We start from the raw sequence: 55,809 nt of genomic DNA on the forward strand, positions 1-55,809 counted from the left end.
CCGCGCTCTCGTCCGCGTACCCGAGGACGGCGAGCACCGGCGCGCGCGGCGCCTCCACCAGGTGCACCACCGCCTCCGTCACCACCCCGAGCGTGCCCTCGCTGCCGCAGAACGCCCGCGCCAGCCGCACCCCGTGCTCGGGCAGCAGCGCGTCGAGGCCCCCGTAGCCGGAGATCCGCCGCGAGAAGCCGGGCGGCATACCGGTGCGCAGCAGCCCGAGGTGTCCGGTGACCAGCTCCCGCAGGCCGGCGGGGGCGCCCGCCCAGCCGGTGCCGATGCGGTGCTCGGTGCCTCCGTACGCCGTCACGGCCAGCTCGGTCACGTTGTCCGCGGTGGTGCCCCAGGCCACCGAGTGGGCCCCGCACGCGTTGTTGCCGATCATGCCGCCGAGGGTGCAGCGGGAGTGCGTGGACGGGTCGGGCCCGAAGGTCAGCCCGTACGGGCGCACCGCGTCCCGCAGCCGGTCGAGGACCAGTCCGGGCTGGACGACGGCGGTCCGGGCCGCCGGGTCCACCGACAGCAGGGCGTTCATGTGCCGGGTGAGGTCGAGGACGACGCCCACCCCGGTGGCCTGGCCGGCGACGGAGGTCCCGCCGCCGCGCGGCACGACCGGGACCCCGGCCGCCGCGCACACGGCGAGGGCGGCCGCCACGTCGCCGGCGTCGCGCGGGGCGACCACACCCACCGGGACGCGCCGGTAGTTCGAGGCGTCCATGGTGGTCAGGGCGCGTGCGGCGGCGCCGAAGTCGACCTCCCCGCGCAGGTTCTCCCGCAATGTCCGTTCGAGTTCACCGGGTGACGTCACGTCACCACCCTGCCACTGGCCGGATCCGTCTCATCGGGTGGACGCGCCTCAGAAGCGCGGACCGGGACCCGATACGCTCCGCTCGTGGCTGAGATCCAGATTCCCGCTGACATCAAGCCCGCCGACGGACGCTTCGGCGCGGGCCCCTCCAAGGTGCGGACCGAGGCGCTGGACGCCCTCGCCGCCACCGGTACCTCCCTGCTCGGCACTTCACACCGCCAGGCCCCGGTCAAGAACCTGGTCGGCTCGGTGCGCCAGGGACTCCGGGACCTCTTCTCCCTGCCCGAGGGGTACGAGGTGATCCTGGGCAACGGCGGCTCCACCGCCTTCTGGGACATCGCGACCGCCGGTCTGATCGAGCAGAAGTCCCAGCACCTCACCTTCGGCGAGTTCTCCTCGAAGTTCGCCACGGCCGCGAAGCTCGCGCCGTGGCTGGACGCGCCGTCCGTGATCTCCTCCGACCCGGGCACGCACCCGGAGCCGGTGGCCGAGGCGGGCGTGGACGTCTACGCGTACACCCACAACGAGACCTCGACGGGTGTGGCGGCGCCGATCAAGCGCGTCGCGGGCGCCGACGCCGGGTCCCTCGTTCTGGTGGACGCGACGTCGGGTGCCGGCGGTCTGCCGGTGGACATCACCGAGACGGACGTCTACTACTTCGCCCCGCAGAAGTCCTTCGCCTCGGACGGCGGTCTGTGGCTGGCGGCGTTCTCCCCGGCGGCCCTGGAGCGCGCGGCCCGCGTGCACGCCTCCGGTACCCGGCACATCCCGGAGTTCTTCTCGCTGCCGACGGCGATCGACAACTCGCTGAAGAACCAGACCTACAACACCCCTGCGCTGTCCACCCTCTTCCTGCTGGACCAGCAGCTGCGGTGGATGAACGGCCAGGGCGGCCTGGAGTTCACCACGGGCCGTACGGCGGCCAGTGCGCGCAACCTGTACGGCTGGGCGGAGGCCTCGAAGTACGCGACCCCGTTCGTCGTGGACGCCGACAAGCGCTCCTCCGTCATCGGCACGATCGACTTCTCGGACGACATCGACGCGGCGGCCGTCGCCAAGGTGCTGCGCGCCAACGGGATCGTGGACACCGAGCCGTACCGCAAGCTGGGCCGCAACCAGCTGCGCATCGCGATGTTCCCGGCGATCGACCCGGCGGACGTGCAGGCGCTGACCGCCTGCATCGACTTCGTCATCGACAAGCTCTGACCACCGTCCGCCCCCTACGGCCCGAAGCCCCCGGTGACCTGCGGTCGCCGGGGGCTTCGGCGTTCCCCGGACACCCCGAGGCCACCGGCGTGGGGGTTCGGCCGCACGCGGTACCTTCAGGGCTCCGGCGGCGATTCTTGGAGGCAGCGGCGTGAGCGTGCGAGTGACGGCGGCCCAGAGCGGTGTGGACCCCTTCGGCACGGCCCGGCTGCGGCGCGGGGTGCTCGACGCGTGGGGCGCGGGCCCGGCCCGGTTCCGTGAGGACGCCAACGCCGAGGAGGACCTCGCGCTCGGCGGCTACCGGGACCGGCTCGTCATCGAGCTGGCGCAGAACGCCGCCGACGCCGCGGCCCGGGCCAAGGTGCCCGGCCGGCTGCGGCTCACCCTGCACGAGGGCGAGGCCGGCCACGCACTGCTGGCCGTCGCCAACACCGGTGCCCCGCTGGACGCGACGGGCGTGGAATCGCTGAGCACGCTGCGCGCCTCCGCCAAGCGGGAGCCCGCCGGCGACAGCGTCGGCCGGTTCGGTGTCGGCTTCGCGGCCGTGCTGGCCGTCTCCGACGAACCGGCGGTGCTCGGCCGGCACGGCGGGGTGCGCTGGTCCCTGGCCGAGGCCCGCGAACTGGCCCGGGGCGCGGCCGTCGGCAGCCCCGGCCTCGGCGACGAACTGCGCCGCCGCGACGGGCACGTTCCGCTGCTGCGCCTCCCGCTGCCCGCCGAGGGCACCGCCCCCGAGGGCTACGACACCGTCGTGGTCCTCCCGCTGCGCGACGCCGCCGCCGAGGGGCTGGTGGAGCGGCTGCTGGCAGGCGTCGACGACGCCCTGCTGCTGACCCTGCCCGGGCTGCGCGAGGTCGTCGTGGAGACCCCGTCCGAGGGGACGCGCACCCTGCACCGGCGCGACGAGGGCCCGTACACGGTCATCGAGGACACCACCGCCTCCGGTACGGTCACCCACCGCTGGCGCACCGTCCGCCACGGCGGCCCCATCGAGCGGGCGCTGCTCGCCGACCGGCCCGTCGAGGAGCGGCTGCGGCCCGCCTGGGCGGTGTCCTGGGCCGTGCCCGTCGACTCCGACGGCGCCCCGCTGCGCCCGGTCACCGCCCCGGTGGTGCACGCGCCGACCCCCACCGACGAGCCGCTGGGCATCCCGGCGCTGCTCATCGCGACCCTGCCGCTGGACACCACCCGCCGGCATCCGGCGCCCGGGCCGCTGCTGGACTTCCTCGTGGAGCGCGCGGCCGACGCGTACGCCGAACTCCTCGGCGCCTGGGACCCGGTGAGCACCGCCCTCGTGGACCTGGTGCCCGGCCCGCTCGGCAAGGGCGAGCTGGACGGGGCCCTGCGCGCCGCCGTGCTCCAGCGGCTGCCCCGTACGGCTTTCCTCGCACCGGCCGCGCCGCCCGAGCACGCGGAGGAGCGCGCCGCCCTGCGCCCCTTCGAGGCCGAGGTGGTGGAGGGCGCGGGCGCCGACACCGTACGGGTCCTCGCCGAGGTCCTGCCGACGCTGCTGCCGGCCGGCCTGGAGCGCCGGGCCGAGCTGCGCACCCTGGGGGTGGGCCGGCTCCCGCTGGGTGACGCCATCGAGCGGATCGCGGGCATCGAGCGGACCCCCGAGTGGTGGCACCGGCTCTACGACAGCCTCGCCGGGGTGGACCCCGACCGGCTGTCGGGGCTGCCCGTGCCGCTCGCCGACGGGCGCACCTCCATCGGCCCCCGGCACATCCTGCTGCCCGGCGCGGACACCCCGGCGGACCTGGCGCGGCTGGGCCTGAAGGTGGCCCATCCGGACGCGGCGCACCCGCTGCTGGAGAAGCTCGGCGCCCTCCCGGCCACGGCCCGCGCGGTCCTGACGACGCCGCAGGTGCGGGCCGCCGTCGCGGCTTCCCTCGACGCGGGGGAGATCTGGGACGAGGACGCCGACACCCTGGACGCCGACGAGCTGGCCGAGGTGGTCCTGGGGCTGGTCCGGGACGCCGATCTGGCACCGGGCGACGAGCCCTGGCTCGGCGCGCTGGCCCTGCCCGACGAGGACGGGGAACTGGTCCCGGCGGGCGAGCTCCTGCTGCCGGGCAGCCCGCTGGCCTCGGTGATCCGCGAGGACGAGGTCCCGTACGTGGACGCGGACCTCGCCGAGCGGTGGGGCGCGGGCCCGCTCACCGCGTGCGGGGTCCTGGCCACCTTCCAGCTGGTCCGTGCCACCGACGTGGTCCTGGACCCGGACGAGCTGGAACCGCGCGAGGGCGACTTCGCCGAGCCCGACGACGCGGGCCTGCTGGACGCGGTGGACGTGTGGTGCGAGGACGTCCTGGACCAGCTGCCCGACCTGCCGGTCCCGCCGGTGGCGACCGAGCTGATCGCCGTCCGGGACCTCGACCTCGTCGACGACGACTGCTGGCCGCAGGCCCTCGCCATGCTCGCGCAGCCGCCGCTGCGCGACGCGCTGACCCAGCCCGTGCGGATCCTGCTGCCGGACGGCACCACCCAGTCGGTGCGCCCGTACACGGCGTGGTGGCTGCGCGACCACCCGGTGCTCGACGGCCGCCGCCCGGCGGGTCTGCGCGCAGCGGGCGGCGACCCGCTGCTGGCGGGCCTCTACACCTCGGCGGACGCCACCGGTTTCGAGGACGAGCAGGTCCTGCGGGCGCTGGGCGTACGCACCTCCGTCGCGGCCCTGCTGGACGAGCCCGGCGGCGCCGCCGAACTGCTGGGCCGGCTCGCCGACCCGGACCGCGAGGTCAGCGGCCACCAGCTGCACGGCCTCTACGGCGCGCTGGCCGATCTGGACCCCGAGCAGGTCACCCTCCCGGACGAGCTGCGCGCCGTGGTCGACGGCGAGGTGCTCGTGGTGGACGCCGCCGACGCGGTGATCGCGGACGCACCGGACCTGCTCCCGCTGACGGCGGGGCTGCCGCTGCTGCCGGTCCCTCCGTCGCGCGCGGCGGATCTCGCGGAGCTCCTCCAGGTCCGCCGCCTCTCCCAGACGGTCCCGGCGGAGGTGACCACGCCCGGCGAGGAGCACGAGGTGCCGGAGTCGGTGCTCGTGCTGCTGGGTCCGGCCACTCCGGTGACGTACGTCGAGCACGAGGAGCTGGTCGCGGGCGGCACGGAACTCGACTGGCGCCGCACCCCCGACGGCACGCTCCACGCGTCCACCCTGGAGGGCGTGGCCGCCGGCCTCGCCTGGTCGGCGGGCCAGTGGCCGCGCCGCTTCGAGGTGGCGGCGCTGCTGGAGGACCCGTCGCGTACGGCGGAACTGGCCCGGGACCGCTGGTTCGACTGACCTGCGGGGGGCCGGGTTCCGGGCGGGCGGCCGCCCGGAACCCGTGCTCTCCCTTTGACAGGCGGCACGTGCCGACTCAGACTGATCAGTGCTTTCGTCCGACCAGCGGATCCACGACCACGAAGAGAACGCGCCCTCAGGGAATCGTTCAGGGGGAGCGTCATGCCCGACAGGAGAGCCCGTTCGGCCGGCTTCCGGTGGTCCCGCGGGCCGGTTTCCGAGCTCTTTTCCGGCCGGAACAACAGCCTGGGCCTCCTGCGGCTGATCCTCGCGTCCGCCGTCGTGGTCTCGCACGCGGGCATCCTCGGCTTCGGCAGCCATGAGATCGGTCACGGCTTCTCGCAGGGGCAGATCGACCTCGGGAAGATGGCCGTGTTCGGCTTCTTCTTCCTCTCCGGCATCCTCGTGACGCGCAGCGGGAACCGGCTGCCCGTGGGCCGCTTCCTGTGGCACCGCGCGCTGCGTCTGCTGCCCGGTTTCTGGGTCTGCATGGCCGTCACGGCCTTCGCCGTGGCCCCGTACCTGTACTGGCGTCAGCACGGCAGCACGGCCGGGTTCTGGGACCACCCGCAGGGGCCCTTCGCGTACGTCGAGGCGAACTGGGCCGTGGGTGTCGGGCAGTGGGGGATATCCGGTGTGATGGAGACCGGGACCACCAAGGGGCTCACGCACAACGCGGCGATGAACGGCGCCCTGTGGTCACTGGCCTACGAGATCCTCTGCTACCTCGGGGTCGGCCTGCTCGCGCTCGGCGGGTCGCTGGTGCGGTCCCGGCGCACCGTCCTCGCGGTGGCCGTGGTCCTGGGCGGCCTGGTCGTCGGGGACGCCGTAGGCAACCGCCTGAACTCCGGGGCCGGGAGCGCGGCGCACGGCGGTGACCTGGTGATACCGCTGATGGGCCCGCACAGCGTGAACTTCATGGTCTACCTCGGTTTCGCCTTCGCCCTCGGTGCGGTGCTGGAGCTCTACAAGGAGCGCGTCCCGGTCAGCGACCCGCTGGCGGCCCTCAGCGCGGTGGTGTTCGCGCTGACCCTGCACTACGGGTACTTCTTCGCCCTGGGCGTGCCGGCCTTCTGCTACCTGCTGCTGTGGCTGGCCATCCGGCTGCCGAAGCCGTTCCAGCGGATCGGCGCCCGGCACGACTACTCGTACGGCATCTACATCTACGGCTTCCTCGTGCAGCAGTCGCTGGCCGTCCTCGGTGGCGCGCGCTGGGGTTTCGCCGCCTACCTGGGTCTCTCCCTGGCCGGTGCGCTGTTCGCGGCGGTGCTCTCCTGGCACCTGGTGGAACGCCCGGCGATGCGCCTGAAGGACATCGGCGCCCGGCGCCGCCCCGCGAACGGCGTCCCGGGCCCCCGGCAGGCCGCCACCGCCGAGGGCCAGCAGCCCGTGTCGGTGTCCTGACCGGTCAGGCCGGGACCTTCCGGTCGACCCACCTGAAGGTGAACTCGATCAGGACGGCCGCGCCCACGGCGACGGCCACCGCGATCCACGGCACCACGGCGCCCACCAGCTTGAGCTGGAAGAAGTCCTGCAGCCACGGCACGACGAGGACGATCAGGAACGCCCCGCCCATCGCGCCGACCAGGGCCACCCGCCACCACGTGTAGGGGCGGGCGATGATCGCCAGTACCCACATGGACGTCAGGAACAGCGTCAGCGTGGCCGCGCTGGACTCGGCTTCGAGGGCGCCCTGGCCCGTGTAGTGGTGGCGGGCGATCAGGTACGAGACGAAGGTGGCGACGGCCGCGACGACGCCGCCGGGGATCGCGTACCGCATGACCCGTTTCACGAAGTGCGGTTTCGCGCGTTCCTTGTTCGGGGCCAGGGCCAGGAAGAAGGCCGGGATGCCGATGGTGAGCGTGGACAGCAGCGTCAGGTGTCGGGGCAGGAAGGGGTACTCGACCTGCGAGCAGACCACCAGGATGGCCAGCAGTACCGAGTAGACCGTCTTCGTGAGGAAGAGGGTGGCCACGCGGGTGATGTTGCCGATGACCCGGCGGCCCTCGGCGACCACCGACGGCAGGGTCGAGAAGCTGTTGTTGAGGAGGACGATCTGGGCCACCGCCTTCGTCGCCTCCGAACCGGAGCCCATGCTCACGCCGATGTCGGCGTCCTTGAGGGCGAGGACGTCGTTGACCCCGTCGCCCGTCATGGCGACCGTGTGGCCCTTCGACTGGAGGGCCCCCACCATGTCCCGCTTCTGCTGCGGGCTCACCCGTCCGAAGACCGAGTTGTCGTCGAGGACCTTCGCCATGTCGGTCCGGTCGGTGGGGAGCCGCCGGGCGTCCACGGTGTTCTCCGCGCCCGGCAGGCCCAGCTTGCCGGCGACCGCGCCGACGGAGACCGCGTTGTCACCGGAGATGACCTTCGCGCTCACGTTCTGGTCCTCGAAGTAGCGCAGTGTGTCGGCGGCGTCGGGCCGCAGCCGCTGTTCCAGGACGACCAGGGCGGTGGGCCGGACGCCGGTGGCGACGGCCGCGTCGTCGAGTTCCCGGGCGGAGCGGGCCAGCAGGAGGACGCGCAGTCCCTGCTCGTTGAGGTCGTTGATCTCGTCGAGGGCGGGGTCCCCGGCGGGGAGCAGCACGTCGGGGGCGCCGAGCAGCCAGGTGTTGTTCTCCCCGTCGCCCTCGCTGAAGCTGGCTCCGCTGTACTTGCGGGCGGAGGAGAAGGGCAGGGACTCGGTGCAGCGCCACTCCGCCATGTCGGGGTAGGCGTCGATGATCGCCTGGAGGCTGGCGTTGGGGCGCGGGTCGGACTCGCCGAGGGCGCCGAGCACCTTCTTGACGTACGAGGGCTCCGCGCCGCCGAGCGGACGCAGCTCGGTGACGTCCATGCCGCCCTCGGTGAGGGTTCCGGTCTTGTCGAGGCAGACGACGTCGACGCGGGCGAGGCCTTCGATGGCGGGCAGCTCCTGGACCAGGCACTGCTTGCGGCCGAGGCGGATGACGCCGATCGCGAAGGCCACGGAGGTGAGCAGGACGAGTCCCTCGGGGATCATCGGGACGATGCCGCCGACGGTCCGGGCGATGGAGTCCTTGAGGTTGTTGTCCTTGACGAGGAGCTGGCTGATGATCAGGCCGATCGAGGTCGGGATCATCATCCAGGTGACGTACTTGAGGATGGTGGAGATGCCGGAGCGCAGCTCGGAGTGGACGAGCGTGAAGCGGGAGGCCTCTTCGGCCAACTGGGCGGCGTAGGCCTCGCGGCCGACCTTGGTGGCGGTGAAGGCGCCGCCGCCGGCGACGACGAAGGACCCGGACATCACCGGGTCGCCGGGCTTCTTCAGGACGGGGTCGGCCTCGCCGGTGAGCAGGGACTCGTCGATCTCCAGGCCGTCGGCCTCGCCGACGGATCCGTCGACGACGACCTTGTCGCCGGGGCCGAGTTCCACGACGTCGCCGAGGACGATCTCGGAGGTGGAGATCTCGGCGGTCCGGCCGTCGCGGCGGACGCTGGGTTTGGCCTCGCCGATGACGGCGAGGCTGTCGAGGGTCTTCTTGGCGCGCAGTTCCTGGATGATGCCGATGCCGGTGTTCGCGACGATCACGAACCCGAAGAGGCTGTCCTGGATCGGTGCGACGAAGAGCATGATCACCCAGAGCACGCCGATGATCGCGTTGAACCGGGTGAAGACGTTGGCGCGGACGATGTCGGTGGTGGAGCGGCTGCTCCGCAGGGGAACGTCGTTGACCTCGCCCCGCGCGACCCGCTCGGCGACCTCGGCGGTGCTGAGCCCGCCCGGCTTGAAGAGGGGCGCGGGCGGTCGCACCGGATGTACGGGGTCCAGCTCCGCTCCCGCGTCGATGGCGGGGGCGGCCGTCCCACCACCCGGCTCCGGCCCGTCGGATTCGGTTCCAGCCCGCTGCGTCATGTCTTCGACGTTAAGCGGGGTTCTTGCGCTTCACTCGCTGAGCGGCGGGAAGATCCGACCTCAGGATGACCCGAATCGTCCCCTGGTAGCCCGCGCGCCGCCCCACCCCGAGCCCCCTCGGATGAGCCGCCTACGCCTGCGGGGCCGGGCCCGCCTGCCCGTCCCGCTCGGCCTGCGCAGCAGCTTCCGCGTGACGTTTCAGCGCCGCGTCGCGGCCTCGGACGTACCAGATGCCGATCAGGCCGAGGAAGCCTCCGGCCGCGCAGGTCCAGACCCACCACAGCCGGCCCCGGTCGGCGAACCACCCGTAGAAGGGCAGCTGGACCAGGAAGAGGGCGAACCACAGGATCGTGCCGCCTGTGACGGTGGCGACGACGGGGCCCTCCAGGGGCTCGGGCGCCTCGTGCTTCGCAATCCATTTCGCCATGCGGCAAGTCTAGGCGGCGCGAAACGTCATCTACGCGCGGAGATGGACGCCCTTTCGTTCATGTGTTCATACTGAAACGGTTTGGGCGCGGCCCATTTTCTTCGTATGAACCACCCAATGAGGACCGTATGAGCACCCCGGCCCCCGCCCCCGCAGCGACCGCCCCGGAGCCTTCCCCCCAGGAGCCCTCCGGCCCGCTGGACCGCTACTTCAAGATCTCCGAGCGCGGCTCGACCCTCGCCCGCGAGGTCCGCGGCGGCTTCGCGACCTTCTTCGCCATGGCCTACATCATCGTGCTCAACCCGATCATCCTGGGCAGCGCGAAGGACATGTACGGGCACCAGCTCGACAACGGCCAGCTCGTGACGGCCACCGCCCTGACGGCGGCCTTCACGACCCTCCTCATGGGTGTCATCGGCAACGTCCCGATCGCGCTCGCCGCCGGCCTCGGCGTGAACACGGTCGTCGCGCTCCAGCTCGCCCCCCGCATGAGCTGGCCGGACGCCATGGGCATGGTGGTCCTGGCCGGTTTCGTCGTGATGCTGCTGGTCGCCACCGGCCTGCGCGAGCGGGTCATGAGCGCCGTCCCGCTGGGCCTGCGCAAGGGCATCGCCATCGGCATCGGCCTGTTCATCATGCTGATCGGCCTGGTCGACGCGGGCTTCGTCTCCCGCATCCCCGACGCCGCGCACACCACGGTCCCGCTCCAGCTCGGCAGCGACGGCCACCTGCACGGCTGGCCGGTCCTGGTCTTCGTGATCGGCGTGCTGCTCACCCTCGCCCTGCTGATCCGCAAGACGCCGGGCGCGATCCTGATCTCCATCGTGGCCATGACCGTCGTGGCCGTCGTGGTCCAGCTGTTCGCGAAGCTGCCCGACTCCGGCTGGGGCCTGACCGTGCCCGAGTGGCCCGGCAACCCGGTGGCCGCGCCCGACTTCGGGCTCGTCGGCGAGGTCAGCCTGTTCGGCGGCTTCGGCAAGGTCGGGATGCTCACCGGCATCCTGTTCGTCTTCACCGTGCTGCTGTCCTGCTTCTTCGACGCGATGGGCACGATCCTCGGCGTCGGCGACGAGGCGAAGCTGATCGACAAGAAGACCGGCGAGTTCCCCGGGATCAACCGGGTCCTGCTGGTCGACGGTCTGGCGGTCGCCTCGGGCGGCGCCACCTCCTCCTCCGCGACCACCTGCTTCGTGGAGTCCACGGCCGGTGTCGGCGAGGGCGCCCGTACGGGCATGGCGAACGTCGTGACGGGCGGCCTCTTCGCCGTGGCGCTGTTCCTCGCCCCGCTCGCCACCATGGTCCCGTCCCAGGCGGCCACCCCGGCGCTCGTGGCGGTCGGCTTCCTGATCCTGGCGGGCTCGGTCAAGGACATCGACTGGAGCGACTTCACCATCGCCGTCCCGGCCTTCCTGGCCATGGTGATGATGCCCTTCACCTACTCGATCACCAACGGCATCGGCATCGGCTTCATCAGCTTCTGCGTGCTGCGCCTGGCGACCGGCCGGGGACGCGGGGTCCCGGTGGCCATGTACGTGGTGTCGGCGGTGTTCGTCTTCTACTACGCGATGCCCGCCCTCGGCCTCGCGCACTAGCTCACGTCAGACCGTAGAACTTCTCTGTCTCGTCGACGGCCGCCTTGAAGCGCTCGTCGAAGTCGTCGCGAATGAGCGTCCGGACCACATAGTCCTGGACGCTCATTCCGCGTTTGGCGGCGTGGATCCGGAGCCTGTCGAGGAGCTCCCCGTCTATGCGCATGCTCAGCACATGTGTCCCCATGCCGAAAGAGTCGGGGCACGGGGTGCGCGCGCGGGCCGCTTTCAGCCGCCGACTCACCCGTATGAGTGACCCCAGGTGTAACCCGGGAAACCGGTTTTCCTTAGGAAGAGTAATGAGTTACTCTAAATACATGCATGACCTCTCCCATGGCGACGACGCAGCCGCCGTGAACGATCTCCGCTCCGCCGTCATGCGGCTGGGGCGACGCCTGAAGCACCAGCGTGTGGACGAATCGCTGAGCCCGACCGAGATGTCGGTCCTCGGCACCCTCGCCCGCTGCGGCCAGGCCACACCCGGTGAGCTCGCCCGACGCGAGCACGTCCAGCCGCCGTCGATGACACGCATCGTCGCGTTGCTGGAAGCCAAGGGACTGGTCACGCTGGAACCGCACCCCGACGACCGCCGCCAAAAGGTGGTCCGCCAGACGCAGGAGGCCGAAGCGATGCTCGAAGAGAGCCGCCGCAAGCGCAACGCCTTCCTGGCAGGGCTCGCAGCCGAGCTGACCGAGGACGAATGGGCCAAGCTCCGCGCGGCCGCACCCGTCCTGGAGAAGCTCGCGCACCTCTGAGGAACGACGCCAGGAGGCGAACGCTTTTGAGTACGGGAACCGGAGCAGACTCCGCACCCGGCCACACATCCACCCCCACCACCGCCGTGAGCGCCCCCCGGGCCGTCACGGCACCCGCGGGCAAGGGCTCCATGTTCAGCTCGCTGAAGATCCGCAACTACCGGCTCTTCGCCACCGGCCAGGTCGTCTCCAACACGGGCACCTGGATGCAGCGCATCGCCCAGGACTGGCTGGTCCTCTCGCTGACCGGCTCCGCCTCCGCCGTCGGCATCACCATCGCCCTGCAGTTCCTGCCGATGCTGATGTTCGGCCTCTACGGCGGCGTCCTCGCCGACCGGCTGCCCAAGCGGCCGCTGCTGCTGGCCACCCAGAGCGCGATGGGCCTGACCGGCATCGCCCTCGCCGCCCTCACCCTGGCCGGGCACGTCCAGGTGTGGCACGTCTACCTCGCCGCCTTCGCGCTCGGCCTGGTCACCGTCGTCGACAACCCGGCCCGGCAGACCTTCGTGTCCGAGATGGTCGGCAAGGACCAGGTGGCCAACGCCGTCAGCCTGAACTCCGCGAACTTCCAGTCCGCGCGGCTGGTCGGCCCGGCGATCGCCGGCGTACTGATCACCGCCGTCGGCTCCGGCTGGGCCTTCCTGCTGAACGGACTGTCCTTCGCCGCACCCCTCGCCGCCCTGCTGATGATGCGGACCGACGAACTCCACCCGGTCGAGCCGCGCCCCCGCGCCAAGGGACAGCTGCGCGAAGGCCTGCGCTACGTCGCCGGCCGCCCCGAGCTGATCTGGCCGATCGTGCTCGTGGGCTTCATCGGCACCTTCGGGTTCAACTTCCCGATCTGGCTCTCGGCGTACGTCAGCGACGTCTTCCACGGGGACGCGGGCACGTACGGGCTCTTCAACACCCTGATCGCGGCCGGCTCCCTGGTGGGCGCCCTGCTCGCCGCCCGGCGCGGACAGTCCCGCCTGCGGGTGCTGGTGGCCGCCGCCGCCCTGTTCTCGGTCCTCCTCCTGGTGACCGCCTTCGCACCCGGCTTCTGGCTCTTCGCCGCCCTGCTCGTGCCCATCGGGATCTTCGGCCTGACCGTCAACGTCACGGCCAACTCCAGCGTGCAGATGGCCACCGACCCCGAGATGCGGGGCCGGGTCATGGCCCTGTTCATGATGGTGTTCACCGGCGGCACCCCGCTGGGCGCTCCCCTGCTGGGCTGGATCACCGACACCTACGGCGCCCGGATCGGCATGGCCGCGGGCGGTGTGATCTCCCTGGCCGCCTCCCTCGCGATCGCCGTGGTCCTGGCCCGCGTCGGCAACCTCCGGCTGCGGGTGAACCGGCACGGCGTGACCTTCGTCCCGGCCGTCCCGCGCCACCGCGAACTGGTGACGGTGGCCTGACCCTGCGGCCCTGCGGCCCTGCCTTTCGGGCTGCGCCCGGACCCGCGCCTCAAACGCCGGCGAGACTGAAACACAGCCCCGCCGGCGTTTGAGGCGCGGGGGTCCGGGGGCGGAGCGCCCGACAACGGCGCGCGCACGGCTACGCTCGCCGGCATGAGACTGTTCGCAGCCGTCCTCCCACCGGACGAGGCCGTCGCCGAGCTGGCCCGGGCCGTCGACCCGCTGCACGACGACCGGCTGACCTGGACCGGACGGCCCGGCTGGCACTTCACGCTCGCCTTCCTGGGCGAGGTACGGGACGAGGTGCTCCCGGAACTGCACACCCGCCTGGAACGGGCCGCCCACCGCACGGCCCCCTTCGCACTGCGGCTGCACGGCTGCGGCCACTTCGGGGAGCGCGCCCTGTGGGCCGGAGCCGCCGGGGAGCTCACCGGCCTGCGGATGCTCGCCGAACGGGCGAACGCCGCCGCCCGGCGAGCCGGCGTACCGATGGAACAGCACCACCGGTACACCCCGCACCTCACCCTGGCCCGCAGCCGCGGCACCACCCCGCTGCGGCCCTACCTGGACGCCCTCGCCGACTTCGCGGGCACGCCCTGGCAGGTCGACACGCTCAGCCTGGTCCGCAGCAACCTCCCCGTCAGCGGGGTGCCGGGCGAGCAGCCCCGCTACGAGACCGTCGGGGCCTGGCCGCTCGTCGGCTGAACCCCTGCGTCCAGGACGCGGGGGCCGCCGCGTTACGCTCGACGGGTGGATCCCAAGACCAGAAACCGTGTGATGGCCGGTGTGCTCGTACTGATGTTCGTCGTCGTGGCCGTGGCGGCTGCCGTCGGACAGTAGCCCTCCGGGCCGTACTTACCAGGCGAAGGCCTCCGGCGACGCTCCGGGACCGGGGAAGACCTCGTCCAGGCCGGCCAGGACCTCCTGCGAGAGCTCCAGCTCCACGGCGCGCAGGGCCGAGTCGAGCTGTTCCTGCGTGCGCGGCCCGACGATCGGCCCGGTGACCCCCGGACGCGTCAGCAGCCAGGCCAGCCCGACCTCGCCCGGCTCCAGGCCGTGCTTGTCGAGCAGGTCCTCGTACGCCTGCACCTGCGCCCGCACGGTGCTGTTCGCCAGCGCGTCCGCCGACCGGCCGGAGGCGCGGCGACCGCCCTCGACCTCCTTCTTGATGACCCCGCCGAGCAGGCCCCCGTGGAGCGGGGACCAGGGGATGACCCCGAGGCCGTACTCCTGCGCGGCCGGAATGACCTCCATCTCGGCGCGCCGCTCGGCGAGGTTGTAGATGCACTGCTCGCTGACCAGGCCGAGCCGGCTCTGGCGGGCCGCGATCTCGTTGGCCTGGGCGATCTTCCAGCCGGGGAAGTTGGAGGAGCCCGCGTAGAGGATCTTGCCCTGCTGGATGAGGACCTCGACGGCCTGCCAGATCTCCTCGAAGGGGGTCAGCCGGTCCACGTGGTGGAACTGGTAGACGTCGATGTAGTCGGTCTGGAGCCGCTTGAGGCTGGCTTCGACGGCGCGCCGGATGTTCAGCGCCGACAGGCGGTCGTAGTTGGGCCAGGTGTCGCCCTCGCGGTACATGGAGGCGTACACCTTGGTGGCGAGGACCGTCTTCTCGCGGCGGTCGCCGCCCTGGGCGAACCAGGTGCCGATGATCTCCTCGGTGCGGCCCTTGTTCTCACCCCACCCGTACACGTTGGCCGTGTCGAACAATCCATTTTGACGCTGCGCCCGCCCGGGCCCTAGCGTCGATCTCCAAGCACCACAGGGGATGGGGAGAGCAAGTGGCAAGAGTCCTGGGAGTAGTCCGCCTGTCGAAGGTGTCGGACGAGACCACATCGCCGGAGCGCCAGCGCCGATCGATTCAACGATGGGCCGACCAGGAAGGGCACGTTGTCGTCGGGTGGGTCGAGGACATCGACGTGTCCGGCGGTGTCGAGCCGTGGAAGCGCCCGGAGTTCGGCAAGTGGCTTCCGTCCACTATCGGCAAGGAGGTCAGCTCGATCGAGCACCGGATCGCGCTGGAGGAGTCCCGGGCCGACGAGTACGACACCATCTGCGCGCTGAAGCTGGACCGCCTCTCACGGCGCGTGCTCCACGTGCACACGCTCGTGGAATGGTGCGAGAAGCACGGGAAGGAGGTCGCCACCGTCGAGGACGGGATCAACCTGAACACGCAGATGGGCAAGTTGCTGTTCAGTCTGATCGCTTCCTTCGCGGAAGGGGAGCTCGAAGCCATCAAGGCCCGGGCGAAGTCCTCGTACAACCACTTGGTGAAGGAGGGGCGCTGGCGTGGTGGTCGGATCCCGTACGGCTACCGGGCGGAGAAGCAGGACACCGGTGACGGCTGGCGGCTGGTCCTGGACGACTACGGAACGGACACCGCCGGGACGCTGCGCGAGATCGTCCGCCGACTTATCGAGGGCGAGTCGGCGAACAGCATCGCCCAGTGGCTCAATGAGGACCCGACCAAGACCCCGGTATCGCTCGATGCCCAGCTGATCAGGAACGGCAAGCCCCCGAAGGGCGGCCGGTGGACCGCCGCGAACACAGCCAAGGTGGTGCGCTCCCTGAACGTTCTCGGTCAGATGGAGGTGACGGAGGAAGTTGTCATCGACGGCCAGAAGATGAAGCGAACTCGCGTCGTCCGTGACGCGGAAGGGCGTCCTCTCCAGCGTGCGGAGCCGCTGATCACCCAGGAGGAGTGGGAACTGGCGAACAAGAAGCTGGACGAGAACACCAGCAAGCGCAACGGCAACCGGAAGGGCGGCTCTCCGATGCTCAGGGTCGCCTTCTGCACCTGCGGAGAACCGGCGTACCTCGGTCCGGGTCGGAACTGGCCGTACTACCGCTGCGCTTCCCGGACCACGCACAAGCCCTGCCCTACGGGCAGCAAGGGCATTGCGGCTCATGTATTGGAGGGGGCCGTCGAGGAGGTTTTCCTGCGCGCGGCCGGCGATGTCGAGATCGTGCGGAAGGTCTTCCGCCCGGGCGTCGACTTCACACGGGACATCGAGGAAGTGAACCGCGCGCTGGGAGAACTCCGGGAGGACCGCGAAGCTGGCCTCTACTCCAGTGAGCTGGGCAAGCAGGAGTACCGGGATACGTACAAGCGGCTGGACGCACGACGCGAGCAACTCATGGCCCAGCCCACCCGGCCGGACGGCTGGGACGAGATCCCAACGAATGAGACCTATCGCGAGCGCTGGGCAAAGCTGTCGACCCAGCACGAGAAGGGCAAGGAACTCCGGGCAGCCGGAGTCAGGGCGATCATCTACGCCGAGGAACTGCCACCCCTGACCGCTGTGCAGGCAATGTCCCCGGAAGGACATGACGGCATGTGGCAGGAAGGAAAGGGCCGCGTGCAGGTCTTGATCCCGATGGACTTCAAGCGCCGCGTCCGGGACTTGGCGGCGGTGCACAGCGAGAGCTGACCATCTCCTCCCCTGTACGGCAGGAGGGCCCCTCTGCGGGCCCTCCCCTGCTCCGTAGGATTTCTGCCAGGTCACCGCCGTCGCTCTCGACTGCATGAGACCGAGTCCAGACCCGAATCCTGGGCACCCTGTGAGGACCATGCCGACTGTGGCTGGTCCACCCCCGCGAAGAAAGGGAGGCACATGTCCCGCCACCAGGCGGGGGTAACTGGCGCAACCCGTGCGCCGCACAGGAAGGAGCCGCGCTCAGTGGCTATCCACTTCGGTACCGGTCGCTCTTGGGGCGGGATCTCCCAGCATGAGTACCGGCGCATGGCCCAGGACTCCCGGCACCAGCTCGCCTACCTCGTCCACTTCGCCACCCTCGGGTGGGCCGACTGCCAAGGCCACGCGAGCTTCGGTCCGGGAAAGTTGGCCGCTCTGCTGGGCAATGAGGACCAGCCCCTGTCGGGCCAGAGCGCGACCAATGCCGTCATCCGAGCGAAGCGGCTGGACCTCGTGTCACCGCGATCCGCGGCCGCTTGCCTCGTTGTCCTTCCAGAAGAGGAAGGGCGCCCAGGTACCGTGCCGCATCCACCAGGACCGATAGCAGCCGCTCCCGCGGGCGAGTGTGATCGTTCGTCTTCAGGTTGATGGTGCTGGACGAGTAGAACACGATGAGGGAGCCGGAAGCCGTGCGGTACACGTTGGGGCAGTCGCCCTGTCCACATTCTCCGTTTCCGTTGCCGATGAGCCGGGTCAGTTCTCACGCGCCATGTGAGCCCCCTGGTTCGCGACCCTGGTCAGGGCCGACCACCAAGACCGTACGGAGGGTGGCGGTCAGCCGTCTATGCATCAACGCGACTATGCGCGTTGATGCATAAATCAGGGACCATGTGGGCCGCTCTTGCCTGGAGTGGACTCGAAGCAGTTGGCTTGGGTCCATGAAGTACACGCAGCTCGGACGCACCGGACTCAAGGTCAGCCGACTCGTTCTCGGCACGATGAACTTCGGTCCGCAGACAGACGAACCGACCAGCCACGCCATCCTGGACGCCGCCCTCGACGCGGGTCTGAATTTCGTGGACACGGCCAATGTGTATGGGTGGGGTGAGAACAAGGGCCGAACCGAGGAGATCATCGGCACCTGGTTCGCGCAGGGAGGTGGCCGGCGCGAGAAGACGGTCCTGGCCACCAAGGTCTACGCCTCCATGTCCCGCGAGGGCGAGACCTGGCCGAACGAGGACCGGCTGTCGGCGCTGAACATCCGCCGGGCCGTCGAGGCCAGCCTCAAGCGGCTCCAGACCGACCACATCGACGTCTACCAGTTCCACCACATCGACCGCCTGACCCCCTTCGAGGAGATCTGGCAGGCCGTGGACGTGCTGATCCAGCAGGGCAAGATCCTGTACGCGGGCTCCTCCAACTTCCCCGGCTACAAGATCGCCCAGGCCAACGAGACTGCCGCCCGGCGCGGGATGGTCGGCCTGGTCAGCGAGCAGTGCCTCTACAACCTCGCCGAGCGGCGCGCCGAGATGGAGGTCATTCCGGCCGCGCAGGAGTACGGCCTCGGGGTCATCCCCTGGTCCCCGCTCCACGGGGGCCTGCTCGGCGGGGTCATCAAGAAGGAGGTCGAGGGCGGTCGCCGCGCCTCCGGCCGGTCGGCGGACGCGCTGGCGAACAGCACCGTGCGGGCGCAGGTGCAGGCGTACGAGGACCTGCTCGACAAGCACGGCCTGGAGCCGGGCGAGGTCGGGCTGGCCTGGCTGCTCACCCGGCCGGGCGTGACGGGCCCCATCGTCGGCCCGCGCACCGCCGAGCAGCTGGACGGTGCGCTGCGCGCGCTGGAGCTGGAGCTGAGCGAGGAGGTGCTGGCCGGGCTGGAGGAGGTCTTCCCCGGTCCCGGACCGTCCCCGGAGGCCTTCGCCTGGTGATCAGGTAGCCGTACGTATGGTGGTCGTCGTCCCTTCGCCCTGGGCGGCGACCACCTCCTACTCAAGCTGGCGTCAAAGTGCCTCATTGGCCGTGTCGAAGTAGTTGATGCCCGCATCGAGGGCGGAGTCCATGATCGAGTGACTTTCGGGCTCCCCTGTCTGGGGGCCGAAGTTCATGGTGCCGAGAACGAGTCGGCTGACCTTGAGGCCGGAGCGTCCGAGCTGCGTGTACTTCATGAGGCACTAGCCAACTGCTTCGAGTGCGCTCGAAGCAAGACCCCGTCGTGCCAGGCGTGTTACGGCGCCGGCGCGGGCCGGTAGGGGGCGCCGATCCCCCACGCCTGGTGCAGGACGGCCGCGAACTCGCCCGCCAGCCGGTGCTCGCCCGAGGCGTTCGGGTGAGTGCCGTCGTAGGTGTCGCGGTGGATGTCGTACGCGTCCGGGCGCGCGGCCAGCAGGATCGGCGAGGCGTCGGTCGTCAGGTCGGCGACCGCCTTCGCGAGGAGCTCGTTGAAACGGGCCACCTCGGCCGCGAAGGGGGCGTCCTCCTCGGCGCGGCTGTTCGGGATGACCGGCAGCAGGACCATCCGGACGGAGGGGCGGGCGGCGCGCGCCCCGGCGACGAACCGGCGGGCGTTGGCGGCGGTCTGCTCCGCGTCGGTGTAGAAGCCGAGGTCGATCAGCCCGAGGGAGACCAGGAGCACGTCGGCGCCGGTGTCGGCGACCGCGGGGCCTATGAGGGGAGCCATGTGCTGCCAGCCCTCGCCCCAGCCGGCCAGGTGGCGGCGGGCGCGCTGCGGGAAGGCCGGGTCGGCGTACGCGTGGCTGGTGGGCGCATCGGCGACGGTGTCGTACAGCTCGCAGCGCGGACCGACGATCCGGTACGGACCGCCGAAGGTCGAGCTGAGGTGCTGCCACATCCGGTAGCGCCAGGTGTAGTCGCCGGCGCGTCCGATGGTCATGGAGTCGCCGACGAACATGAAACGCATCCGGTCATCATCGCGGATCGCGCGACAGAAACCCCTGTGACGCCGGACACGCGGCACGTACTGGCAGGCTGGGAGAATGCGCCTGCCCATGCCGCCCGCCGCCGCGTCCGCCGCCGTTGCCCTGACCACCGCCGTCGCCGCCGCCGCACTCGCCGTGCTGCCGGGCCCGGCCCTCGCGGCCGAGAACCCCGCCTCGTCCTCCTTCACCATCTCCGACCCGCGGATCAAGGAGTCGAGCGGCCTGGCCGCCAGCCGGATCCACCCGGGCGTGTACTGGACGCACAACGACAGCGACGACGGCCCGTACATCTACGCGGTGGACTCGGCATCGGGCAGGACGGTGGCCCGGGTGACGCTGAAGGGGATCGGGAAGCCGCGCGACGTCGAGGCGATCTCGCTGGGCCCGGACGGGCAGCTCTACGTCGGGGACATCGGCGACAACCGGGGCGGCACCTGGGACCACGTGTGGATCTACCGCTTCCCGGAACCGAAGCAACTGGGTGATGTCACGGTCGAGGCCGCGCAGTTCACGGTGAAGTACGCGGACGGCGCGCGCAACGCGGAGGCCCTGATGGTCCATCCGGTGACGGGGCGCGTCTACATCGCCAGCAAGGACGAGAACAAGGGCGGCCTGTACGAGGGCCCCGCCGAGCTGACGGCGGGCGGCACGAACGTGTTCCGGCGGGTCGCCGCCGTGCCGTGGGTGACGGACGGGGCGTTCTCCCCCGACGGCACCCGGCTGACGCTGCGGGGCTACTTCACGGCCCGCACCTACCCGTGGAAGGACGGCCTTCCGGTGGGCGAGGGCGAACGGGTGGACGCGCCGTGGCAGGGGCAGGCGGAGTCGGTGACGTACACGCCGGACGGCTCGACGCTGATGTTCGGCGCGGAGGGGCAGGGCAGCCGGGTGATCGCGGTCCCGGTCGCCACCGGCACCGCCCCCTCGGCCTCGGCCTCGCCGCAGCCGGGTTCCCCGCCGGGCGCGTCCTCCATGACGGAACCGCCGGGCGGCTTCGGCAAGGGAGCCCTCGTCCTGGCGGGAGCCCTGGCCCTGGTCTTCGGCGCCAAACGCCTCTTCCGCCGCCGCGGCAGCAGCTGACCCGACGCCACCCCGACTCCGGCCTCGCCGCCCCCGTCCCCCATCAGCCTCGCCGGCGTTCGAGGCGCGGGGGTCCGGGGCAGCGCCCCTGCCCATCCGGCTCGGCGCCAACCACCAGCCTCGCCGGCGTTCGAGGCGCGGGGGTCCGGGGGCAGCGCCCCCGGCAACGGCGCCGCGCCGGAGCCCGAACCGTTCGGCGCCCGCGCCGCTGCCGGGGCTCCGCCCCGGACCCCGCTCCTCAAACGCCGGAGGGGCTGAATGGGCGGCCCGAGGGGCTGGGAGGCCGGCGGTTACTCCTCGTGGATCGGGATGCGGCCGTTCACCGGCGGGGTGGCCGGGGACGGGGTTCCCGGGGCGGGGGGCTGGCCCATCGAGGCCAGGAGCTGGCGGGCCACGCCCAGGCCCGTGCCGCCCATGGTCAGCGCCTTCGCGAACATCTCCGACATGCCCTCGGCCCCGTTCAGCAGGACCATGTGCTCCACGTTCCCGAAGGCCCCCGCGCCCGCCTCCACGATCGCCGGCCAGTTCTCGGCCAGCTGCTGCGCGACCACCGCCTCCTGGTTCTCCGCCAGCGCGGCGGCCCGCGCCTTGATCGCTTCCGCCTCCGCCAGGCCACGCGCCTTCGCCGACTCCGCCTCCGCGAGACCCCTCGCCTGCGTGGCCGCCGCCTCCGCCTCACCGGTCGCACGCGTGGCCTTCGCCGAGGCGATGCCCCGCGCCTCCACGGCCTGCGCGTCCGCCGTCGCCGCCGTCGTCACCCGCGTCGCCTCCGCGGCCGCCGCGAGCTCCGTCTCCCGCGCCTTCGCCTGCGCCGCCGAGATCCGGGCGTCGCGCTCGGCCTCCGCCCTGGTGCGGGTCTCGTACGCCGCCGCGTCCGCCGGCTTGCGTACGTCCGCCTGCAGCTGCTGCTCGCGCCGGTGCGCCTCCAGCTCCGCGACCCGGGTCTCCTGGACGACGACCTCCTGGCGGGCCGCCGCCTCCGACAGCGGGCCCGCCTGACGGGCCGTCGCCGCCGCCTTGTCCCGCTCGGCCTGGTAGCCGGCCTGCAGGATCTCGCTGTCGCGCGTCGCCTCGGCCATCCGGGCGAAGGCGGCCTGCTCGGCCTCCGTGGCCAGCCGGTTCGCCTCGGCCTGCGCGATCCGCGCGTCCCGCTGGACGGCCGCCGCGTGCGGCATCGCCAGGTTCTTGATGTAGCCCGTCGGGTCCTCGATCTCGTGGATCTGCAGCGAGTCGACGATCAGGCCGAGCTTCTCCATCTCCGTACCGCACGCCATCCGGGTCTGGCCCGTCAGCTTCTCCCGGTCGCGGATCATGTCCTCGACCGTCAATCCGCCCACGATGGACCGCAGATGGCCCGCGAAGACGATGTGCACGCGCTCGGGCATCATCTTCTGCTGGTCCAGGAAGCGCCGGGCCGCGTTCGCGATCGACACGAGGTCGTCGCCGACCTTGAAGATGACGACGCCCTTCACCCTCAGCGGGATGCCCTGATGGGTGACGCAGTCCACGGACAGCTGGGTCTCGTTGAGGTCCAGGGAGAGTTTCCGCACCGCCTGCACGCCCGGGAGGACGAGCGTCCCCCGCCCGGTGACGATCCGGAAGCCCATGCCCTGGCCGAGGCCCTCGGTCTTGTGCGTGGAGCCGGAGATGACGAGTGCCTCGTTCGGTTCGGCCACCCGCCACATGAGCTTGAACAGGCCGATCACAGCCACGATTGCGGCGAGCACGATTCCCGCCACGACGCCGATAGCCATCGGCAACGCCCCCTTCGCGCGATGCCGTTCGGCACCGACGAGGGTGAGTCTGCGCCTGCCGCGACCCGCCGGGAAGACACCGGCCGCGTCTTGTCGCCATCCTGATACGTACAGGTGGGACGGGGCGTCAGTTGTCGTACGCGGCCATCACGTACACCGTGCGCGGCGGCAGGTACTCGACCACCGTCACCACCGTCCCGACGGGAATGCGGCCCGTCCCCGCGACCGGGTGGGCGAGGAAGTGCTCCGCCCCGCCCCGGATCCGGACGATGACCTCGCCCACCAGCCCCGGACCCACCGTCCCGGTCACCCGGCCGGTCAGTCCCACCATGTCCGTGTCCGCGTCGCTGTCCCCCATGGGGCGAGGGTACGCCGGGCGCGGGTCCCCTACGAGTGGCCGAGGTCCGCGGCCGGCAGGTCCGACTCCGAGACCGGCACCGAGCCGGTGTCGGGGGCCGGTCGCAGGGTGAACTCGTCCGAGGCCATCGAGTCGAGCACCGGCGGGGCCGGCCGCAGCGGGGCCGGCATGACCGCGGCCTCCGAGTGGCCGCCGCAGCCGTAGGAGAGCGACACCAGGCGGCCGTCGGCCGGGCTGAACTCGTTCGCGCAGACCCCGAAGGCCTGGCCGAGCGAGCCGCCGATGGCGACCAGGAAGCCGCAGGACACGCACGACGCGGGCGCGGCCTGCGCCATCGGGGTCTTGGCTCCGAAGGACTCGTCCCAGCGGTCGGCGGCGGTGTGCAGCCCGTACCGCGAGAGCACGCGCGCCCGGCGCATGCCGAGCTCCTCGGCGACCGAGGTGATGGAGCCGCGTACGGGGACCACCGCGCGGTCGGTGACGTCGGCGTCCTCGGCCTCGACCAGTTCGGCCATCTCGGTGGAGACCACCGAGTTCGGCGGCGGGGCGTCCTCGCCCGACCAGCCCGGCTCCAGGCGCAGGTCCTCGGCGTCGGTGGGCAGCAGGTCGCCGGGGCCCATGTCACCGGGACGCAGCCGCTCGCTCCACGGCACCCACTCGGGGGCCAGCAGCGCGTCGTCGCCGGGCAGCAGCACCGTTTCGTCGAGGGTGACGTTCTTCGCGCGGGAGGCGCGGGTCACGGTGACGGCCCAGCGCCAGCCGCGGTAGCCCGGCTCCTTGGACTCGAAGAAGTGGGTGACGACGCGGTCGCCCTCCGCCACGGCGGAGACGTGCGCGCCCACCACTCCGGGGAAGGCGGCCTCCTCGGCCGCCGCGCGGGCGAGTTCTACCGCCTCGACGCACAGGCGGTCGGGGGTACGCGGGGTACGGCTTCGCGTCGTCGCAGCACTCACTGGTCTCGTTCTCTCCTACGCCGTCTCACGTGTGCGCCGTCCGTACTGTCGTCCACAACGACCCGTCGGTGCTGTCCGTACGTGGCACGGGCGGAGCGGACCAGAGGGCCGCGTCGACGTCCGCACCCGATCGGACTCCGGGCGCACCTCACTGCGACCCATTCTGCGGGATCACGAAGAGGCGCGCGGCCAGGAGCAACCGCCGGTGGCGCGCTACGCACGCTACCTCGTCTTAAGCCTCGGGCACACATGCAAGGTCCGATTCGCGGACAAGCCACCGGCCGGGCGACGCGCCGGGAGGCATCCCGGCGGGGCCGGGTGGGGCACTATGTCGAGTGTGGCACCCGTACGGTCGTCCGACGACGGCTCGGGACCGGCCAGGCGGGCCGGCCGGGCTGTCGGGCGTGCGCTGCACCTTCCGGCGCGGGGGATCCGGCGGGCCACGCACGCGCACGGGGCCGGTGAATCGGGCCTCGGCAAGCTGATCGAGCTGCACGCCATCAACGGCGCCGGCGACATGCTGATCACGGTGGCGCTGGCCTCGACGGTGTTCTTCTCCGTTCCCACGGACGAGGCACGGGGCCGGGTGGCCCTGTACCTCGGCATCACGATGGCCCCGTTCACCGTGCTGGCCCCGGTGATCGGCCCGCTCCTGGACCGGCTGCCGCACGGCCGCCGGGCTTCGATGGCGGCCGCGATGCTGGCCCGGGCGCTGCTGGCGCTGCTGATGTCGGGGGCGGTGGCGACGGGGGGCATCCAGCTGTATCCGGCGGCGCTCGGCGTGCTGGTGGCGTCGAAGTCGTACGGGGTGGTGCGCAGTGCGGTGGTGCCGCGGCTGCTGCCGCCGCGGTTCTCACTCGTCAAGGCGAACTCGCGGGTCACGCTGGCCGGTCTGCTGGCGACGGGCGTGGCGGCGCCGGTGGGTGCCGCGCTGAACCTGATCGGACCGCAGTGGCCGCTGTACGGGGCCTGCCTGGTCTTCGTGTGGGGCACGGTCGCGGCGTTCACGCTGCCGCACAAGGTGGACGAGGCCAAGGGGGAGCGCCGGGCGCGGCTGTCCACGCACGAGGCGCACTCGAAGCGGCCGGGCCTGCGGACGGTCAGCCGGTCGGTGCTGTGCGGGCTGCTGGCGAACGCCTCGATGCGTGCGCTGTCCGGGTTCCTGATCTTCTTCCTGGCGTTCCTGCTGCGCGAGCATCCCCTGGCGGGGCAGAGCGCGGCGGTGTCGCTGGGCATCGTGGGCGTCTCGGCGGGCGTGGGCAACGCCTGCGGCACGGCGGCGGGGGCGTGGCTGCGGGCGCGGGCGCCGGAGGCGATCATCGCGGCGGTGCTGTGCCTGACGCTGGGCGTGGCGGTGCTCGCGGCGGTGTTCTTCAGCGGGCTGTTCATGGCCGTGCTGGGCGCGACGGCGGGCTTCTGCCAGGCGCTGGCGAAGCTGTCGCTGGACGCGATGATCCAGCGGGACGTGCCGGAGTCGGTGCGGACGTCGGCGTTCGCCCGTTCGGAGACGCTGCTCCAGGTGGCGTGGGTACTGGGCGGTGCGATCGGCATCGTGCTGCCGCTGAACGGCGTACTGGGCATGTCGGTGGCGGCGGCGATCGTGGCCCTGGGCACGACGATGGCCCTGCGCGGTGTCCTCTCGGCGCCGCGCCCCCGCCAGCCGGGCACCTCCCGCCCCCGCGTGGCGTAGCCGACCCGCCGGCCGCTGCGCGTGGCCGGGGTGCGGCACCGTTGCGGGGGCGCTGCCCCCGACCCCCCGCGCCTCAATCGCCGGCGGGGCTGGATTTCCCCGCCGGGGGGCACCTCCCAGCGGTAGCCGGGGGAGCTTGAGGCGGGGGTCCGGGGCGGAGCCCCGTAAATGCCCGGGCGGAGCCCGGGGCACGCTCGCGCCGAGGCGCCGCACCCGTCCGAACCGGCCGAACCGGCGGAGCCGATCCGCGCCGCGCCGCAGGCCACCGGTACCCCGTGCGGCGGCGCAGCCCACCGGCCCGATAGCCTTCGGCTCATGACCGCACCGCTTTTCTCGGGTAGGGCCCGCCGCAGCGTCGCGGCCCTCGGAGCCGTGTCCGCCGGCCTCCTCCTCCTCTCCGCCTGCGGCGAGAAGCCGACACCGCTGGCGACCGTGACGGTCGGCACCTCGTCGGTGTCCGCCGAAGCCTCCTGCCACAACGACGGCAAGGAGCTCTCCATGGACCAGGTCCAGGAGTGCCTCACGAACCTCAAGAACCCCAAGACCGTCGAGTACGCCCGCGGCGACACCCTGCGTCTCGGGGTCGAGCCGGAGATCGTCGAGGACGGCAAGCGCTGGTCGGCGGTCCTGGACGGCCAGCCGATCACCGAGCCCTCCTCGAACACCTACCGCAGCTTCCCGGGCGCCGACGTCTTCGCGACCGGCGGCCAGGGCGAGGCCCCTTCCTCGAAGAAGCTCGCGTTCCTGCAGATCGCCGAGGACGGCAAGCCGCTCGCCGTCTGGTCCTTCAACCTCAAGCTCAAGTAACCGGGCGGCAGTGGTGCGCGCGCTCGTCGTGACCGCGGTGGCGGCGGAGGCAGACTCCGTCACCACCGGTCTGACCCCTCATCCGGACGCGTTCGGTCCTGAGCCACGCACCTTGCCCGGCGGCTACCTCGTCAACCGCCGGGACCTTCCGGGCATCGCCTTCGACGTGCTCGTCGGGGGCGTCGGTCCGGCGGCGGCCGCCGCCGGGACCGCCACCGCCCTGGCCCTCGCCGACTACTCGCTGGTGGTCTCCGCCGGCATCGGCGGCGGGTTCGCGCCCGCCGCCCCGCTCGGTTCCCTGGTGGTCGCCGACGCGATCGTCGCCGCCGACCTGGGGGCCGAGACCCCCGACGGCTTCCTGGACGTGGCGGAACTCGGCTTCGGGCACGGCGTGCACCTGCCGCCCGCCGAGCTCGCCGCCCGCGCCGCCGAGGCGACCGGGGCGCTGCTCGCGCCCGTGCTGACCGTCTCCACCGTGACCGGGACCGCCGCCCGGGCCGCCGTGCTCACCGCGCGGCATCCGATGGCCGGGGCCGAGGCGATGGAGGGTTTCGGGGTCGCGGAGGCGGCCGCCGCGCACGGGCTGCCCGTACTGGAGATCCGCGCCGTGTCCAACGCCGTGGGCCCCCGTGACCGTGCCGCCTGGCGGATCGGGGACGCGCTCGCCGCGCTCGCCGACGGCTTCCGCGTGCTGGGGCCCGTACTCGCGAACTGGGGAGAACGCCATGAGCACCAGCATCAGCACCGGTGAACCGCTGAAGATCGCCTACTCGCCCTGCCCTAACGACACCTTCGTCTTCGACGCGTGGGCGCACGGCCGGGTCCCGGGCGCTCCCGACCTCGACGTCACCTTCGCGGACATCGACATCACCAACGGCATGGCCGAGCGCGGTGAGCTGGACGTGCTGAAGGTGTCGTACGCCGTGCTGCCGTGGGTGCTGGAGGAGTACGCGCTGCTGCCCTGCGGCGGGGCGCTGGGGCGCGGCTGCGGCCCGCTGGTGCTGACGCGCGAGCCGGGCCTGGACCTGACGGGGAAGACGGTCGCGGTGCCGAGCGAACGCTCCACCGCCTACCTGCTGTTCCGGCTGTGGGCGGCGGACGTGCTGCCGGAGGGCGTCGGCGAGGTCGTCGTCCTGCCGTTCCACGAGATCATGCCGGCGGTCCGGGACGGCCGGGTGGACGCCGGGCTGGTGATCCACGAGGCCCGGTTCACGTATCAGGACTACGGACTGCACCGCCTGGCCGACATGGGTGAGCACTGGGAGTCCACGACCGGCCTGCCGATCCCGCTCGGCGCGATCATCGCCCGGCGCTCGCTGGGCGCGGAGCGGCTGCGGGCGCTGGCCGAGTCGGCCCGTACGTCGGTGCGGATGGCCTGGGACGACCCGGAGGCCTCCCGCCCGTACGTCCGCGCGCACGCCCAGGAGCTGGACCCGGCCGTCGCCGACCAGCACATCGGTCTCTACGTCAACGAGTTCACCGCCGACCTCGGCGACTCCGGCTACGCGGCGGTGCGCGGGCTGCTCACCCGGGCCGCGGCCGAGGGACTGGTACCGGCCATCCCGCCCGGTTCGCTGGACTTCCCGCAGGGCTGACCGCCCCGCGCACACGGCTGCGCCCCGCCGCTCTTTCGAGTGGCGGGGCGCAGCCGTACGCGTGACGGCGCGGGGCTCAGACGTCGAGCTGGTCGGCGACCGCGCGCAGCAGTCCGGCGATCTTCGTGCCGTGCACCTTGTCGGGGTAGCGGCCGCGCTCCAGCATCGGGGTGATGTTCTCCAGCAGGGTCGTGAGGTCCTGCACGATCGAGGCGAGCTCGTCGGGCTTGCGCCGCTGCGCCGCCGCGACGGAGGGTGCGGGGTCCAGTACCGTCACCGAAAGTGCCTGGTCACCGCGCTGACCCGCGACGACACCGAACTCGACGCGCTGGCCGGGCTTGAGGGCGTCCACCCCGGCGGGGAGCACCGACGAGTGGACGAAGACGTCGCCGCCGTCGTCGCGGGAGAGGAAGCCGAAGCCCTTCTCGCTGTTGAACCACTTGACCTTGCCGGTAGGCACGTCCGTCCTCTGTCCTTGTGCTCGTCGGGGGTCCGAAGGGCCGCGAACGGCTCCGGACAACAGCGCAGCGGGCCATGAGTGACCCGCCACCTCAAGGCTAATGGTCGGGAGCCGGGTGACAAGACGTTCTCCGGTCCTTCACGGTCGGCTGCTTCGGCCAGGGAACTACCCTGGTGAGGTGACTGTTACTCCTCATTCCGACGAAGCGCGGCCCGGCGACGGACTCGTGAAGGCCGGCGGCATCGTGTTCATCGCCGGGGCCGTGGCCACGCTGGCGACCATGGCTCCGCTCTTCCTCGACATCGACCCGTTCCCGCCGTACGCGTGGGCGGTCTGCATGCTCATGGGTGTCGGCTTCGCCATCTCCGCGGCGGGCGTGCTCCGCTCGGCCGCGGCGCAGCGCAGGGCGGCCCGGGCCTCGCAGGCGTAGGCCCGCTCCTCTCCTACGGCTAGACGGGCTGCGCGGCGACGTACTGCGCGAGCCACTGCGGCAGCGCGGTGAGGTCGGGCAGCACCACGTCCGCGCCCGCCCCGCGAAGCTCCTCCTCGGGGCACGGGCCGGTCGGCACCGCCACGGACAGCGCGCCGGCCGTGCGGGCACCGCGTACGTCGCCGACGTGGTCGCCGACGTAGACCTGTGCCCCGTACTCGCGCAGCGCACCGGCCTTGGCCTCCGCCCAGAGCCAGCCGACGACCGCGTCGGCCTCGATGCCGAGGTGCGACAGGTGCAGACGGGCGTTGGGCTCGTGCTTGGCCGTGACGACGATCGCGCGGCCGCCGAGTGCCTGGACGGCCCCGATCGCCTCGCGGGCGCCCGGCATCGCCGGGGTCGGCCCGATGGCGTACGTGGGGTAGATCTCCCGGTAGCGCTCGGTCATGGCCGGGATCTCGGCCTCCGGGAACCAGTGCGCGAGCTCCTCCTCCAGCGGCGGACCCAGTCGGGTGACGGCCTCGTCGGCGTCGATGAAGGTTCCCGTCTCGGCCGAGAGGGCCTGGTAGGTGGCCCTGATTCCCGGGCGGGAGTCGATGAGGGTCATGTCGAGGTCGAAGCCGACGGTGAGGTTCATACCTTCCATTGTGCCGAGGCGGCCGTACGGGAGACCGACTGCGGGCCTACACCGGGGGAGCGCCCGCCGAGGACTGCCCGACCGGAATTCCTCGCGTCCGTGCTCAACCTTTTCCCGGCGGCAGTGCTCAGGGCAGGGGTGAGAGACACCATGTGAAGGGGAGGGCGGATGCCACCAGGCACCGAGCACGACTTCGAGGCCTTCGCCCGGGGCAGTCAGCGCAGGCTGTACCGCACCGCGTACCTGCTGTGCGGGAACGCGGACGGCGCACGTGATCTGACCCAGACCACGCTCGCGAAGCTTTTCCAGCACTGGCGGCGGGTGTCCACCGCCGACCACCCCGAGGCGTACGCGAGGACCGTGCTGACCCGCACCTTCCTCGCCGAGCGCCGGCGCCGGCTGCGCGACCTGCTGGCCCACCGGCGCGCCGATCCGCCGCCCCGGCCCGAGCACGCCGACCTGCGCGTCACCCTGCTCGCCGCGCTGGCCGAACTCCCGCCGCGGGCCCGCGCCATGGTCGTCCTGCGCTACTGGGAGGACCTGAGCGTCGAGACCGTCGCCGAACTGCTGCGCTGCAGCGAGGGCACGGTCAAGAGCCAGTGCTCACGCGCCCTGGTGAAGCTGCGCGCGCGGCTCGGCGAGGCCCACATCTACGCGACCGAGAGCTGAGGAGACACCATGGGTACCAACGAAGACCGCACCGAGGACCGGGCCACGGCCGTGCTCGTCCGGGACGCGATGGACCGTGCGCTGGCGGAACTGCCCACCACGGCGGACCTGGTGGGCCCGGCCCGCGCCCAGGGCCTGCGCCGCAGGGCGCGCGTCCGGGCGGCGATCGGCGGTGCGGTACTGGCCGTGGCCGGGCTCGGCCTGGCCGGAGCCTTCGTCCTGCCGGGCGACGGCGACGACCGGGGGGCGACGGGATCCACCGGGGTCGTGGACGTGGCCGGGCCGCCGACGAGCTCCGCGCCGCCGCCGCCGATCCACCTCGAACCCAGCCCGGGCGAGTCGTCGATGGCCGACCTGCCGCCCGCCGAACGGGCCCGGCAGGAGAACTTCCAGAACCAGGCCGTCGGTGTGCTCCAGCAACTGCTGCCGCCGTCGGTCGGCACCGTGCAGCGGATCGACCTGAGCGTGCGGCAGTACCAGGGCAGCAAGGACGGCAAGACCTTCCGCATCATCTTCTCGGTGCGGCCGTCCGAACCGGGCATGGCGCCCCAGACCTGCCGCGAGATCAAGGACACCGTCTGCTCGAAGGCCACCCTGCCCGGCGGCATCCGGGCCGACGCGGCCGTCTCGCCGATCAACAACGGCAACGTCACCGAGTCCCGGGTCTGGTTCCGCTACGGGGCCAGCGACGTCTCGCTGAGGGTCGGCCCGCACGACGCGTCGAACACCTCGGCGCCCGTCACCGGCCAGCAGCTCCTCGACGTCGCCGGGTCCGCCGCCTTCCTCGACCTGGTCAAGGCGGCCGACCGCGACCCGGTGGAGGAAATGCAGCGCACGGTCATCGGCGGCTGACCGGGCCGTCTAGCGCCGCCGCGCCCGCCACACCAGGTAGGCCGCGGAGGCCAGCGCAGCGCCCCGCAGGACCCACGGCCACATCCCGTGCATCGCCCCGCTCAGCTGGTCGTCCGGCAGGGTCTCCCCCCACTTGCCGTTCATCCGGCCCCACACCCACAGCACCGCCCCCGCGAGCACCGCGCCGGGCGGGCCGAAGACCGCCCATTTGCGCTCCGCCGGACCCAGCACGCGCGAGGCGAACGGAAGGAACCAGCCGACCACGAGGAGCAGCCAGTAGCCGCTGACCATGCCGACGACGAGGACGGCCGCCGCCAGCAGCAGGAAGGCGTTCGGCCGCGGGCGGGCGGCCGGGGCCGCCGGGGCGTCCGGGCCGGCGGCCCCGGCCGCCGCGTCCTTCCTCGCACGCCGCCGCTCGCGCAGGAACCGTACGAGGCTCCGCGCGCCCCCCTCGTCCTTCCCGGGCGGGGCCGGCGCCGCCTCCTTCTCCGCCTGCTCGTCCTGCGGTCCGTCCTTGAAGAGGTCCGGGATCTCGATGCCGCCCGCGAAACCCTCGACCTGCGGGCCCGCCCCGTACGTCCCCGGGCTCACCCGCCACCAGTCGGGCTCGGCCCCGCCGGAGGGGCCGAGCTCGTCCAGCCCGGCCAGGTGCGGCGGCACGTTCTCGGGCTCCGCCGCCGGGCGGGCCGGGGGTGCGTTCCTGCCGCGCGGGCGGCCCGGTCCCCGCTGGACGGGGACCGACAGGCCGGCGTCGGCGGGCGCCGCCGGGGCGGGGGCCCCGCCCTGCCGGGAGCCGAGGGTGTCCAGGACCTCCTCGGGGGTGCCGATCCGCTCCAGGATGCGCCGTACGGCGGCCGGGGTGTCGGGGTCGTACTTGGCGCGCCGACGGTCGATCTCGTCCCGCAGCCCCGACACCAGCCTCATCCGGTCGCCCGAGGACAACTGCCGCTGCTGCGCCAAGTCCCCGACGCGGCTCAGATATTCGTAGACCAGATGGTCGCTCTCGATCCCCACGCCCAGGCTCCTCCCTTACCCCCTGCCCCGAAGGTAGCGCGTGCGCCCGTGGAGCTGCCGCGGGCGCAGCGGATACCGTTGACCGGATGGGGACCGGCCGACTGACCGGCCGACGCGACCAGGAGGCGACTGTGCCCGAGGCAAGCACTGCGGCGGGATCCGCCGGCGGGAGCCCGGCGGGAAACTCCCCGCGTTCACTCGCCGAGGCGCTGCGCGCCCGTGACGACGCGGCACTCGCGGCCCTGTTGCGGGCCCGCCCGGACCTGCTCGGACCGGTGCCCGGCGATGTGACGCAGCTGGCCACCCGGGCGGGCACCCGGGCCTCGGTGGTGCGCGCCCTGGACCGGCTGGACCGGTTCGCCCTGCAGACCGCCGAGGCGCTCGCGGTGGGCCCGGACCCGTGCCCGTACCCGGTGCTGGAGGGGCTGCTGACGGGCGGCGAGGACGAACGCGCCCGCGCCGCGCTCCCCGGCGCCCTGGCCACCCTGCGCGACCAGGCCCTGGTGTGGGGCGACGAGGACCGGCTGCGGCTGGTCCGCACGGCGCGCGAACTGCTCGCCCCGTCCGCGTCCCGGCCTTCGCCCACCGGGCTGGGGCCGACCGTCGCCGAGGCCACGGCCGGGATGTCGCCGACCCGGGTGCAGGAGATCGTGGCGGCCGTCGGGCTGCCCGCCACCCACGACCCGGTGTCCGCGGTGACGGCCCTGACCGGCCTGTTCACCGACCCGGAGCGGATGTCGGCGCTGCTGGACGAGGCTCCGGCGGAGGCGCACCAGGTGCTGGGGCGGCTCGTGTGGGGCCCGCCGTACGGCGAGGTGACACCGAATCCGACGCCGCCGGTGCGCTGGCTGCGCGACCGGGGGCTGCTGCTGCCCGCGACGGCGCGGACCGTGGTCCTGCCCCGCGAGGTGGCCCTGCACCTGCGCGGTGGGCTCGCGCACCGGGACACCGCGCCGGTGGCTCCGCCGGTGCCCGCGCACCGCGAGCACCGTCCACAGCTTGTGGACGCGAACGCCGCCGGGCAGGCGCTGGCCGCGCTGGCCACCGTCGAGGAACTGGTGAAGTCCTGGGAGCATGCGGGCCCGCCGGTGCTGCGGGCGGGCGGGCTCTCCGTACGGGACCTGAAGCGGACCGCCGCCGCACTGGACACGACCGAGCAGCAGGCGGCCTTCTGGGCCGAACTGGCCTACGCGGCCGGTCTGCTGGCCAGCGACGGGGAGGCGGACGAGCGGTACGCGCCCACCCCGGCCTTCGACGACTGGCTCGAACTGCCGCCCGCCGAGCGCTGGTCGCACCTCGCGGCGGCCTGGCTGCCGGCCACCCGCACGGCTCCGCTGGTCGGCGAGCAGGACGCCAAGGGGCGCACGCTCTCCGCGCTCGGCCCCGAACTCGACCGCTCCGCCGCCCCCGAGGTGCGCCGACGGGTCCTGGAGCTCCTCGGCGACCTGCCGGAGGGCGGCGCGCCCGACCCCGACGCCCTGCTGGCGCGGCTCGCCTGGGAGCGGCCCGTACGCGGCGCGAGCGATCTGCGGGCCCGCCTCGCGCACTGGACGCTGGCCGAGGCGGAGGTGCTCGGCGTGACCGGCCGGGGCGCGCTGTCCGGGCCCGGCCGGGCCCTGCTGGAGCACCGCGACCCGGCGCCGCTGCTGGCCCCGCAGCTGCCGGAGCCGGTGGACCACGTACTGCTGCAGGCGGACCTGACGGCCGTGGCCCCGGGGCCGCTGCGCCGCCCGCTGGGCGACACCCTCGCCGTACTCGCGGACGTGGAGTCCAAGGGCGGGGCGACGGTGTACCGGTTCACGCCCGGCTCGGTGCGCCGCGCCCTGGACGCCGGCCATGCGGCCGCGGACCTGCACGCCTTCCTGAAGGAGCACAGCCGCACCCCGGTGCCGCAGCCGCTGGCCTACCTGATCGACGACGTGGCGCGCCGGCACGGCCACCTGCGGGTGGGCGCGGCCTCCTCGTACGTGCGCTGCGACGACGACGCGATGCTGGGCGAGATCCTGGCCGACAAGCGTTCGGCCGGGCTGGGTCTGCGCCGCCTCGCGCCGACGGTGCTCGCGGCGCAGGCGGATCCGACCGTGCTGCTGGAGGGGCTGCGGTCGATGGGCTACGCGCCGGCCGCGGAGTCCCGTACCGGCGACGTGCTGGTGGCACGGGCCGACGCCCGCCGCACCCCGGCCCGCTCGGCGCCCGTACCGGTGCCGGAGGGGCCGCCGGTGCCGGACGCGACACTGCTGGCGGCGGCGGTACGGGCGATCCGGGCGGGTGACGTGGCGGCGACGGCGGTGCGCAAGGAACCGGCGGCGGCCTCGGCGTCCGCCGTACCGGGTGAACTGCCGCGCACGAGCGCGGCGGAGACCCTGGCGACGGTGCAGGCGGCCGCGCTGACCGGGTCGGCGGTGTGGATCGGGTACGTGAACGCGGAGGGTGCGGCGAGCCAGCGGGTCATCGCGCCGGTCCGGGTGGAGGGCGGCTTCGTCACCGGGTACGACCACACGGCGGACGAGGTACGGACGTACGCGCTGCACCGGATCACCGGTGTCGCGGAACTGGCGGACGACCAGGTGTAGGAGGGGTTCCGGTGGGGCGGACGGTCACGGTGCAGGGCGTGGTGTTCGAGCTCGACGAGCTGGTCGCGGTGCACCTGCAGCGCGGATACACGGGCGGGGTGCTGGACCTGCGCACGGCGGACGGCGAGCACCACACCTTCGAGTTGTCGATCCGCGACTCGGCGGCCGACCACGCGGCGTACCTGGTGCTGAAGTACGAGTCCGGCTGCTACACGGAGACATGGCCGCGCTGGGGCGGCTCGCGGTCTGCGCCGGCGCCGAAACCCGATGGCCGTCGGGATGACGAGCCGTCATCCTGAGCGCATGTCCGACGATGTACCGAACCGCCAGATACGCGCGGCGCACACCGACACCACGATCACCGTGTACCAGGCCTACTCCCCCTCGCTCGGGTTGCCGGCCGCGCGCGACGGCCGTTTCCCGCCCGCCTGGAAGCGGGAGCGGATGACGTGGATCAAGCCGTCGTTCCTGTGGATGATGTACCGCTGCGGCTGGGGGACCAAGGCCGACCAGGAGACGGTGCTGGCGGTCGAGATCACCCGGGAGGGCTTCGACCGGGCGCTGCGCGACGCCTGCCTGTCCCACCACGTGCCGGACGTGCACGGGGACCGGGCCGCCTGGAAGGAGTCCCTGCGGGCGGCTCCGGCCCGGGTCCAGTGGGACCCGGAGCGGGATCTGCGGCTGAACCCGCTGCCGTACCGCTCGCTCCAGCTGGGCCTGTCGGGGCCGGCCTCCCGGGCCTACGCGGACGAGTGGACGGTCGCGATCCGTGACGTGACGGGCCTGGCCCGGGAGATCCGCGGCCTGCTCGGGGCCGGGGACGAGGCGGCCGCGCGCGCCCTGCTGCCCGCGGAGACCCCGTACCCGGCGGGTCCGCTGCCCCACCTGGGGGCGTAGCCGGGCGGCCGCGGTCGGTTCAGTCGCGGACGAGCAGGACGACGAATCCCGCCACGGCGCCCACCAGCAGGGCGATCAGGGCGTGGCGGGGCCGGTTCTCGCGCAGCACCGGAAGGTGGTGGTCCACGGCGAAGCGGCCGGGCCCGGTGAGGGTGAGGGCGACGACCGCGGCGAACAGCACCACTTCGAGTTCGACGCCCTTGGGCGGGAAGTAGGCGCTCAGGCCCCGGACATCGAGGATGTTGATGAAGACACCGGTCAGGGCCGCTCCGGCGAGCGGGGTGAGCAGGCCGAGGGCGAGGCCGAGGCCGCCGAGGGTCTCGGAGAGGCCCGCGATGACGGCCATGGCGTCCCCGGCGGGGTAGCCGGCCATCGAGAAGCCCTTGCCGGTCGCGGTGAGACCGGGGCCGCCGAACCAGCCGAAGAGCTTCATCGTGCCGTGGCCGGCCATGCTGAGGCCGACGACGAGCCGCAGCAGGAGCAGGCCGGCGTCGTGGGTGACGGTGGTGGCGGGAGCCGCGGAGGTGCTGAAGAGCGGCTGGTCCCAGCGTGCTTGCGTCATGAGGGTCCGTTCCGACGTCGCCAGTGGGCGCCTGGGGGAGCCTGGGGGCGCCTGTCACCCTAGGACGCCCGGCCGCGCCGCACGGGCCGCAACATCACCGCCCGCACCCTCGGCTTCCTGCGACGACCCGTTCGGCCCTGGAACGCCTGACCGCAACCGGGTCGAGCGGCCGGTGCGGCGCGACCGGTGCGGCCGGCGCAACCGGTGCGGCGCGGCCGGCACGGCGCGGCCGGTGCGGCCGGACCGCGAGTTCCACGGCGGCCTCGGCCTGCTGCCGGACGGCCTGGGCCGCTGACGCCCGGGGCGCCCGCCCGGTGCCCCCGCCGAAGCGGCGTGTTCCCACCCTCCGCGCCGTACGGCACACTGGAGGTTTGACCTGAATGAAACGGGGCGCCGCGCGTGAATGGTCCACTCATCGTCCAGAGCGACAAGACCCTCCTCCTCGAAGTCGACCACGAGCTCGCCGGAGCCGCCCGGCGTGCCATCGCCCCCTTCGCCGAGCTGGAGCGGGCCCCCGAGCACATCCACACCTACCGGATCACCCCGCTCGGCCTGTGGAACGCCCGGGCCGCGGGCCATGACGCCGAGCAGGTCGTCGACGCGCTCGTCGAGTACTCCCGCTACCCCGTCCCGCACGCACTCCTCGTCGACGTCGCCGAGACCATGGCGCGCTACGGCCGCCTGACCCTCTCCAAGCACCCCGTGCACGGACTGGTCCTCACCAGCACCGACCGGCCGGTGCTGGAGGAGATCCTGCGGTCCAAGAAGATCGCCCCGCTCGTCGGCGCGCGGCTCGACCCCGACACCGTGGCCGTGCACCCGTCCGAGCGCGGGCAGATCAAGCAGACGCTGCTCAAGCTGGGCTGGCCCGCCGAGGACCTCGCCGGCTACGTGGACGGCGAGGCGCACCCGATCGACCTGGCCGAGGACGGCTGGGCGCTGCGCCCGTACCAGCAGCAGGCCGTCGAGGGCTTCTGGCACGGCGGCTCCGGGGTGGTCGTACTGCCCTGCGGCGCCGGCAAGACCCTGGTCGGCGCCGGAGCCATGGCGATGGCCAAGGCGACGACGCTGATCCTGGTGACGAACACCGTCTCGGCCCGCCAGTGGAAGCACGAGCTGGTCAAGCGGACCTCGCTGACCGAGGACGAGATCGGCGAGTACTCCGGCACCCGCAAGGAGATCCGGCCCGTCACCATCGCCACCTACCAGGTCCTGACGACCAAGCGGAAGGGCGTCTACCCCCACCTGGAGCTCTTCGACTCCCGCGACTGGGGCCTGATCGTCTACGACGAGGTGCACCTGCTGCCCGCGCCCGTCTTCAAGTTCACCGCCGACCTGCAGGCGCGCCGCCGGCTCGGCCTGACGGCGACGCTGGTGCGCGAGGACGGCCGGGAGTCGGACGTCTTCTCCCTCATCGGCCCGAAGCGCTTCGACGCCCCGTGGAAGGAGATCGAGGCGCAGGGCTACATCGCGCCCGCCGACTGCGTGGAGGTCCGGGTCAACCTGACGGAGTCGGAGCGGCTCGCGTACGCGACGGCCGAGACCGAGGAGAAGTACCGCTTCTGCGCGACGACCGCGACGAAGCGCAAGGTCACCGAGGCACTGGTGGCCAAGCACCGTGGTCAGCAGACCCTCGTCATCGGGCAGTACATCGACCAGCTCGACGAGCTGGGCGAGCACCTGGACGCCCCCGTGATCAAGGGCGAGACCTCCAACGCCCAGCGCGAGAAGCTCTTCAACGCCTTCCGCGAGGGCGAGATCAGCGTGCTGGTCGTCTCGAAGGTCGCGAACTTCTCCATCGACCTGCCGGAAGCCACCGTCGCCATCCAGGTGTCGGGCACCTTCGGCTCCCGCCAGGAGGAGGCCCAGCGCCTGGGCCGTGTGCTGCGGCCGAAGGCGGACGGCCACGAGGCGCGGTTCTACTCGGTCGTCGCGCGCGACACGATCGACCAGGACTTCGCGGCACACCGCCAGCGTTTCCTCGCCGAGCAGGGGTACGCCTACCGGATCATGGACGCCGACGAGCTGCTGGCCGACGGCTGACTCCGGCAGGCCCGGGCGGTCAGGACGGCCAGCAAGGGAGCGCACCAGACCCACAGCGGCGGCCAGTCCAGGACGAGCGCCCGGGCCGCGTCGGCCAGATGCCGGGTCCAGAACTCGGCGGAGGCCTCGGGCAGGACCAGCAGCCCGAGCAGGGCGGTCCCGGCCGAGGCCGCCAGCGCGGTGAGCCCGGCGCGGACGCGACGGGTCAGCAGGAGGTACGCGGCGATCGCCGCCGGGGCGAGGGTGATCCCGGCGGCGACACCCAGCGCGAAGCCCTTGCCGAGCGCGGAGCGCGGCCGGCCGAGGTCCCACAGGACCAGGCACGCGAGAGCCAGATTGATCAGCCCGGCCAGCGGGGCCTGGAACAGCGGCTGCAGCCACAGCCCGCCGATGGTCGCGGCCAGTACGGGCCCGGGCCGGGACCGGAGTCCCGCGAGGCGGCAGGACAGGGTGATCAGCAGAGCGAGCAGGCCGGCGTTGCCGAGGACGAGAACGGCCTTCAGCGCCCCGCTCGGCAGCCAGGCGGCCGGCGTGAACAGGATCGCGGCGAACGGCGGATACGTGGTGGGCGGCCCCCACTCGGCCGCGGAGAAGCCCTGGACGAGGGCGTCGGCCACCGGAATGCGCAGGGCGATGCACAGCACGCCGAGCAGCAGCAGCGATCCGGTCAGCAGCACACCGGCAAGAGACGACGGTGAGCGGCTGGGAACGGGACTCGGGGTCACCCGCGTGACCCTAGTGGATCAGTGGATCAGTGGATCAGTGGATCGGTGGATGGGCCGCGCGGGGCCCTGGCCCGGGGGCAGTGGCGTGTTCAGTGGCGTATGACGCCCGCGTCCTCGGTGTATTCACCGAGCACGACGACGCTCACGGCGGTCGCCGCGAAGATCTTGACGGCGCGCAGCATGCCACCGAGGCCGTTGCGCTGACGGGAGTCGGAGTCGGCGCCGCTAGGACGGCTGCCCTGGATCGGGGTGAAGGTTGCGGGGCTCATGAATCCATGGTCCGTTTTCGCGGCCTCCCGCACATCGCTCCCGGGAGGGAACCTCATGAGCCCCCGGGTCCTCCTCCCGTCGCATGCGCACCCCTAGGGGTGGATACCAAGGTCTGACACTCCCCGGTACGACACCCGTCCGGATGCAGTGCGGCCGGCCGCGGCGGACCCTGGGAAGGTCCGTGTGCCGACGACCCCGTCAGGGGAGTGATCCGCATGACCCACCGTTCCCGGACCCAGCGCCTCGCGCTGCTCTCCACGGCGACGGCCCTGGTCACAGCCGGGCTGCTGCCGTCCACGACCGCGTTCGCCGCGCCGCCGCACCGCGCTGCGGCGGTGGCCTCGGCGGTGGCCGCGCCCACGCCCCCACCCACACCCGCTCCCACGGCGTCCCCCGCGGAGTCGGTGAAGACCACCGATCCCCCCAGCGGCATCACGGCCGAGCTCCCCGGGAAGGCCAAGGTGCGCTCGGGCGCCATCCCCATGGAGGGCGGTTCGATCGACGCCCGCGTGTACGGGGTGGACACCCCGGACGGAGCCACCGGCTTCGCCGTCTACGACATACCGGGCGACCGTCTCCCGCTGGAGGACGCCCTCAAGGGCTTCGTCGACGCGTACGGCCTGATGGGCGGCGGAACCCTGACCAGCTCCGACGTCCGCAAGACGACCGTGGACGGCCACCCGGCCCTCGACGCGACGCTCACCGGCAAGGAGGGCGACGAGTCGATGACCGGCTCCATCCGCTTCATCTCCGACGACGACCACCTCGTCATGGCCCTGACCTACGGCGGCGCGGAGAACGAGAAGGACCTCGAAGCGATGCACCAGCAGCTCCTGGACTCCCTCCAGATCCCCTGACCCGCTGCCCCCTGCCCCCTGCCTCCCGCCCCAGCCCCAGCCCCAGTCCCCCTGCTCTCCGTGGTCCCCGCCCCCGTTATTCGTTCGCGCCGCACCGCCCCGGTGGCTAGAATCTCCGCTCTTGCCGCCTCCCGCCGCCTCATCGGGGAGAGCCGCCCTCCGGCCGGAAACCGGCGGGCCATCTGTTCCGCATCCAGCAGCTGGAGGCAGTTCCGTGCCCGCGCACGCCCCCGAGACCACGCACGACGACCCGACCCCCACCACCGCGCCCGTCGACCCGCTGGGCCGTGAACGGGCCCACCTCACCGCCTCGCGTTCCGCCCTGCGCGCCATGCGCGAGGACGTCCAGTCCCTCGACATCCGCGACGTCACCGCGAACTGGGTCAACGCGGCCGTCCTGCAGGCCCAGATCGACGACCGCATCAAAGCCCTCGCCGACCTCGCCCACACCCCGCTCTTCTTCGGCCGCCTCGACTACCTGCACGCACCCGGCGCGGACCTCGCCGAGGGCGCGGAGGGCGAGCAGTTCTACATCGGCCGCCGCCACGTCCACGACGCCGACGGCGACCCGATGGTCATCGACTGGCGCGCGCCCGTCTCCCAGCCGTTCTACCGGGCCTCCAAGACCGACCCGCAGGACGTCTCCCTGCGCCGCCGCTTCGGATACACCGGCGGCGAGCTGACGGCGTACGAGGACGAGCACCTGTCCGACCCGGGCGAGGCGGCCGCGGTCAGCAAGCTGCTCCAGCAGGAGATCGAGCGCCCGCGCGTCGGCCCCATGCGGGACATCGTCGCGACGATCCAGCCCGAGCAGGACAAGCTGGTCCGCTCCGGCCTGGGCGGTTCCGTCTGCGTGCAGGGCGGCCCCGGCACCGGCAAGACCGCCGTCGGCCTGCACCGGGTCGCGTACCTCCTCTACGCGCACCGCGACCGCCTCGCCCGCACGGGCACGCTCGTCATCGGGCCGAACCGTTCCTTCCTGCACTACATCGAGCAGGTCCTGCCGGCCCTCGGCGAGCTGGAGGTCAAGCAGGCCACCGTCGACGACCTGGTCGCCCGTGCGGACGTCGAGGTACGCGGCACGGACTCCGCCGAAACCGCCGTGGTCAAGGGCGACGCCCGGATGGCGCAGGTGCTGGACCGCGCCGTCCGCTCGCACGTCACCCGCCCCACGGAGCCGCTGATGGTGGTCCGCGGCTCGCGCCGCTGGCGGGTACCGGCGTACGAGCTGGAGGAGATGGTCGAGGAGCTGCAGAAGCGCGACATCCGCTACGGCGCCGCCCGCGAGGCACTGCCGCAGCGCATCGCGCACGCGGTGCTCGTACGGATGGAGCAGGCGGGCGAGGCCCCCGACGACCGGGTGCAGGACGCGGTGGCCCGCAACGCGGCGGTGAAGGCGGTGGTCAAGGAGGTCTGGCCGGCCGTCGAACCGGCGAAGCTGGTCCTGCGGCTGCTGTCCGACCCCGAGTTCCTCGCACTGCACGCGGCGGACGTGCTCACCGAGGACGAGCAGAAGCTCCTGCTGTGGCCGAAGCCGTTCCGCAGCGTGAAGTCGGCGAAGTGGTCGGCGGCCGACCTGGTGCTGATCGACGAGGCGGCCGACCTCGTGGAGCGGACGCATTCGCTGGGCCATGTGGTCCTCGACGAGGCCCAGGACCTGTCGCCGATGCAGTACCGGGCGGTGGGGCGGCGCTGCACCACGGGCTCGGCTACGGTCCTCGGCGACCTCGCACAGGGCACCACGCCGTGGGCCACGCGCAGCTGGGAGGAGGCCCTCGCGCACCTGGGCAAGCCGCAGGCGGTGCTGGAGGAGCTGACGGCGGGCTTCCGCGTGCCGCGCGAGGTGATCGCCTACGCCTCCCGGCTGCTGCCGTCGATCTCCCCGGGCCTGGCCCCGGTCTCCTCCGTCCGCGAGACGCCGGGCTCGCTGCGGGTCGCGGAGGTCCCGGACCTCACCGCGGCCGTGCTCGCCGCCTGCCGCGAGTCGCTGGCCCATGAGGGCTCGATCGGCCTGATCGCGGCGGACGCGCGGGTCCCGGTGCTGGCGGAGGCCCTGTCGGCGGCGGGCCTGCCGTTCCTGTCGCCGGGCGAGGAGACCACCGCCGAGTCGCGGCTGACCCTCGTCCCGGCGTCGCTGGCGAAGGGCCTGGAGTACGACTACGTGGTCCTGGACGAGCCCGCGGCGATCGTGGACGGCGAGCCGGACGAACGGACGGGCCTGCGTCGGCTGTACGTCTGCCTGACCCGCGCGGTCTCGGGCCTCTCCGTGCTGCACACGGCCCCCCTGCCCGAGCCGCTGCTCCCCTGACCCGAGGCTCCGCCCCCGTATTCCAGCCCCGCCGGCGACACTCCAGCCCCGCCGGCGTTTGAGGCGCGGGGTCCGGGGCGGAGCCCCGTATTCCAGCCCCGCCGGCGTTTGAGGCGCGGGGGTCCGGGGGCAGGGCCCCGGCAGCGGTGGCGCGCCGACCGCCGACCCCGTCAGTCCAGTACGGCCCGCCACTCGGCGACGGCCGCCGCCGAGACCGGCCCGGCCCACCCGGAGGGACGGGCCGCGCCACCGATGTGGAAGGCGTCGATCCCGCCCGCGCGCAGCACCGGCAGGTGCGCGAGCGTCAGCCCGCCGCCCACCAGGATCCGCGCCCCGTACCCCGGCTCGCCGACCCGCTCCGCCTCCGCGAGCAGGACCGGCAGCCCGGCCGACACCCCCGCCGCGGAGCCCGCCGTGAGGTACGTGTCCAGCCCCGGCAGATCGGCCAGCGCCTTGCGCAGCTGGTCCCGGTCGGCCGCGCGGTCGATCGCCCGGTGGAAGGTCCACCGGCAGCCGTCCAGCTCCGCGACGACCGCCTCGACCGCGGCGAGGTCGGGGGCGCCGTCGGCGTCCAGGAAGCCGAGGACGAACTCCTGCGCGCCTTCCGCCCGCAGTTCCCGTGCCGCCCTGACCAGCTCGGACACGTCGCCGGCCGCGAACCCGTCCGTCCTGCGGAGCATCACGCGCAGCGGGATGTCGACCGCCGCCCTGATCGCCGCGAAGGTCTCGCGCGGCGGGGTGAGCCCGTCGGCGGCCATGTCGGTGACCAGTTCGAGTCGGTCCGCCCCACCGGCCTGGGCCGCGACCGCGTCCTCCACGTCGAGGGCGATCACCTCCAGGAGCGCACGGTTGCTCATTCGATCCCATCCTTCTTCGGCAAGCTCGGGAACCCCTACCAAGGGAGAGGTCTAGTCCAATATTCAGAATACGGGCCTCCACCCGCCCTTCACCAGCACAATCGCGCCACCCCACAATGTGCCCATGGACACAGGCACCCCGAGCAGCGACACCCACCCGGACACCGCCGGTCTGCGGGCCCGCTGGCAGGCGACCGTCACCGCCGCCGGCGCCCCCGCCGACCGTGATCCCGCGCCCTACGCCGACCGCCTCCTCGCCGCCTGGGCGGAACCGCAGCGCCGCTACCACACCACCGCGCACCTGGCCGACGTCCTCGCGCGGATCGACGTACTGGCCCCGCACGCCGCCGATCCGGCCGCCGTGCAGCTCGCCGCCTGGTTCCACGACGCCGTCTACCGACCCGACCGGTCCGAGAACGAGGAGCGCAGCGCCGCCCTCGCCGAGCGGGCCCTCCCCGAGCTCGGCATCGGCCCCGCGCGCACCGCCGAGGTGGCCCGCCTGGTCCGGCTCACCGTCACCCACGACCCCGCCCCCGGTGACACCGACGGCGAGGCCCTCTGCGACGCCGACCTGGCCGTCCTGGCCGGTGATCCCGACGCGTACGCTGCTTACGCGGCCGCCGTCCGCGCCGAGTACGGTTTCGTCCCCGACGACGCCTTCCGCACCGGGCGCGCCGCCGTCCTGCGCCAGCTCCTCGGCCTGCCGCGGCTCTTCCGCACCCCCTACGGAGCCGCCCACTGGGAGGCTCCGGCCCGCGCCAACCTGGCCGCGGAGCTCGCCGCTCTCGCCCCGTAGGGAATTCGATCGCGTTCGCACCGGTTGGTGACAGTCATGCCCTCAGCAGTCGCACGCCCCCGCATGCCCGTCGCCGTGTACGTCCTCGGACTGTCCGTGTTCGCACTCGGCACCAGCGAGTTCATGCTCTCCGGGCTGCTGCCGCCCATCGCCGAGGACATGGGCGTCACCATCCCGCAGGCGGGCCTGCTCATATCCGCCTTCGCGATCGGCATGGTCGTCGGAGCGCCGCTGCTGGCCGTGGCCACCCTGCGGCTCCCCCGCCGCACCACCCTCATCGCCCTCATCAGCCTCTTCGGCCTCGGGCAGGTCGCGGGCGCGCTGGCCCCCACGTACGAGCTCCTCTTCGCCTCCCGCGTCGTCTCCGCGTTCGCCTGCGCCGGCTTCTGGGCCGTGGGCGCGGCCGTCGCCATCGCCATGGTCGACAAGGACCAGCGGGCCCGTGCGATGGCCGTCATGATCGGCGGTCTGTCGATCGCGAACGTCCTCGGCGTCCCCGCCGGTGCCTTCCTCGGCGAGCACCTGGGCTGGCGCTCCGCCTTCTGGTCGGTCGCCGCCGCCTCCGCGATCGCCCTCGTCGGCATCCTGGCGCTGATCCCGAAGATCCCGCTGCCCGCGCAGAGGCCGTCGCTCGGGCGCGAGCTGCGCATCTACCGCGACCGCCAGGTGTGGCTGTCCATCGGCGTCACCGCGCTGGCCGCAGGCGGCGTCTTCTGCGCCTTCAGTTACCTGTCACCGCTGCTCACCGACGTGGCCGGGCTGGACTCGAAGTGGGTCCCGTGGATTCTCGGCCTCTTCGGCATCGGCGCGCTGGCCGGGACCACCGTCGGCGGCCGGGTCGCCGACGCGCACCTGTTCGGTGTGATGATCTGGGGCATCACCGCCTCCACCGTCTTCCTCACCGCGCTCGCCCTGCTGGCCGGCGCCGCCGCCGCGGCGGTCGCCCTGGCCTTCCTGCTCGGGTTCTCGGCGTTCTTCACCGCCCCGGCGCTCAACGCCCGCATGTTCAACGTGGCCGGCGCCGCCCCGACCCTGGCCGGCGCCACCACGACGGCCGCCTTCAACCTCGGCAACACCGGCGGTCCCTGGCTCGGCGGCACCGTCATCGACGCCGGCCTGGGCTTCGCCGCCACCGCCTGGGCGGGAGCCGCGATGACCGTCACCGCGATCGCCCTCACGGTGCTCGCCCTGCGCCTGGACCGCCGTACGCCGCCGCGCGCCACCCGCGTGGTCACCGGCAGCAGCGCCCCCGCCGCCCCGGCGCCCACCCACGCCTGACGACGCCCGCTACCCGTCCCCGAAGATCGCACCGGCAGAGACCGCGGTGACGGCACGCCGGAGCCAGCGGCCCAGGGTCTCGGCGTCACCGCAGCCGATGATCCGCTCACGAACCGCCTCGGGGACATCGATACCCCGTTCCGCGAGAACGGCCAGGACGTCCTCGGCCGCGCGACGCGCCTCGCCCTCGGCCCGGCCCTCGGCCCGGCCCTCGGCCCGGAGTTCCTCGGAGAGGGACGACTTGTAGAAAGAGAGGTCCACGGCCACCAGCTTCCTCCAGAGTGCTGCGGATGGGTGCTTGCCCATGCCTTGTGCGATGAATTCGACGATCGGGTTTGCGAGGACTGCGGGGGTGTCCCTCAGCACGTTGGTCATCGCTTTGAGTATGGCTCCGATGTCCGGATTCGTGGCGTGGGTGATCGCGGCCAGGGTGGCGAGCGCCAGGTCCTTCCGGACTTCGGCGGGGTTGGTGATCAGAGGCATGTTGTGCGGCCCTGCCACCAGCGGGCACAGGGTGAGCAGGGGCCACTGTGGAGGCCCGAAGCTGACCGGTCGGGCGGCCCATTCTGCGGTCGAGCGGTCTTGGCAGACGACCAGCAGCATCGGCTGCAGCCGGTACTTCGTGAGGAGGTAGGAGGCGTAATACGCCCAGCTGGCGGGCTTGTCCGGGTCCTTCTTGCCTTGGGCCTCGACGGCGAGGAGGAAGGACCCGTCGCCCTCCGTGTCGAACCGCAGCAGGGTGTCGACGCGGCGTTCCAAGGGCTGGGTCTCGGTGAGGTCGTTGGGCAAGACGGTGAACGACGTGGGTGGGGCGAAGTCGACGCCGAGCACCTCCGACACCCGGGAGAAGAGCTCTGGGTGTTCCTGGAAGATGCGGTGCATCGCCTCGTGGGGCGAGCTGACCATCGGGGTTCCTGTGGGACTCGTGGGTTGGGGAAAAGGCCTCTGGTATATGCCGTGGATGCGTCTTGCGGGGAGCGTAGGGAGCGGTGCCGTACGGAACGGGCCGATGCGGCGATGGTTCACCCCGAGGGGTGAACCCCGGGCGGTTCGGTCAGGCGGCCGCGGCAGCCATTGCAGGTCGCCCCACGCTCCGGGCCGCGGAAGGCGTGGTCGCAGAGGACGCAGTTCTGGAGCGGGTGATTCCTGGCGGCCGCAGGGTCCGCCGGTGCCGCCTTGACGCGGAACGGCGGCATGGGCGGGAGCTGGGCCGTGAGGCGGTGGGCCACGAGGGCGGCCGGGCGGTACAGGGGCTCCGCCGGCAGGTCGGCGGTCAGGGCGTGGTGCACGGCGCTCGGAGACAGGTCGCGCTCCAGCCAGGCCGCGACTCCGGGGGCGAGGTGCTCGACCTCGGTGACGGAGAGCAGCAGGCGCGGATCCCCGCGGCGCAGGCCCGCGAGGACCTCGACGGCGGACCGGAGCAGGTCGGGGGCACGGTACGCGGGCTGCGGCACCGCGGGCAGGGCGCGGCGCGTCGGCTCGCCCTCCTGCCGGGCGGCGCGCCGGGGCGTCGGTCGCGGCCGGTCCGTGACGCCGGAGCGGCCCGGCTGGTTGCAGGAAACCGTACGGGTGACGACGCGGCCGCCGCTGGTGCGTTCGCAGGTGCGGCGCAGGTAGCCGTGGGCCTCCAGCTCGCGCAGGGCGGCGGCAATCCGGGTCTTCCCCTCGGGGAAGCGGGCGGCCAGGGTCCGGATGTCGATGAGCGCGCCGCCGGGCAGGGACTGGATGTGCACGGCCAGGCCGATGGCCAGCAGCGACAGCTCGGCGTGCTGGGCGAGGTGGTTGCCGATCACCGTGAAGCGGGCGGTGTGACGGGTGTTGTCGTGGATGACGCCGCCGGACCGGGTGCGAGCACGGGTTCGCCGGGAGGGGTGGTTTTCCCCGTCGTTGCGGGACTGGGCGTCCGGGCGCGCGCTAGTGTTCTGCGTATCCATCAGGAAGGTACTGCTTCCTCGGTGGTCAGGCCCCCGCACTGGGATTGCAGTCCCGGCGGGGGCCGACGTATGTCAGCGGTGATGTGGTGCGTCGCGCTGAGCGTAGATCAGGCAACCCTCCCCGAAGCCAGCCAAGTTGGCATATTTCACTCAAGCGAGTGAGCGTGCCTCCATGGGCGGGAGGGGGTGGGGTTGGGTGTGGTGCTTTCTCTCCCGTGTTCTGGATCCCGGGATCGTCCCCGCCACCGGAGTCCCACCGGGCGGGCTCCGGTGCGCGAGCGATTTCCGCAGGTCAGGCAGTTCGGCCCGATGGCCGCGGCCGGTACTGTCAGCAGGACTGCCGGGCCCGGCCCCAGCGGCCCCGCCCTCCCGGTGGGCGGCGACTACGGCCCCCCGCCGGTCGACGTCCGGGTCCGGCTTCCGCCCGGCCCGACCGGGAAGGGGCGGGGGACGGGGCCCGCCGGGCCCGGTCGCCGCGCCGGAGCCGGGTTCCTACGATGGGAAGGTCCGCTCGGGGATCAGAGGGCCGCTCGGGGACGAGCGTCAGGGGTGATCCTCCATGGGCCGGTACCGCACGCCCACCGTCCTGGCAGCCGCCTCGCTGCTGCTGACCGCGCTGTGCGCGGGCCAGGCTCCCGCCGCCGCCCCGCCGGGCCGGGTCGACATCGACCCCGTGATCGCCGAGCAGCTCGACGACGCGATCACCGCGGCCATGCACAAGGCCGCCATCCCCGGGGTGGGCGTCGGCCTGTGGATCGACGGCGAGGACCCCTACGTGCGCGCCTTCGGCACCTCCGACAAGGCCACCGGCGTACCGATCAAGACCGACATGCACACCCGCATCGGCAGCGTCACCAAGACCTTCACCGTCACCGCTGTCCTCCAGCTCGTCGACGACGGGAAGGTGCGGCTGGACGCGCCGATCTCCACGTACCTCGACGGCGTGCCGGGCGGCGACCGGATCACCGTCCGGCAGCTCGCCGACATGCGCAGCGGCCTATACAACTACACCGAGGACCCGAGCCTGCTGGCCGCGTACAAGGCCGACCCGCACCGCGCCTGGACCCCGCAGGAGCTGCTGGACACCGCGTTCCGGCACCCCGCCAACTTCCCGCCGGGCACGCGCTGGGAGTACTCCAACACCAACACCGTCGTGCTCGGCCTGCTCGTCGAGAAGGTCGGCGGGCAGCCCCTGCACACCTACCTGCAGCAGCATGTCCTCGAACCGGCGGACCTGGACTCGACCTCGCTGCCGACCGGCGCCGAGATCGCGTCCCCGTTCGTGCACGGCTACACGAACTTCACCCCGAACGGCGCGACCGTGGACGCCTCCGCCTGGAACCCGTCCTGGGCCTGGTCGGCCGGCGCGATGATCTCCACCATGGACGACCTGCATTCCTGGGTCCCGACCCTGGTCACGGGGAAGCTGCCCGACGGCGACCGGCTGCTGGAGCCGGGCACCCAGGCCCAGCGGCTGCGCATGCTGCCCACCGGGCACCCTGACATCGGCTACGGGCTCGGCATCGCCGAGCTCGACGGCTGGATCGGCCACAACGGCGAGCTGCCCGGCTACGAGACCATCGCCGTCCGGCTTCCGCAGGCCCGCGCCACCATGGTGATCGTGGTGAACTCCGACGTCGACGGAAAGTTCGGCAACCTGAGTTCCCTCATCGCCAACACGGTCACCAAGATCGTGACTCCGGAGCACGTCTGGGAACTTCCGGCGGCGGCCCAGCCCAACGCCGTCCCGGAACCGTCCCCGAATCCGAGTCCGAGTTCGTAGGCCCGCGGCCGGTGGCGTCCCCGCCGGGCGGTCGCACAGTGACGCAGTCGTTGCAGGTGTGCGGATCCGGGCCGCGGTAGCCGCGGTCGCAGGACCCGCAGTTGCGGAGCGGATGTCTGGCCGCCGGGGGGTCTTCCGGGGCGCGGAAGCGCGGTACGGGCGGGAGCTGGGCGGCCAGGCGGTGGCCCACGAGGGCGGCCGGGCGGTGCAGGGGCACCGGCGGCAGGTTCGCGGTGAGGGCGCGGTGCACCGTGCTCGGGGACAGGTCGCGCTCCAGCCAGGCCGCGACCCCGGGGGCGAGGTGCTCGACGTCCGCGGCGGAGAGCACGAGGCGGGGATCCCCGTGGTGGAGCCCGGCGAGGACCTCGACGGCGGACCGGAGCAGGTCGGGGGCGGGGTACGCGGGCTGCGGCACGGCGGGGAGGGCGCGGCGCGTCGGCTCGCCCTCGCGGCGGGCGGGGCGCCTGGGCCCCGGTTTCGGCGGAGGGCGGTCCGGGTCTCCGGACCGGCCCGGCTGGTTGCAGGACACCGTACGGGTGACCACGCGGCCGGTGTCGGTGCGTTCGCGGGTGCGCCGCAGATAGCCGTGGGTCTCCAGTTCGCGCAGGGCGGCGGCGATCCGGGTCTTGCCCTCGGGGAAGCGGGCGGCGAGGGTCCGGATGTCGACGAGGGCGCCGCCCGGGAGGGACTGGATGTGGACGGCCAGGCCGATGGCCAGCAGCGACAGCTCGGCGTGCTGGGCGAGGTGGTTGCCGATCACCGTGAAGCGGGCGGTGTGGCGGGCGTTGTCGTGGATGACGCCGCCGGACCGGGGGCGCGCACCGGTTCGCCGGGAGGGGTGGTTTTCCCCGCCGTTACGGGACTGGGCGGGCAGGCGCACGCTAGTGTTCTGGGTATCCATCAGGAAGGTACTGCTTCCTCGGTGGTCAGGCCCCCGTCCCGGGATTCGCAGTCCCGGCGGGGGCCGACGTATGTCAGCGGGGGTGTGGTGTCTCGCGCTGAGCGTAGATCAGGCAACCCTCCCCGAAGCCAGCCGAGTTGGCATATTTCACTCAAGCGAGTGAGCGCCCCGCCATGGGCGGGAGGGGGTGGGGTTTGGTGCGGTGCTTTCACTCTCGTGCCTTGAATACCGGGACCGTCCCCGCCACCGGAGGCCCACCGGACGGGCTCCGGTACCTGGACGATTTCCGCAGGTCAGGGGCACGGCGGTCCGAGTGCGGGCCGTATGGTCGGCCAGGGGACGGGCCGGGACCGACGCCACCGCCCGGCGAGCGCCCGGGCACGGACGGGCCGCGCCCGGAGCCGGTGAGGACCGCGACGACACCCTCCCGCGGAAGCCCTGCGCAGGCACGGGGATTCCGGCCGCGGGGCGGCGGAAGCGGTTACGCGGCGGGCCGGCCCTTCGGGCGGCGCAGACCCGCCGCGGTGAGGCGGCGGACGAGTTCCTTGCTGCCGATCTCCACCGCGCCGGCGCCGACCGCGTCCGCGTACCGGTACGAGGGCACGTCGTAGTGGTCCCGCTCGAAAGCCCGCGGCGGACAGCCGATGGCCGCCGCGAAGGCGTGCAGCTCCTCGTACGAGACGTCGCTGACCAGGTGCGACCACATGCGGCCGTGCCCCGGCCAGGTCGGCGGGTCGATGTAGACGGTCACCGGCGGCTCACCGGAGTCCGAAGACCGGGCCCAGGCCGCCGATCGCGGCCACCTTCACACCCGCCTCCGAACACACCCAGTGCGGGTCGGGTCCCAGCTCCGGCTCCACGTCCAGCGCGTGCGGCTCACCGTGGTTGCAGACCGGGCAGAGCGGCCATCGTCCGTACTTCTCCAGCAGCGCGTCCTTCACGTCCTGGGCGACGAGTCCGGCAAGGTAGTCGACACCCTCCGGCCACTGCTCCACCCACCACCGGCGGTGCGTGACCGAGTCCTCGACGAGGGAGACGACATCGGCGTCGGCGACCTCGCCGGCGGCGAGGTCGGCGAGAACGAGGGCACGGGCGACGTGCAGCGCCTGCTCCAGGGGGGTCGCGTGGTCCATGCGCCCATTGTGGACCCGCGAGGCCCCGGCGACGAAGGCCCTCTTTCCGACGACCCAACGGCGTATTGACCGCACCCCGCCCTGAAAATAAGTTTCAGTAGTGAGCCAGAACGCGAAGGAAACCGCCAACCGCCCGCCCACCGGCCCCGCCGCACGTGCCACCGCACACCCCGCCCCGGCCCCCGCCGCACGCTCCAGCGCAGGCCCCGCCGCAGGCGCAACCGCAGCCGCACGCTCCAGCGCAGGCCCCGCCGCAGCCACAGCCGCAAGCTCCAGCGCAGCCGCAGCCACAGGCACCGCCCCGGCTCCCCCGCCCCACGCCCTCCGGGCCCGGATCCGCAGCCTCGGCCCCTCCATGACCCGCTCCGTGCAGGCCGTCGCCGAGGCCGTCGCCGCCGACCCCGCCGGCTGCGCCCGGCTCACCGTCTCCGCCCTCGCCGAACACACCGGCACCAGCGAGGCCACCGTCGTCCGCACGGCCCGCCTCCTCGGCTACCCCGGCTACCGCGACCTGCGCCTCGCGCTCGCCGCCCTCGCCGCCCAGCAGGAATCCGGCGCCGCCTCCGCCGTCACCGTCGACATAGCCGTCGACGACCCGCTCGCGGACGTCGTAGCGAAGCTGGCCCACGAGGAGGCGCAGACCCTCACCGACACCGCCGCCGCCCTCGACCTCACCCAGCTCGCCGCAGCCGTCACGGCGCTCGCCACCGCCCGCCGCATCGACATCTACGGCGTCGGCGCCTCCGCCCTCGTCGGCCAGGACCTCGCCCAGAAGCTGCAGCGCATCGGCCTCCTCGCCCATGCCCACGGCGATCCCCACCTGGCCGTCACGGGCGCCGTGCAACTGCGCCCCGGCGACGTCGCCGTCGCCATCACCCACTCCGGCACCACCGGCGACGTGATCGAACCGCTGCGCACGGCCTTCGAGCGCGGTGCCACCACCCTCGCCCTCACCGGCCGCCCGGGCAGCCCCGTCACCCGCCACGCCGACCTCGTACTGGCCACCTCCGCCGCCCGCGAGACCCGGCTGCGCCCGGCCGCCATGTCCAGCCGCACCAGCCAGCTGCTCGTCGTCGACTGCCTCTTCGTCGGCGTCGCCCAGCAGACCTACGAAACCGCCGCACCCGCCCTCGCCGCCTCCTACGAGGCCCTCGCCCACCGCCACACCGCCCGCTGACACCCCCAGCCGGCCCGCCAGGGAGCCCGCCATGACCGCCCACGCAGACCTCCGCGCCCAGCTGGACACCCTCACCACCGAGGCCTTCCGTCCGGAGCTCGCCGAGATCGACCGCCTCCCCACCCTCGACATCGCCCGCACCATGAACGCCGAGGACGCCACCGTCCCGGCCGCCGTCGCCGCGCAGCTCCCGCACATCGCCGCCGCCGTCGACGCGATCGCCGAGCGGATGTCCCGGGGCGGTCGGCTCGTCTACGCGGGCGCCGGAACCGCCGGCCGGCTGGGCGTCCTGGACGCCAGCGAATGCCCGCCCACCTTCAACACCGACCCCGGCGACGTGGTCGGCCTGATCGCGGGCGGCCCGTCCGCCCTGGTCACGTCCGTCGAGGGCGCCGAGGACTCGAAGGAGCTGGCCGTCGCGGACCTCACCGCGCTGGAGATCGGGCCGCACGACACGGTCGTCGGCGTCTCCGCCTCCGGCCGCACCCCGTACGCGCTCGGCGCGGTCGAGTTCGCCCGTACCCGCGGCGCACTCACCGTCGGGCTCTCCTGCAACGCCGGGTCCGCCCTCGCCGCGGCCGCCGACCACGGCATCGAGGTCGTCGTCGGACCCGAGCTCCTCACCGGATCCACCCGCCTGAAGGCCGGCACCGCCCAGAAGCTCGTCCTCAACCTCATCTCGACCATCACGATGATCCGCCTCGGGAAGACGTACGGGAACCTGATGGTCGACATGCGCTCCTCGAACGAGAAGCTGCGCGCCCGCGCCCGCCGGATCGTGGCGCTGGCCACCGGCGCGCCCGACGAGGAGATCGAAGCCGCCCTGACCGCGACCGGCGGCGAGGTGAAGAACGCCGTACTCGTCGTCCTCGGCGGGGTCGACGGCCCGACGGCCGCCGAGCTGCTCGCCGCCTCGCAGGGGCACCTGCGCGCCGCCCTCGCACTCGCCCCCACCCGCTGAACCCCGTCCCCCGTCCCCCGCCCCCGTCCCCCCGTCCCCGACCCAAGGCGACCCCACATGTCCACTGACAAGAACCGCGCCACCGCCGCCGCGATCCTTCCGCTGGTCGGCGGCCCGGACAACATCACCTCGATCGCCCACTGCATGACCCGCCTGCGCATCTCGCTGCGCGACCGCTCGCTGGTCCAGGACGAGGCCCTGCGCGCCCTGCCCGCCGTCCTCGGCGTGGTCGAGGACGGGACGAGCTACCAGATCGTGCTGGGCCCGGGCGCCGTCGCCCGCGTGACCCCGGAGTTCGAGGCGCTGGTGGAGGAGGCCCGCTCGGCCACCCCCGTCACCCACGCCACCGCTCCCGCCACCGCCCTCGCCTCCGCATCCGCCTCCGCATCCGCATCCGCGATCACCGCGGACGACCTCGCCGCGCAGGGCGCGGCACTGAAAGAGGCTCAGAAGGCCCGCAACGCGACGCCCTTCAAGCTGTTCCTGCGCCGGATCGCGAACATCTTCGTCCCCCTGATCCCGGCACTGATCGGCTGCGGCATCATCGCCGGCCTGAACGGCCTGCTGACGAACCTCGGCTGGGTACCGGCCGTCGTCCCCGCCCTCGCCGCCATCGCCTCCGGTTTCATGTCCCTGATCGCGGTCTTCGTCGGATACAACACGGCCAAGGAGTTCGGCGGTACGCCGGTCCTGGGCGGCGCGGTCGCCGCGATCATCGTCTTCCCGGGCGTGGCGAAGATCGACGCCTTCGGCCTGGAACTCAAGCCCGGCCAGGGCGGGGTCCTCGGCGCGCTCGCCGCCGCGGTCCTCGCCGTGTACGTGGAGAAGTGGTGCCGCCGGTGGGTGCCGGAGACCCTGGACGTCCTCGTCACCCCCACCCTCACCGTGCTCCTCTCCGGCCTCGTCACCCTCTTCGGCCTCATGTACCTCGCCGGTGAGGCCTCCGCCGCCATCGGCACCTGCGCGAACTGGCTCCTCTCCCACGGCGGCGCCTTCGCGGGCCTGGTCCTCGGCGGCCTCTTCCTCCCCCTCGTGATGCTCGGCCTGCACCAGGCCCTCATCCCCATCCACACCACCCTCATCGAGCAGGACGGCTACACCGTCCTGCTGCCCATCCTCGCCATGGCGGGCGCGGGCCAGGTCGGTGCGGCCATCGCCGTCTACCACCGCCTCCCGCGCAACGGTTCGCTCCGCGCCACCATCAAGTCGGCGCTCCCGGCCGGCTTCCTGGGCGTCGGCGAACCGCTGATCTACGGCGTGTCCCTGCCGCTCGGCCGCCCGTTCGTCACCGCCTGCGTCGGCGGCGCGGCCGGCGGCGCCTTCGTCGGCCTCTTCGGTCAGCTGGGCATGTCCTTCGGCTCCACCGCCATCGGCCCCTCGGGCTGGGCCCTGTTCCCGCTGCTCGACGGCCGCGCCGGGGCGGGCACCACCCTCGCCGTCTACGCGGGCGGCCTGCTGGTCGGCTACCTGGTGGGCTTCGCCGCCACCTACTTCTTCGGCCTGAGCCGCGCCCAGATCGCCGCGCTCAACCGGAGCGAGGACGAACCGCCCGCGACCCCGGCGGACCGCCCCGGCCACTCCCCCGCCCCGGCCCCGGCGGCCGGCGCCGAGCCCGCGGATCCCTCCGTACTCACCCACTGAACGGGACGGCCGGCCCCCGCCCGCCCCCGGCGCTACGATCGCGGCCATGAGCGACAGCGCGATCATCGTCGCGGAGCTGACCGTCCCCGCCCGGGAAGCCCCCGACCGCGCGGCCGCCACCGCCGACTGGCTCCTCGAAGAGGGGATCATCCGGACCAACGACCGGCCCGACCCCCTCTGGCGGCCCAGCCGCTACGTCCCCGGCCCCACCGCCTCGACGGCCCTCGCCGACCGGCGCCACACCCCCGGCGACGCCGTCGGCGACGGCGTCGACCTCCTCGACCGGCGCCAGGTCCACGACCCCGGCGGCAACTACACCCCTCCGGGCTGCCCGCGGTGCGCCGTCCCGCTCGACGAGGACACGCACACCGCACTGATCCTGCCCTGGTTCGACGGGGACGAGCCCCTCGCGACCTGCGCACACTGCGGGGCCGCCGCACTCCTGGGCGACTGGACCGGACACTGGGCCGTCCTCGTCTCCAACCTCGCCGTGCGCTTCACCAACTGGCCGCCGCTCGGCGACGCCTTCCTCCGCGCACTGCACGCCCGCCTCGGACCCCGCTGCCGCCTGATCCACCATCTGCTCTGAGCCGGACACCCCGACACCGGGCAAGATGGCAGCCATGATCAACTCCATACCCGCCGTGGTCCCCGCCGGACGGATGCGCGCCCTGCCGCAGCCGGAGTTCGAGCTGCCGGGCGGACTGCTGCTGCGCCCCTGGGCCGCCCACGACGTCCCCGCGCTCGTCGAGTCCTGCCTCGACCCGGACATCCGGCACTGGAACCGGCCCGCCCTCCTCACCCCGGCCGAGGCCGAGGAGCGGATCGCCCGCTGGCACGCCCGCTGGCAGGACGAGGAAGCCGCGATGTGGGCCGTCGCCCCCGCCGCCGGAGGCCCGGCCGTCGGACTCGTCGGCATCGCCGACCTCGATCTCGCGGGCGGCAGCGGCGAGATCCTCTACTGGCTGCTGCCCGCCGGGCGCGGCCGCGGGGTCATGGTGCCCGCCACGGAACGCGTCGCACGCTGGGCCTTCGAGGACCTCGGCCTGCACCGCGTCCGCATCACCCACTCCGTGGCGAACCCGGCCTCCTGCGCCGTCGCGACGAAAGCCGGTTTCCCCCTGGA

52 protein-coding genes and 1 pseudogene (2 of these 53 cut by a window edge) are annotated in these 55,809 nt (G+C 72.9%); 31 read left to right on the top strand and 22 right to left on the bottom strand.

Annotated elements, in window-relative coordinates; genetic code table 11:
- Window positions 1-805: the 5' portion of an FAD-binding and (Fe-S)-binding domain-containing protein gene (locus DEJ51_RS14355; RefSeq protein ID WP_411757316.1), read on the bottom strand. 1,985 nt of this gene lie to the left of the window's left edge; the window shows 805 of its 2,790 coding nt (coding positions 1-805); its start codon is at window positions 803-805; the stop codon falls past the left edge of the window.
- 84 nt (window positions 806-889) lie between these two features.
- Here DEJ51_RS14355 and serC point away from each other — a divergent pair, with 84 nt between their 5' ends.
- From serC to DEJ51_RS14370, 3 genes are all read left to right on the top strand, one after another.
- Window positions 890-2,011 carry a phosphoserine transaminase gene (serC, locus tag DEJ51_RS14360; RefSeq protein WP_150257945.1) on the top strand — a complete coding sequence of 374 codons (1,122 nt, stop codon included), beginning with the start codon at window positions 890-892 and terminating at the stop codon, window positions 2,009-2,011.
- A gap of 151 nt (window positions 2,012-2,162) precedes the next feature.
- Window positions 2,163-5,294, top strand: a complete 3,132-nt coding sequence (locus DEJ51_RS14365) for a sacsin N-terminal ATP-binding-like domain-containing protein (protein ID WP_190620386.1) — start codon at window positions 2,163-2,165, stop codon at window positions 5,292-5,294.
- Window positions 5,295-5,456: 162 nt separating this feature from the next.
- Window positions 5,457-6,698, top strand: coding sequence for an acyltransferase family protein (locus DEJ51_RS14370; protein ID WP_150257946.1), 1,242 nt, complete (start codon window positions 5,457-5,459; stop codon window positions 6,696-6,698).
- A 4-nt stretch (window positions 6,699-6,702) separates the two neighbouring features.
- On the opposite strand, the gene DEJ51_RS14375 is transcribed toward DEJ51_RS14370, so the two are convergent.
- Together DEJ51_RS14375 and DEJ51_RS14380 are read right to left on the bottom strand one after the other, a co-directional pair.
- Entirely contained in the window at window positions 6,703-9,168 is a 2,466-nt protein-coding gene (locus DEJ51_RS14375; protein WP_150257947.1) for a cation-translocating P-type ATPase, read from the bottom strand.
- 130 nt (window positions 9,169-9,298) lie between these two features.
- Window positions 9,299-9,595, bottom strand: coding sequence for a DUF2530 domain-containing protein (locus DEJ51_RS14380; RefSeq protein ID WP_150257948.1), 297 nt, complete (start codon window positions 9,593-9,595; stop codon window positions 9,299-9,301).
- Between the two features lie 128 nt (window positions 9,596-9,723).
- Here DEJ51_RS14380 and DEJ51_RS14385 point away from each other — a divergent pair, with 128 nt between their 5' ends.
- Window positions 9,724-11,187 carry an NCS2 family permease gene (locus DEJ51_RS14385; protein WP_150257949.1) on the top strand — a complete coding sequence of 488 codons (1,464 nt, stop codon included), beginning with the start codon at window positions 9,724-9,726 and terminating at the stop codon, window positions 11,185-11,187.
- 1 nt (window position 11,188) lies between these two features.
- Here DEJ51_RS14385 and DEJ51_RS14390 read toward each other — a convergent pair whose 3' ends face one another.
- Window positions 11,189-11,371, bottom strand: coding sequence for a hypothetical protein (locus tag DEJ51_RS14390; RefSeq protein WP_030010567.1), 183 nt, complete (start codon window positions 11,369-11,371; stop codon window positions 11,189-11,191).
- Window positions 11,372-11,501: 130 nt separating this feature from the next.
- Between DEJ51_RS14390 and DEJ51_RS14395 the strand changes: the two genes are divergently transcribed.
- The 3 genes from DEJ51_RS14395 (at window position 11,502) to thpR (ending at window position 14,041) form a co-directional block, all read left to right on the top strand.
- Window positions 11,502-11,939: a MarR family winged helix-turn-helix transcriptional regulator gene (locus DEJ51_RS14395; protein WP_150257950.1), complete on the top strand. Its 438-nt coding sequence runs from the start codon at window positions 11,502-11,504 to the stop codon at window positions 11,937-11,939.
- Between the two features lie 26 nt (window positions 11,940-11,965).
- On the top strand, window positions 11,966-13,336 hold the full coding sequence (locus tag DEJ51_RS14400) for an MFS transporter (protein ID WP_223835804.1): 1,371 nt from the start codon (window positions 11,966-11,968) through the stop codon (window positions 13,334-13,336).
- A gap of 153 nt (window positions 13,337-13,489) precedes the next feature.
- On the top strand, window positions 13,490-14,041 hold the full coding sequence (thpR, locus tag DEJ51_RS14405; protein ID WP_150257951.1) for an RNA 2',3'-cyclic phosphodiesterase: 552 nt from the start codon (window positions 13,490-13,492) through the stop codon (window positions 14,039-14,041).
- A 150-nt stretch (window positions 14,042-14,191) separates the two neighbouring features.
- On the opposite strand, the gene DEJ51_RS14410 is transcribed toward thpR, so the two are convergent.
- Window positions 14,192-15,046: an aldo/keto reductase gene (locus DEJ51_RS14410; protein ID WP_223835805.1), complete on the bottom strand. Its 855-nt coding sequence runs from the start codon at window positions 15,044-15,046 to the stop codon at window positions 14,192-14,194.
- A 71-nt stretch (window positions 15,047-15,117) separates the two neighbouring features.
- On the opposite strand from DEJ51_RS14410, the gene DEJ51_RS14415 reads away from it, so the two are divergent.
- Together DEJ51_RS14415 and DEJ51_RS14425 are read left to right on the top strand one after the other, a co-directional pair.
- Window positions 15,118-16,767, top strand: coding sequence for a recombinase family protein (locus DEJ51_RS14415; protein ID WP_150257953.1), 1,650 nt, complete (start codon window positions 15,118-15,120; stop codon window positions 16,765-16,767).
- Window positions 16,768-17,690: 923 nt separating this feature from the next.
- Entirely contained in the window at window positions 17,691-18,680 is a 990-nt protein-coding gene (locus DEJ51_RS14425) for an aldo/keto reductase (protein ID WP_150257954.1), read from the top strand.
- Between the two features lie 84 nt (window positions 18,681-18,764).
- Here the strand turns inward: DEJ51_RS14425 and DEJ51_RS14430 are convergent.
- A pseudogene (locus tag DEJ51_RS14430) lies at window positions 18,765-18,917 on the bottom strand (aldo/keto reductase); the annotation flags it as partial.
- Window positions 18,918-18,976: 59 nt separating this feature from the next.
- The gene (locus DEJ51_RS14435; protein WP_150257955.1) at window positions 18,977-19,669 is read right to left on the bottom strand and encodes a GDSL-type esterase/lipase family protein; all 693 of its coding nucleotides are present in this window, start codon (window positions 19,667-19,669) and stop codon (window positions 18,977-18,979) included.
- Window positions 19,670-19,745: 76 nt separating this feature from the next.
- On the opposite strand from DEJ51_RS14435, the gene DEJ51_RS14440 reads away from it, so the two are divergent.
- Window positions 19,746-20,768 carry an esterase-like activity of phytase family protein gene (locus DEJ51_RS14440; RefSeq protein WP_150257956.1) on the top strand — a complete coding sequence of 341 codons (1,023 nt, stop codon included), beginning with the start codon at window positions 19,746-19,748 and terminating at the stop codon, window positions 20,766-20,768.
- A 290-nt stretch (window positions 20,769-21,058) separates the two neighbouring features.
- Here the strand turns inward: DEJ51_RS14440 and DEJ51_RS14445 are convergent, their stop codons facing one another.
- From DEJ51_RS14445 to DEJ51_RS14455, 3 genes are all read right to left on the bottom strand, one after another.
- On the bottom strand, window positions 21,059-22,522 hold the full coding sequence (locus DEJ51_RS14445; RefSeq protein ID WP_150257957.1) for a flotillin family protein: 1,464 nt from the start codon (window positions 22,520-22,522) through the stop codon (window positions 21,059-21,061).
- Between the two features lie 127 nt (window positions 22,523-22,649).
- A complete protein-coding gene (locus DEJ51_RS14450; protein WP_150261921.1) occupies window positions 22,650-22,853 on the bottom strand; it encodes a hypothetical protein in 204 nt (67 codons plus the stop codon).
- A gap of 56 nt (window positions 22,854-22,909) precedes the next feature.
- Window positions 22,910-23,833, bottom strand: coding sequence for a DUF3027 domain-containing protein (locus DEJ51_RS14455; RefSeq protein WP_150257958.1), 924 nt, complete (start codon window positions 23,831-23,833; stop codon window positions 22,910-22,912).
- A 328-nt stretch (window positions 23,834-24,161) separates the two neighbouring features.
- Here DEJ51_RS14455 and DEJ51_RS14465 point away from each other — a divergent pair, with 328 nt between their 5' ends.
- The 4 genes from DEJ51_RS14465 to DEJ51_RS14480 all read left to right on the top strand — a co-directional run bounded on the left by DEJ51_RS14465 (window position 24,162) and on the right by DEJ51_RS14480 (window position 27,925).
- On the top strand, window positions 24,162-25,523 hold the full coding sequence (locus DEJ51_RS14465; protein WP_150257959.1) for an MFS transporter: 1,362 nt from the start codon (window positions 24,162-24,164) through the stop codon (window positions 25,521-25,523).
- A 315-nt stretch (window positions 25,524-25,838) separates the two neighbouring features.
- Window positions 25,839-26,330, top strand: coding sequence for a DUF2771 domain-containing protein (locus DEJ51_RS14470; RefSeq protein WP_150257960.1), 492 nt, complete (start codon window positions 25,839-25,841; stop codon window positions 26,328-26,330).
- Window positions 26,331-26,343: 13 nt separating this feature from the next.
- Window positions 26,344-27,081, top strand: coding sequence for a futalosine hydrolase (locus tag DEJ51_RS14475; RefSeq protein ID WP_150261922.1), 738 nt, complete (start codon window positions 26,344-26,346; stop codon window positions 27,079-27,081).
- On the top strand, window positions 27,056-27,925 hold the full coding sequence (locus DEJ51_RS14480) for a 1,4-dihydroxy-6-naphthoate synthase (protein WP_150257961.1): 870 nt from the start codon (window positions 27,056-27,058) through the stop codon (window positions 27,923-27,925). The genes DEJ51_RS14475 and DEJ51_RS14480 overlap by 26 nt, the downstream gene beginning before the upstream one ends.
- Window positions 27,926-28,001: 76 nt before the next feature.
- Here DEJ51_RS14480 and DEJ51_RS35735 read toward each other — a convergent pair whose 3' ends face one another.
- Window positions 28,002-28,385: a cold-shock protein gene (locus DEJ51_RS35735; RefSeq protein WP_030012939.1), complete on the bottom strand. Its 384-nt coding sequence runs from the start codon at window positions 28,383-28,385 to the stop codon at window positions 28,002-28,004.
- 178 nt (window positions 28,386-28,563) lie between these two features.
- Between DEJ51_RS35735 and DEJ51_RS14490 the strand changes: the two genes are divergently transcribed.
- Complete coding sequence (locus DEJ51_RS14490; RefSeq protein WP_030387359.1) at window positions 28,564-28,815, top strand: hypothetical protein; 252 nt, start codon at window positions 28,564-28,566, stop codon at window positions 28,813-28,815.
- Between the two features lie 19 nt (window positions 28,816-28,834).
- On the opposite strand, the gene DEJ51_RS14495 is transcribed toward DEJ51_RS14490, so the two are convergent.
- Window positions 28,835-29,452, bottom strand: a complete 618-nt coding sequence (locus DEJ51_RS14495; protein ID WP_223835807.1) for an HAD family hydrolase — start codon at window positions 29,450-29,452, stop codon at window positions 28,835-28,837.
- Between the two features lie 168 nt (window positions 29,453-29,620).
- Between DEJ51_RS14495 and DEJ51_RS14500 the strand changes: the two genes are divergently transcribed.
- Complete coding sequence (locus DEJ51_RS14500; RefSeq protein WP_150257963.1) at window positions 29,621-30,121, top strand: SigE family RNA polymerase sigma factor; 501 nt, start codon at window positions 29,621-29,623, stop codon at window positions 30,119-30,121.
- Between the two features lie 9 nt (window positions 30,122-30,130).
- The gene (locus tag DEJ51_RS14505; RefSeq protein WP_150257964.1) at window positions 30,131-30,973 is read left to right on the top strand and encodes a hypothetical protein; all 843 of its coding nucleotides are present in this window, start codon (window positions 30,131-30,133) and stop codon (window positions 30,971-30,973) included.
- 9 nt (window positions 30,974-30,982) lie between these two features.
- Here DEJ51_RS14505 and DEJ51_RS14510 read toward each other — a convergent pair whose 3' ends face one another.
- Window positions 30,983-31,987 (bottom strand): hypothetical protein, encoded by a 1,005-nt coding sequence (locus DEJ51_RS14510; RefSeq protein ID WP_150257965.1) that lies wholly within the window; start codon window positions 31,985-31,987, stop codon window positions 30,983-30,985.
- A gap of 86 nt (window positions 31,988-32,073) precedes the next feature.
- Between DEJ51_RS14510 and DEJ51_RS14515 the strand changes: the two genes are divergently transcribed.
- From DEJ51_RS14515 to DEJ51_RS14525, 3 genes are read left to right on the top strand one after another with little or no spacing between them, the layout of a single operon-like run.
- Window positions 32,074-34,560, top strand: coding sequence for a helicase-associated domain-containing protein (locus tag DEJ51_RS14515; protein WP_150257966.1), 2,487 nt, complete (start codon window positions 32,074-32,076; stop codon window positions 34,558-34,560).
- A gap of 11 nt (window positions 34,561-34,571) precedes the next feature.
- Window positions 34,572-34,859, top strand: coding sequence for a hypothetical protein (locus DEJ51_RS14520; RefSeq protein WP_150257967.1), 288 nt, complete (start codon window positions 34,572-34,574; stop codon window positions 34,857-34,859).
- Between the two features lie 4 nt (window positions 34,860-34,863).
- Window positions 34,864-35,457, top strand: a complete 594-nt coding sequence (locus DEJ51_RS14525; RefSeq protein WP_223835808.1) for a DUF4291 domain-containing protein — start codon at window positions 34,864-34,866, stop codon at window positions 35,455-35,457.
- Window positions 35,458-35,476: 19 nt separating this feature from the next.
- Here DEJ51_RS14525 and DEJ51_RS14530 read toward each other — a convergent pair whose 3' ends face one another.
- A complete protein-coding gene (locus DEJ51_RS14530; RefSeq protein ID WP_150257969.1) occupies window positions 35,477-36,019 on the bottom strand; it encodes a DoxX family membrane protein in 543 nt (180 codons plus the stop codon).
- 399 nt (window positions 36,020-36,418) lie between these two features.
- On the opposite strand from DEJ51_RS14530, the gene DEJ51_RS14535 reads away from it, so the two are divergent.
- Window positions 36,419-38,062, top strand: coding sequence for a DNA repair helicase XPB (locus DEJ51_RS14535; protein ID WP_150257970.1), 1,644 nt, complete (start codon window positions 36,419-36,421; stop codon window positions 38,060-38,062).
- Here the strand turns inward: DEJ51_RS14535 and DEJ51_RS14540 are convergent.
- Both DEJ51_RS14540 and DEJ51_RS14545 read right to left on the bottom strand, forming a co-directional pair.
- Window positions 38,020-38,739, bottom strand: a complete 720-nt coding sequence (locus DEJ51_RS14540; protein WP_223835809.1) for a glycosyltransferase 87 family protein — start codon at window positions 38,737-38,739, stop codon at window positions 38,020-38,022. The genes DEJ51_RS14535 and DEJ51_RS14540 overlap by 43 nt on opposite strands.
- 137 nt (window positions 38,740-38,876) lie before the next feature.
- The gene (locus tag DEJ51_RS14545; RefSeq protein WP_150257972.1) at window positions 38,877-39,056 is read right to left on the bottom strand and encodes a hypothetical protein; all 180 of its coding nucleotides are present in this window, start codon (window positions 39,054-39,056) and stop codon (window positions 38,877-38,879) included.
- Between the two features lie 216 nt (window positions 39,057-39,272).
- Between DEJ51_RS14545 and DEJ51_RS14550 the strand changes: the two genes are divergently transcribed.
- Together DEJ51_RS14550 and DEJ51_RS14560 are read left to right on the top strand one after the other, a co-directional pair.
- Complete coding sequence (locus DEJ51_RS14550) at window positions 39,273-39,914, top strand: hypothetical protein (RefSeq protein ID WP_150257973.1); 642 nt, start codon at window positions 39,273-39,275, stop codon at window positions 39,912-39,914.
- Window positions 39,915-40,128: 214 nt separating this feature from the next.
- On the top strand, window positions 40,129-42,222 hold the full coding sequence (locus DEJ51_RS14560) for a HelD family protein (protein ID WP_150257974.1): 2,094 nt from the start codon (window positions 40,129-40,131) through the stop codon (window positions 42,220-42,222).
- A 170-nt stretch (window positions 42,223-42,392) separates the two neighbouring features.
- Here DEJ51_RS14560 and DEJ51_RS14565 read toward each other — a convergent pair whose 3' ends face one another.
- Window positions 42,393-43,079, bottom strand: a complete 687-nt coding sequence (locus tag DEJ51_RS14565; RefSeq protein WP_150257975.1) for a copper homeostasis protein CutC — start codon at window positions 43,077-43,079, stop codon at window positions 42,393-42,395.
- A gap of 124 nt (window positions 43,080-43,203) precedes the next feature.
- On the opposite strand from DEJ51_RS14565, the gene DEJ51_RS14570 reads away from it, so the two are divergent.
- A complete protein-coding gene (locus DEJ51_RS14570) occupies window positions 43,204-43,875 on the top strand; it encodes a hypothetical protein (protein WP_150257976.1) in 672 nt (223 codons plus the stop codon).
- A gap of 63 nt (window positions 43,876-43,938) precedes the next feature.
- Complete coding sequence (locus DEJ51_RS14575) at window positions 43,939-45,153, top strand: Cmx/CmrA family chloramphenicol efflux MFS transporter (RefSeq protein ID WP_150261923.1); 1,215 nt, start codon at window positions 43,939-43,941, stop codon at window positions 45,151-45,153.
- 9 nt (window positions 45,154-45,162) lie between these two features.
- Here DEJ51_RS14575 and DEJ51_RS14580 read toward each other — a convergent pair whose 3' ends face one another.
- Both DEJ51_RS14580 and DEJ51_RS14585 read right to left on the bottom strand, forming a co-directional pair.
- On the bottom strand, window positions 45,163-46,059 hold the full coding sequence (locus DEJ51_RS14580) for a hypothetical protein (protein WP_190620390.1): 897 nt from the start codon (window positions 46,057-46,059) through the stop codon (window positions 45,163-45,165).
- A gap of 116 nt (window positions 46,060-46,175) precedes the next feature.
- The gene (locus DEJ51_RS14585; protein ID WP_150257977.1) at window positions 46,176-47,087 is read right to left on the bottom strand and encodes a helix-turn-helix domain-containing protein; all 912 of its coding nucleotides are present in this window, start codon (window positions 47,085-47,087) and stop codon (window positions 46,176-46,178) included.
- A gap of 559 nt (window positions 47,088-47,646) precedes the next feature.
- Between DEJ51_RS14585 and DEJ51_RS14590 the strand changes: the two genes are divergently transcribed.
- Window positions 47,647-48,870 (top strand): serine hydrolase domain-containing protein, encoded by a 1,224-nt coding sequence (locus tag DEJ51_RS14590; RefSeq protein WP_150257978.1) that lies wholly within the window; start codon window positions 47,647-47,649, stop codon window positions 48,868-48,870.
- Here DEJ51_RS14590 and DEJ51_RS14595 read toward each other — a convergent pair.
- From DEJ51_RS14595 to DEJ51_RS14605, 3 genes are all read right to left on the bottom strand, one after another.
- Complete coding sequence (locus DEJ51_RS14595; RefSeq protein WP_223835810.1) at window positions 48,770-49,771, bottom strand: helix-turn-helix domain-containing protein; 1,002 nt, start codon at window positions 49,769-49,771, stop codon at window positions 48,770-48,772. The two genes, DEJ51_RS14590 and DEJ51_RS14595, sit on opposite strands and share 101 nt — an antisense overlap.
- Window positions 49,772-50,252: 481 nt before the next feature.
- Window positions 50,253-50,522, bottom strand: a complete 270-nt coding sequence (locus DEJ51_RS14600; protein WP_030766289.1) for a DUF4031 domain-containing protein — start codon at window positions 50,520-50,522, stop codon at window positions 50,253-50,255.
- A gap of 7 nt (window positions 50,523-50,529) precedes the next feature.
- Window positions 50,530-50,904 (bottom strand): hypothetical protein, encoded by a 375-nt coding sequence (locus DEJ51_RS14605; RefSeq protein WP_030727652.1) that lies wholly within the window; start codon window positions 50,902-50,904, stop codon window positions 50,530-50,532.
- 334 nt (window positions 50,905-51,238) lie between these two features.
- Between DEJ51_RS14605 and DEJ51_RS14610 the strand changes: the two genes are divergently transcribed.
- The 5 genes in view from DEJ51_RS14610 to DEJ51_RS14630 are tightly spaced (at most 57 nt apart) and all read left to right on the top strand, a layout consistent with a single transcriptional unit that may run on beyond the window.
- Complete coding sequence (locus DEJ51_RS14610) at window positions 51,239-52,081, top strand: MurR/RpiR family transcriptional regulator (RefSeq protein ID WP_150261925.1); 843 nt, start codon at window positions 51,239-51,241, stop codon at window positions 52,079-52,081.
- Window positions 52,082-52,112: 31 nt separating this feature from the next.
- Window positions 52,113-53,042 (top strand): N-acetylmuramic acid 6-phosphate etherase, encoded by a 930-nt coding sequence (gene murQ / locus DEJ51_RS14615; protein ID WP_150257979.1) that lies wholly within the window; start codon window positions 52,113-52,115, stop codon window positions 53,040-53,042.
- Window positions 53,043-53,099: 57 nt separating this feature from the next.
- Complete coding sequence (locus tag DEJ51_RS14620; RefSeq protein WP_150257980.1) at window positions 53,100-54,683, top strand: PTS transporter subunit EIIC; 1,584 nt, start codon at window positions 53,100-53,102, stop codon at window positions 54,681-54,683.
- Window positions 54,684-54,729: 46 nt separating this feature from the next.
- A complete protein-coding gene (locus DEJ51_RS14625) occupies window positions 54,730-55,272 on the top strand; it encodes a hypothetical protein (RefSeq protein WP_150257981.1) in 543 nt (180 codons plus the stop codon).
- 34 nt (window positions 55,273-55,306) lie between these two features.
- A protein-coding gene (locus DEJ51_RS14630) for a GNAT family N-acetyltransferase (RefSeq protein ID WP_150257982.1) crosses the window boundary here: on the top strand, window positions 55,307-55,809 show its 5' portion. It continues 88 nt past the right edge of the window; only the first 503 of its 591 coding nucleotides appear in the window; the start codon lies at window positions 55,307-55,309; its stop codon lies off the right edge, out of view.

The organism is Streptomyces venezuelae, from assembly GCF_008642275.1.
Taxonomy (GTDB): domain Bacteria; phylum Actinomycetota; class Actinomycetes; order Streptomycetales; family Streptomycetaceae; genus Streptomyces; species Streptomyces venezuelae_E.

What these genes read in the sequence shown, in the direction of transcription:
- DEJ51_RS14390 (WP_030010567.1), bottom strand. Translation starts at nt 11,371, where the DNA reads ATGGGGACACATGTGCTGAGCATGCGCATAGACGGGGAGCTCCTCGAC.
- DEJ51_RS14450 (WP_150261921.1), bottom strand. Translation starts at nt 22,853, where the DNA reads ATGGTGGGACTGACCGGCCGGGTGACCGGGACGGTGGGTCCGGGGCTG.
- thpR (WP_150257951.1), top strand. Translation starts at nt 13,490, where the DNA reads ATGAGACTGTTCGCAGCCGTCCTCCCACCGGACGAGGCCGTCGCCGAG.
- DEJ51_RS14375 (WP_150257947.1), bottom strand. Translation starts at nt 9,168, where the DNA reads ATGACGCAGCGGGCTGGAACCGAATCCGACGGGCCGGAGCCGGGTGGT.
- DEJ51_RS14575 (WP_150261923.1), top strand. Translation starts at nt 43,939, where the DNA reads ATGCCCGTCGCCGTGTACGTCCTCGGACTGTCCGTGTTCGCACTCGGC.
- DEJ51_RS14500 (WP_150257963.1), top strand. Translation starts at nt 29,621, where the DNA reads ATGCCACCAGGCACCGAGCACGACTTCGAGGCCTTCGCCCGGGGCAGT.
- DEJ51_RS14465 (WP_150257959.1), top strand. Translation starts at nt 24,162, where the DNA reads ATGTCGAGTGTGGCACCCGTACGGTCGTCCGACGACGGCTCGGGACCG.
- DEJ51_RS14515 (WP_150257966.1), top strand. Translation starts at nt 32,074, where the DNA reads ATGGGGACCGGCCGACTGACCGGCCGACGCGACCAGGAGGCGACTGTG.
- DEJ51_RS14580 (WP_190620390.1), bottom strand. Translation starts at nt 46,059, where the DNA reads ATGGTCAGCTCGCCCCACGAGGCGATGCACCGCATCTTCCAGGAACAC.
- DEJ51_RS14585 (WP_150257977.1), bottom strand. Translation starts at nt 47,087, where the DNA reads ATGGATACGCAGAACACTAGCGCGCGCCCGGACGCCCAGTCCCGCAAC.
- DEJ51_RS14425 (WP_150257954.1), top strand. Translation starts at nt 17,691, where the DNA reads ATGAAGTACACGCAGCTCGGACGCACCGGACTCAAGGTCAGCCGACTC.
- DEJ51_RS14525 (WP_223835808.1), top strand. Translation starts at nt 34,864, where the DNA reads ATGTCCGACGATGTACCGAACCGCCAGATACGCGCGGCGCACACCGAC.
- DEJ51_RS14435 (WP_150257955.1), bottom strand. Translation starts at nt 19,669, where the DNA reads ATGCGTTTCATGTTCGTCGGCGACTCCATGACCATCGGACGCGCCGGC.
- DEJ51_RS14545 (WP_150257972.1), bottom strand. Translation starts at nt 39,056, where the DNA reads ATGAGCCCCGCAACCTTCACCCCGATCCAGGGCAGCCGTCCTAGCGGC.
- DEJ51_RS14590 (WP_150257978.1), top strand. Translation starts at nt 47,647, where the DNA reads ATGGGCCGGTACCGCACGCCCACCGTCCTGGCAGCCGCCTCGCTGCTG.
- DEJ51_RS14470 (WP_150257960.1), top strand. Translation starts at nt 25,839, where the DNA reads ATGACCGCACCGCTTTTCTCGGGTAGGGCCCGCCGCAGCGTCGCGGCC.
- DEJ51_RS14395 (WP_150257950.1), top strand. Translation starts at nt 11,502, where the DNA reads ATGCATGACCTCTCCCATGGCGACGACGCAGCCGCCGTGAACGATCTC.
- DEJ51_RS14495 (WP_223835807.1), bottom strand. Translation starts at nt 29,452, where the DNA reads ATGAACCTCACCGTCGGCTTCGACCTCGACATGACCCTCATCGACTCC.
- DEJ51_RS14505 (WP_150257964.1), top strand. Translation starts at nt 30,131, where the DNA reads ATGGGTACCAACGAAGACCGCACCGAGGACCGGGCCACGGCCGTGCTC.
- DEJ51_RS14550 (WP_150257973.1), top strand. Translation starts at nt 39,273, where the DNA reads ATGACCCACCGTTCCCGGACCCAGCGCCTCGCGCTGCTCTCCACGGCG.
- DEJ51_RS14445 (WP_150257957.1), bottom strand. Translation starts at nt 22,522, where the DNA reads ATGGCTATCGGCGTCGTGGCGGGAATCGTGCTCGCCGCAATCGTGGCT.
- DEJ51_RS14570 (WP_150257976.1), top strand. Translation starts at nt 43,204, where the DNA reads ATGGACACAGGCACCCCGAGCAGCGACACCCACCCGGACACCGCCGGT.
- DEJ51_RS14480 (WP_150257961.1), top strand. Translation starts at nt 27,056, where the DNA reads ATGAGCACCAGCATCAGCACCGGTGAACCGCTGAAGATCGCCTACTCG.
- murQ (WP_150257979.1), top strand. Translation starts at nt 52,113, where the DNA reads ATGACCGCCCACGCAGACCTCCGCGCCCAGCTGGACACCCTCACCACC.
- DEJ51_RS14605 (WP_030727652.1), bottom strand. Translation starts at nt 50,904, where the DNA reads ATGGACCACGCGACCCCCCTGGAGCAGGCGCTGCACGTCGCCCGTGCC.
- DEJ51_RS14620 (WP_150257980.1), top strand. Translation starts at nt 53,100, where the DNA reads ATGTCCACTGACAAGAACCGCGCCACCGCCGCCGCGATCCTTCCGCTG.
- DEJ51_RS14565 (WP_150257975.1), bottom strand. Translation starts at nt 43,079, where the DNA reads ATGAGCAACCGTGCGCTCCTGGAGGTGATCGCCCTCGACGTGGAGGAC.
- DEJ51_RS14370 (WP_150257946.1), top strand. Translation starts at nt 5,457, where the DNA reads ATGCCCGACAGGAGAGCCCGTTCGGCCGGCTTCCGGTGGTCCCGCGGG.
- DEJ51_RS14380 (WP_150257948.1), bottom strand. Translation starts at nt 9,595, where the DNA reads ATGGCGAAATGGATTGCGAAGCACGAGGCGCCCGAGCCCCTGGAGGGC.
- DEJ51_RS14385 (WP_150257949.1), top strand. Translation starts at nt 9,724, where the DNA reads ATGAGCACCCCGGCCCCCGCCCCCGCAGCGACCGCCCCGGAGCCTTCC.
- DEJ51_RS14440 (WP_150257956.1), top strand. Translation starts at nt 19,746, where the DNA reads ATGCGCCTGCCCATGCCGCCCGCCGCCGCGTCCGCCGCCGTTGCCCTG.
- DEJ51_RS14530 (WP_150257969.1), bottom strand. Translation starts at nt 36,019, where the DNA reads ATGACGCAAGCACGCTGGGACCAGCCGCTCTTCAGCACCTCCGCGGCT.
- DEJ51_RS14595 (WP_223835810.1), bottom strand. Translation starts at nt 49,771, where the DNA reads ATGGATACCCAGAACACTAGCGTGCGCCTGCCCGCCCAGTCCCGTAAC.
- DEJ51_RS14625 (WP_150257981.1), top strand. Translation starts at nt 54,730, where the DNA reads ATGAGCGACAGCGCGATCATCGTCGCGGAGCTGACCGTCCCCGCCCGG.